Annotated in this window: 49 protein-coding genes, 1 tRNA gene and 3 pseudogenes; 8 read left to right on the top strand and 45 right to left on the bottom strand. The window is 54.7% G+C overall.

Features of this window, described 5'->3' with window-relative positions:
- The coding region (locus tag B3M32_RS08750; RefSeq protein WP_290745515.1) for an ACT domain-containing protein at positions 1-273 on the top strand (273 nt) is incomplete at its 5' end.
- Between the two features lie 78 nt (positions 274-351).
- Here the strand turns inward: B3M32_RS08750 and B3M32_RS08755 are convergent.
- From B3M32_RS08755 to B3M32_RS08770, 4 genes are all read right to left on the bottom strand, one after another.
- Entirely contained in the window at positions 352-1,218 is an 867-nt protein-coding gene (locus B3M32_RS08755; protein WP_290745518.1) for a hypothetical protein, read from the bottom strand.
- Between the two features lie 388 nt (positions 1,219-1,606).
- Positions 1,607-3,034, bottom strand: coding sequence for an AAA family ATPase (locus B3M32_RS08760; RefSeq protein ID WP_290745521.1), 1,428 nt, complete (start codon positions 3,032-3,034; stop codon positions 1,607-1,609).
- A gap of 139 nt (positions 3,035-3,173) precedes the next feature.
- On the bottom strand, positions 3,174-4,334 hold the full coding sequence (locus B3M32_RS08765) for a DUF4434 domain-containing protein (protein WP_290745524.1): 1,161 nt from the start codon (positions 4,332-4,334) through the stop codon (positions 3,174-3,176).
- A gap of 54 nt (positions 4,335-4,388) precedes the next feature.
- Positions 4,389-6,137, bottom strand: a complete 1,749-nt coding sequence (locus B3M32_RS08770; protein WP_290745527.1) for a 1-deoxy-D-xylulose-5-phosphate synthase — start codon at positions 6,135-6,137, stop codon at positions 4,389-4,391.
- A 96-nt stretch (positions 6,138-6,233) separates the two neighbouring features.
- Here B3M32_RS08770 and B3M32_RS08775 point away from each other — a divergent pair, with 96 nt between their 5' ends.
- From B3M32_RS08775 to B3M32_RS08805, 7 genes are all read left to right on the top strand, one after another.
- Positions 6,234-6,635 (top strand): glycogen-binding domain-containing protein, encoded by a 402-nt coding sequence (locus B3M32_RS08775; RefSeq protein WP_290745530.1) that lies wholly within the window; start codon positions 6,234-6,236, stop codon positions 6,633-6,635.
- 96 nt (positions 6,636-6,731) lie between these two features.
- On the top strand, positions 6,732-8,099 hold the full coding sequence (locus tag B3M32_RS08780) for a hypothetical protein (RefSeq protein WP_290745534.1): 1,368 nt from the start codon (positions 6,732-6,734) through the stop codon (positions 8,097-8,099).
- A 130-nt stretch (positions 8,100-8,229) separates the two neighbouring features.
- Positions 8,230-9,489: a diaminopimelate decarboxylase gene (lysA, locus tag B3M32_RS08785; protein WP_290745537.1), complete on the top strand. Its 1,260-nt coding sequence runs from the start codon at positions 8,230-8,232 to the stop codon at positions 9,487-9,489.
- Positions 9,490-9,614: 125 nt separating this feature from the next.
- Positions 9,615-11,222, top strand: a complete 1,608-nt coding sequence (locus tag B3M32_RS08790) for a hypothetical protein (RefSeq protein ID WP_290745540.1) — start codon at positions 9,615-9,617, stop codon at positions 11,220-11,222.
- An 18-nt stretch (positions 11,223-11,240) separates the two neighbouring features.
- Positions 11,241-12,020 (top strand): 16S rRNA (adenine(1518)-N(6)/adenine(1519)-N(6))-dimethyltransferase RsmA, encoded by a 780-nt coding sequence (gene rsmA, locus B3M32_RS08795; RefSeq protein ID WP_290745543.1) that lies wholly within the window; start codon positions 11,241-11,243, stop codon positions 12,018-12,020.
- Between the two features lie 27 nt (positions 12,021-12,047).
- Positions 12,048-12,608: a flavin reductase family protein gene (locus B3M32_RS08800; RefSeq protein ID WP_290745546.1), complete on the top strand. Its 561-nt coding sequence runs from the start codon at positions 12,048-12,050 to the stop codon at positions 12,606-12,608.
- On the top strand, positions 12,609-13,457 hold the full coding sequence (locus tag B3M32_RS08805) for an MBL fold metallo-hydrolase (protein WP_290745549.1): 849 nt from the start codon (positions 12,609-12,611) through the stop codon (positions 13,455-13,457). It abuts the gene before it with no gap.
- Here the strand turns inward: B3M32_RS08805 and B3M32_RS08810 are convergent, their stop codons facing one another.
- The 41 genes and pseudogenes from B3M32_RS08810 to tuf all read right to left on the bottom strand — a co-directional run.
- Positions 13,458-14,234, bottom strand: a complete 777-nt coding sequence (locus tag B3M32_RS08810) for a YggS family pyridoxal phosphate-dependent enzyme (protein ID WP_290745551.1) — start codon at positions 14,232-14,234, stop codon at positions 13,458-13,460.
- The gene (gene lon, locus B3M32_RS08815; protein ID WP_290745554.1) at positions 14,234-16,570 is read right to left on the bottom strand and encodes an endopeptidase La; all 2,337 of its coding nucleotides are present in this window, start codon (positions 16,568-16,570) and stop codon (positions 14,234-14,236) included. The genes B3M32_RS08810 and lon overlap by 1 nt, the downstream gene beginning before the upstream one ends.
- Positions 16,571-16,639: 69 nt before the next feature.
- Entirely contained in the window at positions 16,640-18,562 is a 1,923-nt protein-coding gene (locus B3M32_RS08820; protein WP_290745556.1) for a glycoside hydrolase family 44 protein, read from the bottom strand.
- A gap of 154 nt (positions 18,563-18,716) precedes the next feature.
- Complete coding sequence (gene clpX, locus B3M32_RS08825; protein WP_290745559.1) at positions 18,717-20,012, bottom strand: ATP-dependent Clp protease ATP-binding subunit ClpX; 1,296 nt, start codon at positions 20,010-20,012, stop codon at positions 18,717-18,719.
- Complete coding sequence (locus B3M32_RS08830; RefSeq protein ID WP_290745562.1) at positions 20,012-20,602, bottom strand: ATP-dependent Clp protease proteolytic subunit; 591 nt, start codon at positions 20,600-20,602, stop codon at positions 20,012-20,014. The genes clpX and B3M32_RS08830 overlap by 1 nt, the downstream gene beginning before the upstream one ends.
- Before the next feature lie 13 nt (positions 20,603-20,615).
- Positions 20,616-21,872 carry a trigger factor gene (gene tig, locus B3M32_RS08835; protein WP_290745565.1) on the bottom strand — a complete coding sequence of 419 codons (1,257 nt, stop codon included), beginning with the start codon at positions 21,870-21,872 and terminating at the stop codon, positions 20,616-20,618.
- Positions 21,873-21,910: 38 nt separating this feature from the next.
- Positions 21,911-21,990 (bottom strand) — tRNA-Leu (locus tag B3M32_RS08840).
- Positions 21,991-22,051: 61 nt separating this feature from the next.
- Complete coding sequence (locus B3M32_RS08845) at positions 22,052-23,446, bottom strand: lipopolysaccharide biosynthesis protein (RefSeq protein ID WP_290745568.1); 1,395 nt, start codon at positions 23,444-23,446, stop codon at positions 22,052-22,054.
- Positions 23,446-24,573 (bottom strand): glycosyltransferase family 4 protein, encoded by a 1,128-nt coding sequence (locus B3M32_RS08850; protein WP_290745572.1) that lies wholly within the window; start codon positions 24,571-24,573, stop codon positions 23,446-23,448. The genes B3M32_RS08845 and B3M32_RS08850 overlap by 1 nt, the downstream gene beginning before the upstream one ends.
- Positions 24,570-25,895, bottom strand: coding sequence for an O-antigen ligase family protein (locus B3M32_RS08855; RefSeq protein WP_290745575.1), 1,326 nt, complete (start codon positions 25,893-25,895; stop codon positions 24,570-24,572). Before B3M32_RS08855 ends, B3M32_RS08850 begins: the two co-directional genes overlap by 4 nt.
- A complete protein-coding gene (locus tag B3M32_RS08860) occupies positions 25,892-27,043 on the bottom strand; it encodes a hypothetical protein (RefSeq protein ID WP_290745577.1) in 1,152 nt (383 codons plus the stop codon). The genes B3M32_RS08855 and B3M32_RS08860 overlap by 4 nt, the downstream gene beginning before the upstream one ends.
- Positions 27,044-27,080: 37 nt before the next feature.
- Positions 27,081-28,241, bottom strand: a complete 1,161-nt coding sequence (locus tag B3M32_RS08865; protein ID WP_290745580.1) for a polysaccharide biosynthesis/export family protein — start codon at positions 28,239-28,241, stop codon at positions 27,081-27,083.
- A 163-nt stretch (positions 28,242-28,404) separates the two neighbouring features.
- A pseudogene (gene rplQ, locus B3M32_RS08870) lies at positions 28,405-28,779 on the bottom strand (50S ribosomal protein L17); the annotation flags it as partial.
- 2 nt (positions 28,780-28,781) lie between these two features.
- Positions 28,782-29,756, bottom strand: coding sequence for a DNA-directed RNA polymerase subunit alpha (locus B3M32_RS08875; protein ID WP_290745583.1), 975 nt, complete (start codon positions 29,754-29,756; stop codon positions 28,782-28,784).
- A gap of 18 nt (positions 29,757-29,774) precedes the next feature.
- Positions 29,775-30,215, bottom strand: coding sequence for a 30S ribosomal protein S11 (rpsK, locus tag B3M32_RS08880; RefSeq protein WP_349679865.1), 441 nt, complete (start codon positions 30,213-30,215; stop codon positions 29,775-29,777).
- Positions 30,216-30,226: 11 nt separating this feature from the next.
- A complete protein-coding gene (gene rpsM / locus B3M32_RS08885; protein ID WP_072807559.1) occupies positions 30,227-30,595 on the bottom strand; it encodes a 30S ribosomal protein S13 in 369 nt (122 codons plus the stop codon).
- A 9-nt stretch (positions 30,596-30,604) separates the two neighbouring features.
- A complete protein-coding gene (rpmJ, locus tag B3M32_RS08890; RefSeq protein WP_014546097.1) occupies positions 30,605-30,721 on the bottom strand; it encodes a 50S ribosomal protein L36 in 117 nt (38 codons plus the stop codon).
- Between the two features lie 27 nt (positions 30,722-30,748).
- Positions 30,749-30,967: a translation initiation factor IF-1 gene (infA, locus tag B3M32_RS08895; protein ID WP_290745598.1), complete on the bottom strand. Its 219-nt coding sequence runs from the start codon at positions 30,965-30,967 to the stop codon at positions 30,749-30,751.
- A complete protein-coding gene (gene secY, locus B3M32_RS08900) occupies positions 30,967-32,328 on the bottom strand; it encodes a preprotein translocase subunit SecY (protein ID WP_290745601.1) in 1,362 nt (453 codons plus the stop codon). The genes infA and secY overlap by 1 nt, the downstream gene beginning before the upstream one ends.
- Positions 32,328-32,768: a 50S ribosomal protein L15 gene (rplO, locus tag B3M32_RS08905; RefSeq protein WP_290745604.1), complete on the bottom strand. Its 441-nt coding sequence runs from the start codon at positions 32,766-32,768 to the stop codon at positions 32,328-32,330. Before rplO ends, secY begins: the two co-directional genes overlap by 1 nt.
- Position 32,769: 1 nt before the next feature.
- On the bottom strand, positions 32,770-32,949 hold the full coding sequence (gene rpmD / locus B3M32_RS08910) for a 50S ribosomal protein L30 (RefSeq protein WP_290745607.1): 180 nt from the start codon (positions 32,947-32,949) through the stop codon (positions 32,770-32,772).
- 13 nt (positions 32,950-32,962) lie between these two features.
- Positions 32,963-33,445: a 30S ribosomal protein S5 gene (gene rpsE, locus B3M32_RS08915; RefSeq protein WP_173555045.1), complete on the bottom strand. Its 483-nt coding sequence runs from the start codon at positions 33,443-33,445 to the stop codon at positions 32,963-32,965.
- Between the two features lie 11 nt (positions 33,446-33,456).
- Positions 33,457-33,828 carry a 50S ribosomal protein L18 gene (gene rplR / locus B3M32_RS08920; protein ID WP_290745610.1) on the bottom strand — a complete coding sequence of 124 codons (372 nt, stop codon included), beginning with the start codon at positions 33,826-33,828 and terminating at the stop codon, positions 33,457-33,459.
- Positions 33,829-33,837: 9 nt separating this feature from the next.
- Complete coding sequence (gene rplF / locus B3M32_RS08925) at positions 33,838-34,377, bottom strand: 50S ribosomal protein L6 (RefSeq protein WP_290745708.1); 540 nt, start codon at positions 34,375-34,377, stop codon at positions 33,838-33,840.
- Positions 34,378-34,379: 2 nt separating this feature from the next.
- Positions 34,380-34,775 (bottom strand): 30S ribosomal protein S8, encoded by a 396-nt coding sequence (gene rpsH, locus B3M32_RS08930; RefSeq protein WP_290745613.1) that lies wholly within the window; start codon positions 34,773-34,775, stop codon positions 34,380-34,382.
- A gap of 11 nt (positions 34,776-34,786) precedes the next feature.
- Positions 34,787-34,972 carry a type Z 30S ribosomal protein S14 gene (locus tag B3M32_RS08935; protein ID WP_173798268.1) on the bottom strand — a complete coding sequence of 62 codons (186 nt, stop codon included), beginning with the start codon at positions 34,970-34,972 and terminating at the stop codon, positions 34,787-34,789.
- Positions 34,973-34,981: 9 nt separating this feature from the next.
- Entirely contained in the window at positions 34,982-35,521 is a 540-nt protein-coding gene (gene rplE / locus B3M32_RS08940) for a 50S ribosomal protein L5 (protein ID WP_290745618.1), read from the bottom strand.
- A 2-nt stretch (positions 35,522-35,523) separates the two neighbouring features.
- Complete coding sequence (rplX, locus tag B3M32_RS08945) at positions 35,524-35,823, bottom strand: 50S ribosomal protein L24 (RefSeq protein ID WP_290745621.1); 300 nt, start codon at positions 35,821-35,823, stop codon at positions 35,524-35,526.
- Positions 35,823-36,179: pseudogene (gene rplN / locus B3M32_RS08950) on the bottom strand (50S ribosomal protein L14); the annotation flags it as partial. The pseudogene rplN and the gene rplX, both read right to left, overlap by 1 nt.
- Positions 36,180-36,212: 33 nt before the next feature.
- Positions 36,213-36,467 (bottom strand): 30S ribosomal protein S17, encoded by a 255-nt coding sequence (rpsQ, locus tag B3M32_RS08955; protein WP_290745624.1) that lies wholly within the window; start codon positions 36,465-36,467, stop codon positions 36,213-36,215.
- A 17-nt stretch (positions 36,468-36,484) separates the two neighbouring features.
- Positions 36,485-36,676 (bottom strand): 50S ribosomal protein L29, encoded by a 192-nt coding sequence (gene rpmC, locus B3M32_RS08960; protein ID WP_173341035.1) that lies wholly within the window; start codon positions 36,674-36,676, stop codon positions 36,485-36,487.
- Positions 36,676-37,089: a 50S ribosomal protein L16 gene (gene rplP, locus B3M32_RS08965; protein ID WP_290745629.1), complete on the bottom strand. Its 414-nt coding sequence runs from the start codon at positions 37,087-37,089 to the stop codon at positions 36,676-36,678. Before rplP ends, rpmC begins: the two co-directional genes overlap by 1 nt.
- Positions 37,090-37,091: 2 nt before the next feature.
- Entirely contained in the window at positions 37,092-37,751 is a 660-nt protein-coding gene (gene rpsC / locus B3M32_RS08970) for a 30S ribosomal protein S3 (RefSeq protein ID WP_173556295.1), read from the bottom strand.
- 2 nt (positions 37,752-37,753) lie between these two features.
- A complete protein-coding gene (gene rplV / locus B3M32_RS08975) occupies positions 37,754-38,104 on the bottom strand; it encodes a 50S ribosomal protein L22 (RefSeq protein WP_290745636.1) in 351 nt (116 codons plus the stop codon).
- Entirely contained in the window at positions 38,104-38,382 is a 279-nt protein-coding gene (rpsS, locus tag B3M32_RS08980) for a 30S ribosomal protein S19 (protein WP_290745639.1), read from the bottom strand. Before rpsS ends, rplV begins: the two co-directional genes overlap by 1 nt.
- Before the next feature lie 3 nt (positions 38,383-38,385).
- Positions 38,386-39,216: a 50S ribosomal protein L2 gene (gene rplB, locus B3M32_RS08985; RefSeq protein WP_290745642.1), complete on the bottom strand. Its 831-nt coding sequence runs from the start codon at positions 39,214-39,216 to the stop codon at positions 38,386-38,388.
- Between the two features lie 2 nt (positions 39,217-39,218).
- Complete coding sequence (gene rplW, locus B3M32_RS08990; protein WP_290745645.1) at positions 39,219-39,521, bottom strand: 50S ribosomal protein L23; 303 nt, start codon at positions 39,519-39,521, stop codon at positions 39,219-39,221.
- Complete coding sequence (gene rplD / locus B3M32_RS08995; RefSeq protein ID WP_290745648.1) at positions 39,521-40,141, bottom strand: 50S ribosomal protein L4; 621 nt, start codon at positions 40,139-40,141, stop codon at positions 39,521-39,523. Before rplD ends, rplW begins: the two co-directional genes overlap by 1 nt.
- Positions 40,141-40,758, bottom strand: a complete 618-nt coding sequence (gene rplC, locus B3M32_RS09000) for a 50S ribosomal protein L3 (RefSeq protein ID WP_290745651.1) — start codon at positions 40,756-40,758, stop codon at positions 40,141-40,143. Before rplC ends, rplD begins: the two co-directional genes overlap by 1 nt.
- A 5-nt stretch (positions 40,759-40,763) precedes the next feature.
- Positions 40,764-41,072 carry a 30S ribosomal protein S10 gene (rpsJ, locus tag B3M32_RS09005; RefSeq protein WP_173798279.1) on the bottom strand — a complete coding sequence of 103 codons (309 nt, stop codon included), beginning with the start codon at positions 41,070-41,072 and terminating at the stop codon, positions 40,764-40,766.
- A gap of 9 nt (positions 41,073-41,081) precedes the next feature.
- Positions 41,082-41,279 (bottom strand): annotated as a pseudogene (gene tuf / locus B3M32_RS09010) (elongation factor Tu); the annotation flags it as partial.

Genomic DNA, 41,279 nt, shown 5'->3' on the forward strand with positions numbered 1-41,279 from the left:
GCCGTGCAGGACGTGGTCCTCGAAGACATCACGCAGCAGATGCGCCCCGACCGTATCAAGGTATTCCCGGGTATCGCGCTTATCGCTACCGTGGGTCACGGCATGACGAACAAGATCGGTGTTGCCGCGAAGCTGTTCACCGCTCTCGCCGAGAACAAGGTGAACGTCCGCATCATCGACCAGGGTTCTTCGCAGATCAACATCATCACCGGTGTTGACGAAGCCGATACCGAGAAGGCCATCAAGGCCATCTACGGCGCATTCGTGAAGTAATCCGCAATTGTCATCCCCGCGCAGGCGGGGATCCCCTATTATAAAAGACGACCCGGAATAAAATCCGGGCCGTTTTTGTTACTCATCTCGATTGGTACCGATGGCTAGGAACTCAATGGCTTCATACCCGTCGAGTTCTGTGTTCGGCTGTTCCTGAAAGTGGAAAACGATTCTAACTACTTTTTTTGCCGCCTCTTCGCCCGAAATGGTTTCTGCATCTTCATTAAGATTGGTTTGTTTGAATTGATTCCACTCGAAACATTGAGGTTCCTCTTGTGAAGACATTTTCACGGACGGCAATGCATATCCAATCTTCTGGTTGATGGAATCACCTAGATCCAGTTGTATAGTTGGACTGATTGTTCCTTGATAAAGAACGCATATTCCATTCCAAGCGGAAATATCCGCAGATATCGCATGGCTGCTAGAATCAAAGCCAGCTATATTGAAACCGATATTACAAAAGGGATCATATGGAAGATTTCCTCTTACCAATTGGACCATGGCATAGAGAAGGCCCTTAAATTCAGACAAAACGTATTTCCCCTCACTCCAAATGATTTGTGATTCGCCACCTTCGGCGGAATCTGTTTCGAAAAAGAACTCACCCGCCCTTTCACCAAATGAGGTGGAGTCATCTATATATATACTCGCATTTACTTTGAGGTCGCCGTTAGACCATAAGTCACCATCGCCATGAGGCCATATTTCAGAACATCCTCCACGAGAACCCCAATTTCCGCTTGCTTTGCAGAGTGGATGAAAATTAGATGAAGACGATACCTCTTCAGATGAGGAACTTGAATGTTCTAAGCCCGAGGGGTTGGAGGAGGATTCGATTTTTGTAGTTGAGGTCTCAGAGCTGTCGGGTGTTCCTGAAACTCCATCATTTGAGCAGGCAAGCAATGTAATCGTAAGTGCTCCTGCTAATACATATGATTTCATTTCGAGCCTCCTTTTTTATTTTTGTAAAAATGAGCATATGCAACTTGCATTGCGTCGGTTGGGTTAAAGTCAACACGATATACCTTTGCATATTGGTGTACGACGACATCTCGTGCGAGAATACGGCCGTAGATTGTCTTGTTCACTTATAATATAATGAATATGAAAAGGGAAAGTTTTTTTGTAAAAACCTAAAATAAGATTGTATGCTATATTTCAGGAGAAATTAAGTGCTCAATAGTGGGTGCCGCCCCCGACCTAACGGCCGGGGGCTATTTTTTTGCTATAGTGCATTTTATGTGCTATAATTCTCTAAATGTGCTAAAAAATATAAGATTTAGAGCGTTATAAGCACTTTTTAGCTTTATAATTCTCTAAATGTACGTTTTTACAATTTGAATAGATCATCCAAGACGACTTCGTTTTGCACCAACTCGTTATAATATTTGTTGCGTAGCGAACCGTACGATGTTACGAGTACTGTCTGGACGGCCTTGCGTGTTTTTATACTATGTTCGAAAACATCTTTCTTGTTCTTGATATTGTCGTAATCTGTTTTGCTTATCGAAAATTTCCCCTTGGAATACTTCATTTCGCAGATGTCTATTACGCCGTCATCGCGGTCAATGATCAGGTCGATCTGTGCTCCCTTTTTGCTCTTTTGTGGTTTTGTGTTCCAGGAAGCTACATCCGTGAGAATTCCCGATATTCCGAGGGTGTTCTTGATTTGCTCGATGTGTTGCAGGCAAAGGCGTTCAAATGCTAGGCCATACCATGAGTTCAGAAGCGGCTTGTTGCTGGACTTGCTCCAGAAATTGGCATCTGTCTTTTTCTTGTTAGCAAGGAAGCTGAAATGAAAGAGAACGAAATTGTCTATAATCTGATATAGTGCATCTTTCTTTTCTTGTCCGATTTTATGGTATCTGCGGATAAAGCCGCATTCGTCGAGTTCGTCGAGAATCTTGGTCAAGGTTCCGTCATTTTCAAATTTCGGAGACTCTGCAAATTTTTCTCTGGTGAGCCCCGACTTTTTATCGCAGAGAATTGCCAGGACATCAAGATACGGGGCGGGGTTCTTGAACAGTGATGCGAACATTTCTCTGTATTCGTTCTTCAGCTTTGCGTCTTTCGCAAAAAAGAGCCTGTCAATATTCTGCGGTAAACTTTCGCCGCGTTTGAGCAGGCTCCAGTAGAAGGGAACTCCCCCAAAAATCATATAGGCGTTGGCAATGTCCGTGCGTGAAAAGCCTAGTCCTGCAGTTTTGGAGTAATTTTCGCATTCGGCAAGGGTAAAAGGCTGCAGATGAATGGAACTGGTCAGGCGGTTATGTAGGCCACCCCGGTTATAGATAATCTTGGTCGTAATCCACGAGGTGGAACTCCCGCAAACAATCAGTACGATGTCGTGTTCCCTGCGTGCCGTAGCCCAAGCATTCCAGAAATGTTCGAGTGCGCTCACGAAGCCTGATTTTGGGGTGTCCATCCACGAAAGCTCATCGATGAAAACGACCTTTTTGGAGTCTTTTGACTGTTGCAAAAAATTTTGCAATGCGGTAAACGCCTCGCTCCAATTTTTTGGCACGGCCTGCTTGGGGGCACCCGCTGCAATGAGGGAATCGCGAAAGGCCGCTAACTGCTTTTTGAGAGGTTGGTCGGAAAGGCCTGTATGTTGAAAGGTGAAGTGGTAGTTGAACGTCTCTCGAATGAGATAGGTCTTTCCAACGCGTCGCCTTCCATAAACGGCGCAGAATTGGGATTCCTTGCGGTTGAGCAAGGATTGGAGTTCTTTTTGCTGTTCTGTGCGGCCTATTAGCATAAAATACCTCTTTTTATGCTAATATAATAAAAAATGCGCTATAATTCTCTAAATGTGCTAAAAAATACAAGATTTAGAGCGTTATAAGCACTTTTTAACGTTATAATTCTCTAAATATGTATTTTCTGAATTCTAAACTTTACCGCTTCTTCACGGTCCTGACGGCGGGACTGATCTTCTTTTCGCCGGTGCCGAGGTAGCGGCCTTGCGTATCGAACACGCGGGCGTTGGCTGCGCGTCGGGTTTCGTAATATTCGCGTGGTATCGCAATGCCGGTTGTGGAATCGGGTGACGCAGGCTCCGCGCTGGATTCGAGTTTCCACTTCTCGAGGGAATCGAGTCCCGCGTTCCCGAGCACGGCCAAGTCATAGCCGATGACTTTCACGGCGCCTGCGGCGTATGCAGAATCGAGCTGTGCCGAAATCCTTGCGCTGTCGGCAAGCGCGTGCGAATCGTCGGTGCGGAACAGTTCCAGGTCTACCCAGAAATCGATGCCGTATTTTTTGCAGGCTGCCGCAACGGCGCGTTCGTAGTTGCCCACGGTCGCGGTTTCGGCATGAACTTTGCCCGCATCGCTTGCGCCTACGCCGTCCTGTACGGCGATAATGTCGGGCTTGAATCCTGCGGCAAAGAGTTTTTCGAAAAACGATTGCAATTTCTCGGGCATTTCCAGATTCTGGTTGTAGAAGGGAGCGGCCATCACCTTCCAGCCCTTAGCCTGTGCGGCCTCGGTAACGGGTTTCAAGAAATGCTTCGTAAGCATTTCCGGCGTCGCGTCGCTGCGCAGGCCGTCCCAGTAGTAGCGCGCAATCTCTTGCGGAATGTACACGCCCGCGACTACGGTCTCGTTGCCATAAAGCGCGTAGATTTCTTCAAGCACTTTCAGGTTGCGTGCAGACAAAGTATCAAGCTGCTCGGCGGTCGGTGGCGTGTACCAGTTGTCGCCATTGTAGTAAAGCCCGAGCCAGATTTTTGTGCCGACGGCTTTTGCCGCCTCGATGCTCTTGGGGAAAAGTTCGTTGTTCTTGTATTGCGTGTTCTGCAGAAAGTCCAGTTGCGAGGGGTAGTACAAGTGCGTCGCCTCGACCGCGGCGTACTGCAATACGACTTCGTCCATCCCGAGCGCGTGCAGCCTCTGGTGCATGTGCGTGATGGAATCCTGCGGGTAGTAGGCTGTGGACCAGCCCGCGTCGAAAACACCCGCGAACCCCGCCGCATGAACTGCGCCGGCAAACGGCCCGACAGCTCCGCACAAGAGCGCGGGAAGCATGAGTCGGAATATGTGCTGCGAGATGGACATACCCGAAATATATACTTATTTCGGGCGAAAGGCACGATTCTCGTATCGGTGACGTTATTTGAGTGTTGCCATCACGTCTTCCACAATCTGCTTGGGCGTGAGACGGTTACGTTCCATGAGTTCACCGTAGGGGACCTTGTCGTAGAATTCCTTCTTGAGGCCCTTTACGAGCACGTGCATATCGGTGTTGCCGTAGAAGCGGGCGATCTTTTCGCCGAAGCCTCCGTCGATCACGCCGTTTTCGAGGGTTACGACAACCTGGTGGTCGGCGCACAATCCCGTGAGCGTAGCCTCGTCAACGCCTGTCGCAAATCGCGGGTTGATGATGGTCGCGTCGATTCCCTGCTTGGCAAGTTCTGCCGCGGCTTCTTCGGCGAGCGCGTAGTAGCTGCCGAGACCGATGAGGGCGACTTTACTGCCACGCTTATCCACTTTATACGTATTCAGCTTGGAATAATCCTTGTCGAATGCCACATTCCTGTGCGAGACCCCGTTCGGGATGCGGATGGCCATGGGGTGTTCTGTCTGGTCAATGGCGTAATCCATCATGGCGATGGCTTCTTCTACGCAAGTCGGGCAGAGGTACACCAGGTTCGGGATATTGCTCATCATTGGGATGTCGAAAATGCACAGGTGCGTGGTGTCGTTCATGCCGTCGGCGCCCGACATAGTCACAAGAATCGTTGCCGGGTTGTTGTTCGCGCACAGGTCCTGCGAGAGCTGGTCGTAGGTGCGCTGGATGAATGTACCGTGCGTGCTGTAGATGGGCTTGGCGCCACCTTTGGCAAGGCCCGAGGCGAGTGCGACGGCGTGCTCTTCGGCGATGCCCACGTCAATGAACTGCTTGCCCGCTTCTTTACGGCGGTCGGCAAAGAAGCCGATGCCTGCAGGAACCGCGGAATGAATCACGACGACTTTCGGGTCCGCCTTGATTTTTTTCATCAGGTAGTCGCCGAGGATTGCGCCGTACGATTCGTCGTTACCCCAGTTGACGACGCCGGTCGGGATGTCGAAGGGTGCGGCCCAGTGGAAACCTTCCTTGGAATTTTCGGCGAAGCTGTAGCCCTTGCCCTTGAGCGTATGGATGTGCACGACCACGGGCTTCGTGGAATCCTTCACCTGCTTGAACGCGGCGATGAGCGATTCGATGTCGTTGCCCTGCTCCACATACAGGTAGTCAAATCCGAGGCTTTTGAAATAGTTGTTCTCGCTCTTGCCCTGCGTAGCGCGGAGTTCCGCGAGGCTCCCGTAAAGACCGCCATGGTTTTCGGCGATGGACATTTCGTTGTCGTTCACCACCACGATAAAGTTCGTCGCGTATTCGCCGGCGTTGTCGAGGCCTTCGAATGCTTCGCCACCGCTCAAGGAACCGTCACCGATGACGGCGATGACGTTGCCCTTTTCGCCCTTGATATCGCGGGCGGTTGCAAGCCCGAGCGCAAGGCTCACGGAAGTCGAAGTGTGGCCAATCATGAACTGGTCGTGTTCACTTTCGCAGGGTTCGGTGTAGCCGGTAACGCTCCAGTACTTTTCCGGATTCAGGAACGCTTCGGCGCGGCCTGTCAAAATCTTGTGGGTGTAGCTCTGGTGGCTTACATCGTAGACAATCTTGTCCTTGGGCGATTCAAAAACATAATGCAATGCGATGGTCGCATCTACGAATCCGAGGTTCGGCGCCAAATGACCACCGCATTTTGAAATCTTGTTGATAAGCGCCGTGCGGATTTCTGCCGCGAGCACCTTGAGGCTTTCCGCGTCCATCTTCTTCACATCTGCAGGGGACGCAACCTTTTCTATAAGCATAAATACCGCCTTTTTAGACAAATATACAACCTTAAGCTAGCCACGCCCACCTTTTTTTACTAACTTTAGCCCGTCATACAAGTAGGAGATAAAAAAATGGCTAAAACAACTGCAAATAAGGCTACAAAGGCCCCCGCCAAGAAGGCCGCCGCCAAGCCGGCTGCCGAAAAGAAGGGTTGCGCCAAGGCTTGTGCAAAGCCCGCCGCTAAGCCCGCTGCCGCCAAGGCTGAAAAGCCCGCTGCCAAGAAGGCTGCCCCGAAGGCCGCCGCCGCGAAGAAGGTCGCCGTCGAATTCGTCGCCGACTGCCCGCTCGCCACGACCGTCTCTGTTGCCGGTACGTTCAACAACTGGGCTGTCGACAAGGACATGCTCAAGAAGGACAAGAAGACTGGCCTCTGGACCGCGAAGATTTCCCTCGCCGCTGGCGACTACGAATACAAGTTCGTGTGCGACGGCAAGAACTGGGACGCAGGCGACAACAAGATCAAGCACGTCTAATCGCGCTTTTTTGTTCGTTTATCGGAAGGCTCCGGGTTACCGGGGCCTTTTTTTGCTAGATAGCGAAAGCTATATTTGGAGAAAGGAGTGTCTTGCATGAAGAGATTGTTGTCGTTTTTGGTTCTATTTTGCATTTATGCATGTACGTCGGATAGTTCATCGTCAGCAAAACCGACTCCCGAGGGCTTTGCAGGACATTCAACGTTGTATGCGTATTTGGAACAGACTCCCGTGACCGAGACGCAAGATGGATATGAATGTCCCGATTGGCACACCGAAATTGATACTACGGTAGAAGTGCGTCTGCCCAGCCTGCAGTATAACCTTAAAATATATTTCTGGTGCCATACGGAACAATTTTATCCCGACTGCGGTTACGAGGACGTGCGCATCAAGGTCGATGGCAAGCCTGTCGAGAATGAATTCGCGTTCTTTTACGACAGGGATACGTCCTTGAAGGTCATGGTGCCCGATATCGAAAACGAGCATGTGATAGAATGGAGCCTTGACTCGGCACAGTGCGGGAATTTCCATGCGAAGTACCGTTTGACTCCGTCGAAGGAACCGGGTGACTACGTGATTCTTGGAGAGTACCGGCAGGAAGAATCGAATAGGGTCAAGGGTCCGACCATATTCAAGAAGGGCAAGCTGTTCTTTGATATAGAGAGCCATTACAGGCATGCGACTTTTGACTGGGACTATGAATACGCCTATGTGGATTCCGCACAGTCGGATTGCATCATTGCGAAAGACGGCGATACTTTGCACTTACCGCTTAAGGTTTTGGAGCGCGAAAGCGAACGCCTTCGTCCGGATATCCGTGTTGAAGCCGATAGCGCAAAACTGGTTGATTTTCTAGGAGCGGACACCGCAGCGGAAGTATCGTGTGCCATAGTGTACCAGTCGTGGATTGTACCCAAGAAGGTGGATTCCCTCCAATATGATTTTAAAATAAACTTTATCTCTTTTGTTCCGGAGTATACGGACCGCTTGGAAGAAATTGATTGCGCTGCTGACGCACCTTGTTTTGAGGGGGAGTTTGCCCGCTGGATTTACACTGAACGGGTGTGGCGTTATAACACGAATACGCATGTACTTGCGAAAACGACAAAGGGTGACCTTATTTACAAGCGGAAAGGGCTGAGTTGGTGTTCCCCAGATAATCTTTGTCGTTATATTTTCGCGAGGAATGATTTGCCGGTTGATGCTAATGGGGACACGCTGGAATTGGAATACTTGCAGTTGATTGCTTTTCCGGGAGGTTTGGCGAGTAATTGGGATACTTGGCGGATAAAAAATGCTCTTGACAGTATTTATGGTTCGAATGTCGCCGACGATTGGTATGCCGATGAAGAGAGTGCCGTAAAAGTGGATTCCATGATGAATGTACTTGTCGACAAAGACGGCAACCCGAAAGATGGCCTGTGGATAATGGCCAAGCGGCTGACATTTGAGCAAGAATAAAATCTTGGCATATTGCGCTGGGCCAATTACCCGGCGCTTTTCATTTTGTGTAAAACATTGTGTGGGCTCAAGCCGGAGGATTGTTGTTGAGAGCATTCACCACTAACCACTATTTTCTATCTTTCCCCCCATGAACTATTCCATTCCTCAAGAAGTTTTCGTGAAGGCTGCCGAACAGTACGGCACCCCCCTCTGGATTTATGACCGCGCCACTATCGAGAAGCGCGTGAAGGAAGTCCAGGTTTTCGACACCGTGCGTTTTGCCCAGAAGGCATGTCCGAACCTCTCCATCGTAGCGCTCGTACGCAAGCTCGGTGGCGTGGTGGATGCCGTTTCTGCAGGCGAAATCGTCCGCGCGTTGAAGGCGGGTTTTAAGGGTGGCCAGCAGAAGGGCAAGGCTCCCGAAATTGTCTACACCGCAGATATCTTCGACCGCGACGCGCTTGAACTCGTGAAGAAGTACGACATCGCGGTGAACGTGGGTTCGCCCGACATGATCCAGCAGCTTGCCGATTTCGGCGTGAAGTCGGAACTTACGCTCCGCGTGAACCCGGGCTTTGGCCACGGGCATTCGAGCAAGGTGAATACCGGCGGTCCGCTCAGCAAGCATGGCGTGTGGCACGAACAGATTAAGGACTGCGTCAAGCTCGCGCAGGCAAACGGGATGTGGATTACCGGGCTGCACATGCACATCGGTTCCGGCTCCGACTTCGAACACCTCTCGCAGGTTTGCGACGCGATGGTGGACGCTAGCCGCCGCCTGGGCTCTCACCTCCGCACCATCAGTGCAGGGGGCGGCCTCCCGATTCCGTATCACGAAGAAGACAAGGGCAACCGCATTGACATGCAGGCCTACTACGATCTGTGGGACAAGGCCCGCAAGAACATCCAGCAGAGCATCGGCCACGAGGTTCACCTGGAAGTCGAACCCGGCCGCTACCTGGTGGCCGAAAGCGGTTACCTGATGGCCGAAATCCGCGCCGTCAAAAAACAGGGCGACAACCTGTTCTACCTGCTCGACGCGGGCTTTACCGATCTCGTCCGCCCGAGCTTCTACGGCAGTTATCACGGCATTTCCATCATCGCCCGCGACGGCCGCGAGATGAACGAGATGGTCGACGCAGTGGTGGCAGGCCCGCTCTGCGAATCCGGTGACGTGTTCACGCAGGAAGAAGGCGGCTTCGTGGTGACCCGCAAGCTCCCGATGGCAAAAGTCGGCGACTTGCTGATTCTCCATGACGCGGGCGCCTACGGTGCCGCCATGAGCAGCAACTACAACAGCCGCCGCTACGCCGCCGAGACCATGTACACCAATGGCGAACTCAAGGTCATCCGCGAAAGGCAGACTTTCGAGCAGCTCTTGCAGAACGACCGCGTTATCGACCTGTAAACTTCGCATGGCGACGTTTTGCTCGCTGAAAAATTATTAAACCGGCAATTCAATTTGCCGGTTTTTTATGATACCAGTGCAAAAAAAATATCCCCTTTTCGTTTTATTTATGTATTTTATTTTACATGAATATACAGAAGAGCATTCCCCTGTTTTTGCTGTCCGCCGCTATCCTGACATACGCCCAGACAGCCGCCCCTACCCAGGCTCCTGCGACCACTGCAGCTCCTGCACCCGCGGAAACCGCCGCTGCGGCTCCCGCTCCCGTGGCCACCGCAACTCCTGCTCCCGCGGAAACCGCCGCTGCGGCTCCTGCCGCCCCGGCTGAACCTGCCGCCGCACCCGCAACGGCTCCTGCAACAGACCCGGCCGCCACTCCCGCCGCCGAAGCCCCGGCCGCCCAGGACCCGGCCACAGCCTTCGTACAAGAAGATCCCGCAGCAACACAGGCCCCTGCCAAGGATTCTACGGCAGCTACCGAATTCCAGCAGGAACTCATTCCTGAATTCACGGCCGAACCCGTTCCGGCAAAACAGGACTCCGTAACGGCCCCGGTCGCAGCCGCAGCCGACACAACCGCCAAGGTTGCCGCCGCAGCCGACACCGCGAAGAAGGCTCCCGCCGCCAAGCCGCAACCGCCTGAACCGCCGCACATGCTCGACGTGCTGCACGGCAATGCCTACAACCTGGCGCAGAACGAAGCCGCCGCACCGACCGTGAACGGAAACATCGCATTCCCGCATAAAATGCGCGGCCTTAGGCTCGGCTATATCGAACCTGTCGACGACATGGGTGCAGTCTCGTTCGGCGAAAGGGCCACCTACTTCTTTGTATTCGACAACTCCCAGGATCTCGGCATGCTCACCGCAGGCCTTGCCCTCAACAGGTTCGGCTTTACCGTCGGCGCCGCCGTCGACAAGAACTGGACCTACGCCACCTACCCCAAGCACGAAGAAACCTATAGGACCACTTCCGGAGGCACGCTCGCCGCGGCGACATTCTCCATGAAGGCCGGTTCGGTGGATATCGCCCTCCGCGGAAAGTACGTGAACCCGAAGAACATCAAGTACGTCAACATCCCCGGCTCCGAAACGGACCTCAAGATCTGGGATGCCATGGGAACGCTCGCCGTCTCCAAGTCCAACAACAATAAGTTCGCCTGGACCGCACAGGTTTCCCTGTTGCGCCACAACTCGGAAAAATTCAGCCAGAGCCTCGTCGAAGAAATCATCGACGGAAAGAGCAAAGTCGTCATCCACACCGTCACGGCAACCGACACGACCGCACGCGTAGAAGTCACTCCCGAATTCAATTTCGGTTCGAGAATCCTGCAGTCCGAAAAGGCCCGCATCTTTATCGGCCTGAACACCGCGCTCCCGATTGTCGTATTCGACCAGCTTGACAACTACCGCGAAACGGAAACCACGTACGCCTTGACGACCGCTCCCAACGTCCTCGGCGAAATCGCCCTGAACAGCCACTTCATGGTGTTCGGAAGCGTAAGCCACCGCTGGGAAATCTTCCAATACGGCATCTACGAGCAGGACCTCACCAGCATCAAGACGCTCGATGTCCAATCGGGCAAGACAGAAGCCAACCTGGGCGCAAGATTCCAGTACGAACAGGCCGCCCTCGAACTGGCGTTCACCAAGACGTTCCTGCAGAATCCGTTCGGAAGTTTCTCCGATCATGATAATATCGCCATGTCCATTGGCGCGTTCATCATGTTCTAAAAAACTATCTTTGCGTGCATGGATAGAGCACGTCGACGCAGATTCGGCCAGAATTTTCTGGATGTCCCTACCGCAAAGCTGATTGCGGGCGACTTGCCCGCAGACGCCGGAGAGGCGGTGCTCGAGATCGGGCCCGGCCACGGCGCCCTCACAGAACACCTTCTCGACCGCGCCGTGGAACTCACTGCCATCGAAATCGATGAGCAGTGCGTTGAATTTTTGCAAGAAAAATTCCGGGCCCGCGAGAATTTCCACATCGTCAATATCGACTTCCTGAAATTCGACCTGCAGGCTTTCTTGGACGCCCATGAAAAGCCGTGGATTACGGGGAACCTCCCCTACAACGTCTCGACCGCCATCATCGCAAGCCTCATGCCGCGCCTGCACCTCACGAAGGGATTCATGGGGATGGTTCAGCTCGAAGTCGCCGAACGCATTTGCGCCTCGCCGTGCAGCAGCAATTACGGCAGCCTTTCCGTACTCGTCTCCGCCTTCGCCGACACGCAGATTCTCCGCAAGATCGGTCCGGAACATTTTACACCGCGCCCGAATGTCGACAGCGCCACCATGCTGCTCACGCCCAAAGCCTGCCCACTGGAAGCTCCCGAAGGCTATTTCGACTTCGTGCGCGCCGCATTCACGCAAAAGCGCAAGACACTCGCCAACTCTTTCGGCAAGGCATACGACAAGAAGAAAATCCAGGAAGCCATCGAGCTACTGGACTACCCCACGACCGTCCGTGCCGAAGAACTTTCCCCGGCACAGTTCCTGGAATTTTATAAAGTCATCGTAGGCTAACCACAACCGCAAACTGGAGGTTTATCCATGCGCAAGAATCTCGGTGTCAAGACCTATCTCTACCCGCAACCCACACTGGTCATCGCGACCTACAACGAAGACGGCTCCGCGAACGCCATGGTGGCAGCCTGGGGTTCCATCAGCGATTCTAACCAAATCGCCATCTACGTGGCCGCCTCGCACAAGACCATGCCGAACATCAAGGCGCGCGGCGCGTTCACCGTGAGCATGGCAACCGCTGCACATATCAAGGCAATCGACTACCTGGGCATCACCAGCGGCAACAAGGTTCCAGACAAGTTTGCAAAATCGGGATTCACCGCCGTCAAGAGCGAAAACGTGGACGCCCCGCTGATTGCGGAACTCCCGCTCACGCTCGAATGCAAGATGGTAAGCTACGACGACGATTCCGAACTCCTGCTGGGCGAAATCGTGAACGTGACTGCCGATGATTCCGTGCTGGACGCAAACGGCAAGCTCGATGTAGAAAAACTCGCCCCCGTCTGCTACGATTCCGCCGGTCACGGCTATTACGTGATGGAACACCGCATAGGCAACGCCTTCAGCGACGGCAAAGAAATCAAGTAAATGAAAATCAGGATCCTCATCGACAATATCGAAGGCTTCTCCGCCGACGAACGTCCACGCAAGCTCTTTGGCGAATGGGGACTTTCTGTCTACGCCGAATACAAGGACCACAAGGTCCTTCTGGATACGGGCGCCTCGCACCTTTTCGCAAAGAACGCCGCCGTGATGGGAATCGACCTGTCGCAAGTGGATATCGGCGTCTTGAGCCACGCGCACTACGATCACGCGAACGGGCTCGCCAAATTCTTCAAGGCGAACGAAAAGGCTCCTTTCTACCTGCGCAAGGGCGCCGCCGAAAACTGCTACCATACGCACAAGCTGCTCGGCCCGCTCGCCTTCCACGTATACATCGGCATTCACAGGGGATGGCTCAAGCGGTTCGCCGACCGCATCCGCTTCGTAGAAGGCGATGCCGAAATCGTTCCCGGAATAACGCTCGTGCCGCACAAGACCGCAGGCCTCGAAAGCATCGGCGAACGTGCCCACCTGAGCGTAAAGGAAAACGGGAGATTTCGCTACGACAGCTTTGAGCACGAGCAGAGCCTGGTATTCGATACGCCCCGCGGCCTGTTCGTCATGAACAGCTGCAGCCACGGCGGCGCAGACAATATCGTCAAGGAAATCGCCGCCACGTTCCCCGACAAGAAGCTTTTCGCGATTCTCGGCGGTTTCCATCTTTTCCGCTACAAGGACAGCGACATCCGCGCCTTTGCCGAACGCCTGCGCGAACTGAACGTCCAAAAAATCTACACCGGTCACTGCACCGGCGACCGCGCCTTCAAAATCCTGCACGAAATCCTTGGCGACCGTGCCGAACAGATGTTTACGGGAATGTCTATCGAGGTGTAGTTACACCGGGTCATTTACCGGTTTACTGTAGTCGCGCTCACCGAAGAGAGCCGTACCCACGCGGATCATCGTGGAGCCTTCTTCGATAGCGACTTCCAAATCGCCCGTCATGCCCATCGAAAGCTGGTCGAAGTGGGCGAACACGCCGCCCTTTGCGAGGAACTTCTGCTGCAGTCCGCGCAGGAACGCAAAGCATTCGCGGGAATCTTCGGCGACACCGGTATTCTTGCCGATGGTCATGAGCCCGCGGAAACGCAGATGCGGGAAGTTCGTTTCTGCAAGCCCGTTCAAGAAAGCTTCCGCTTCGTGCACGTCGAGCCCGCTCTTGGTCTCTTCTTCGCCAGCGTTCACCTGGAAGAGTATATCAAGGATTTTGCCCTGAGATGCGCCGGCGCCGTTGCCGGGGAGTGCCGCGCAGACGCGCTCCAATTTCTCGACCGCCTCGATGCTCGCGATGGAATGGATGCAGTCGGCCACAATCGCCGCCTTCTTGAGCTTGTTGCTCTGCACGGGGCCAATCACGTGGCAACGCACGCGTTCGCCATTGAGTGCCTTGCGCGGCTCGCTGAACTTGAGTTCCGCCTCTTGCACGCGGTTCTCGCCGAAGTCGGTCGCGCCCAGGCTAATCGCATTTTCCACGGCTTCTGCCGGGTGGAACTTGCTCACCCAGACGAGCTTAACCGAGTCGCGGCTACGGCCCGCAATCTTGCAGGCTTCCGCAATTCTTGCTTCGAGAGCGGCAAGATGCCCGCGCATTTCTTCGAGAGTGAATTCCATTACTTCTTCGCCTTCTTCTGCACGAACAGAATCTTCACGATTTCGTCGATGTGCTTGTGCGTGTAGATCTTGAGGCCCTTCTTCGCGGGTGCCGGAAGTTCGTCCACGTCCTTCTTGTTCTGCGCAGGCAGACGGAGCGTCTTCACGCCGGCCTGGAGTGCCGCAAGCGCCTTCTCGTTGAGCCCGCCAATCGCGAGGCAGGCTCCCGTGAGGCTCACCTCGCCGGTAAACGCGATATCCGGCGCCACGGGAATTCTCGTGAACGCAGAGAGCAGGCAGAGCGTGAGGGCGATGCCCGCAGAGGGACCGTCCTTCGGCACGGCGCCTTCGGGTACGTGGATATGGATGTCCGTCTTTTTCACGATCGCGGGGTCGATGCCAAAACGGTGCAGGCGTTCACGCACCAAGCTCACCGCAATCTGGGCGGATTCCTTCATCACGTCGCCGAGCTTGCCCGTCATGATAATCTGGCCCTTGCCGCTCAGGAGCATACATTCGATGGGGAGGATTTCGCCGCCGACGCTTGTCCAGGCAAGGCCTGTCACGACACCCGGCTTGCCCGGTGCCGGAAGCTGGCTATCGAGGAAACGCGGCGCTCCCAGATATTCCTGCAACTGTTTTTCCGTGATTTCGGGCTTGAATTTCTTGCCCATCACGATTTCCTTGGCACGGTGACGCACCACGTTCTCCAAGGTACGTTCCAGTTCGCGTACGCCCGCTTCGCGGGTCCAACCACGCATCACTTCGGTCACGATCTTCTCGCCGAACGAGACCTGTTCATCGAGTTTTACGCCGGTGCGCTCACAGATGCGCGGCAACAGGTACTTGCTTGCAATCTGCAACTTTTCGTGCGGGTAGTAACCGGGCAGGCGCACGATTTCGAGCCTGTCGCGCAACGCTTCGGGGATTTCGCTTTCACTGTTCGCCGTCGCGATAAACAGCACGCGGCTAAGGTCGAGCCCCACTTCCATGAAGTGGTCGGTAAAGTCGTGGTTCTGTTCCGGGTCAAGCACCTCGAGCATCGCGCTCGCGGGGTCGCCACGGAAATCGCTCGCCATCTTGTCGATTTCGTCGAGCAATATAATCGGATTCATGCACTTGGCACGGCGCAGCGCATGGATAAAACGGCCCGGCATCGCACCGATATAGGTACGGCGGTGTCCACGGATTTCGGCTTCGTCACGTACGCCGCCGAGCGTAATGCGCACAAAGTTACGCTGCATGGCGTTCGCGATGGATTCCACAAGCGTCGTCTTGCCGACACCCGGAGGGCCCACGAGACATAGAATCGGCGAACGGCGTTCCGTGCCGGTAAGCTTGAGCACCGCGACGTATTCCATGATACGTTCCTTCACCTTGTCGAGTCCGAAATGCTTGGAATCGAGTTCGCTCTTCACCTTTTTCATGTTGAGCACGGTTTCGGTATACACGCCGTAAGGCAGGTTCAGGAACCAGTCGACATAGTTGCGGCTTACCGCATATTCCGGCGACGTCGGCTGCATCATGCGCATGCGGCTGATTTCGTCTTCGAGCTTCTCGACAATCACCGGGGTAAAATTCTTCGCCTTGATCTTTTTCAGCAGCTGGTCGGGTTCCGATGCGCCCGCATTGTCGCCGTCCAGTTCGTCTTGCAGCTGGCGGATCTGTTCGGAAATAAACCATTCCTTCTGCTGCTGCGCCATCTTCTGGCGCACATTCTGCTGGATGCGCACGAGCACGTTCTCGTTGTCTTCGGTCACGTCCATCAGCGCGAGAAGCTTTTCCGACATCATGTCGAGCGAAGCCATCTCGAGAAAACTTTGCTTTTCGGCAAGCGACACCTGCAAGAAGGGGACCATCCCGTAATAGGCGTTCAGCTGGTTTTCCATGCCGAAGAAGGCGTCGACCATGCCTTCGGCAATATTGCGCTTGGCCGCATATTCGCGGAACCTCGAAAGCACCTCGTCAAAACGGGGCGTCTTGGAATCCAGTTTGATGGCGTTCTTGCGCGGCGAAACGGTCACGTGCAGGAATCCGTCCTGCATCAGAATGGAACGCAGGTCCACGACCTGCACGCCTTCGAGCACCACCTTCACGCAGCCGTTCGGGAACGGCGTCACGTTGCTTACACGGGCGGCCACGCCGACCGAGAACAAATCCAGCATCGGGTTCTGGAGTTCTTCGACAGTGACGTCACGTTGAGCCACCAGGATGATTTCGTTGTCGTGGTTCTCGGCATATTCCAGAGCGCGAAGCGACATATCGCGGCCCACCAGAATACGGCGGGTCGTCATCGGGAACACAACGGCATCCCTCAAGGGGAGCATGGGAAATGTTTTCGAAAAATCAAAACTCATACACGCTAAAGATAGAATCTTCGCTACGTCGCCATTTTCCCGCTAGGCAAAAAATCGCCCGAGACCCATTCAACGGGAGATTCCCGGCCGGACCTGCAACATGTACTTTCCCGGACCGGGAACGGCTATGGCAAGCGACGTTCCGGGACCGTTCCATACTCCGCGAGCAACGACTTGCCCTATCGCGTTCATCAGCACATAACGCGATCCCGGTGCAATCCCGTTCACGGCAACCTGCTTCCCGCTGGCGACAAGGGCGTATCTCAGGCCGGCATGCGGCATGGCAACATGTCCGAGCGCCTCTGTCGTATCGACAGCCTTCGGATTTTCGGAAAAGAGCAACAAGGCGGTAATGGACTTGGCCGGGAGAGTCATCTTGATCATGTCCGCAAACGCCGCGGTCGCAGTCGTTTTTTCACCCGCGACGGAAGCATTCACGGCGTTTTCTTTCAGGGCGTTATTCGTGTGCGAAACAAACGTTTCGCCCTTGAGGTTCTGCAGCGTGAGCGTCTTGAATTTCAGGCCGGCATCGAAATTGGCCAATTTCAGTTGAACCTCTTGCGCATCCTTTTCAGCGCGGTTCACGAAGATGACCGTGAGCGAGTCGCCCTTGTTCGTTACGGAACTGTAGGCCGATACGAGCGAGTCCTTGCTGGATATGGACTGCACGCGGTTCGCGTGGCCGTAACGGCTAAAGAGGTGCACCGTTTCGTACATGCCGTCGCCCCAGGTCCACGGGGTGAAAATCTCGACGCCGTTATCTTGCATGACTCCAAGGAAAGACGCGTAAGTGAGTGCCGTTACCATGGGGTCGGAATCGTTCAGGTCGGTTTCGGTAATGCCGAGCGTAATGCCGTGATCCTTGCCGAAATATTTTTCGAGCCAGTCGTTGATACGCTTGAAGATGTATTCCTTTTGGTTGTCGTTGTCCCAGCCTCCGTTCACCATCTTGATCCCGTTTGCTCCGGGATAGTTATAGGTGGTGTCGAATAGAACTCGATGCCAGTTCACGCGCGATTCGTAATCTTTTTCACTCGGATACCAGTGAATGTCGAAAACATCGAGAAGACGTGTGCCAGAGGACTTTTGCGCCTCGGCAACTTTCATGATGAAGTATTCTAGCCAGCAGTAATCGCGATCGGGTCCTTTGGGTCTATCCTGTTTGTTGTACGAGGACACGGAGCACCAGAACCATTCGTTTGCGACCACCGGGCCGGTGAGCTTGATGTCGCCCCAGGCGGCGCGGGCCTTCTTGGCGACATCGATGTAGCGTTCAACGAGAAAGTCTCCCGTGACAGGCAAATCCAGGTCGGAATGCGTGCCGCGCCAGATTTCCATTTCGTTGTCCATGCTCCAGTACTTGAAACGGCTCATGTCGAACTTAAGTTCGTCTTTCCAGTGTGGGATAATCGCGACGGTCGAGTCGGCTGGCCATTCCATGTTGTAGAGCGAGGCGTCGCCCGCCTTGACGAGCGTCTGGCCGTCTTCCGATACTTCGCCTCCGCCCGCGAGGTCGAATGTCTGCGACGGATACGAGCCGTGTTCCTGTTTCCAGTTCCAGTCCGGGAAGTTGTATGCGGTGGAACTTGCCGCGTAACCCGTGAGCTGGAAAGCGTACATCGCGTCGACACCCGGCATCTTGTCGAGCACTTTTTTCGCAGTGATGTCCCAGTCGTGCTCGTAAACGTTGTTGAACCAGTCCGGGTGGACCGTCATTTTGTGGCGCCAATTGTAGCGCGTGGCGTTGTTGCCGTTGTTCGCGCGTAAAAAGTGGATGCCCGCCTCGAGCATCTGCGCGATAAACGCCTCTTCGGTGGAGTCGCTTTCGGCCTTAGTGTCGCTCACCTTGTCGATGTTGCGGCCATACAGGTAAGGGGAAATCTTCTTCACGCCCTTCTGGGTATCGACGGTAATGTCGATAGCGGCAAGGGCCGGGGAAAACGCCAGCACGGAACCGAAAGCCCCGCCGGCGAGAATCTTCGCAAAAACCATAAGCACCACCTTTGGCCGCTTCTAGGGAAGCAGCTTCCAAATAAAAATATATCCGAAAAACGAAATAGTGCAAAAAAAATCCGTCTACGTGGACATACTTGTCAACAATCACAAAAAAACCGGGATTTGCTCCCGGTTCTTTAAAAAAGCGTTCTTATGCGACGTTTTTCCCGACTTTTTTCCGGGATTTCTTTTCGGACGAAATGGTCACGGGACCCAGCCCGTTCTTCACCATCTCGGCCGTAACCAGGAGTTTCTTTGCGCCGGAACCGGGCATTTCGAACATCGCCTTCTGCAAGGCCTTTTCCACAACGGAACGGAGCCCGCGGGCGCCAGTCTTTCGGCTCATGGTCTCACGCACGATTTCCTTGAGGGCCTCTTCCTCGAATTCGAGCTCGATGCCATCCATCGCGAAGAGGCTCTTGAACTGTTTCACGAGGGCGTTCTTCGGCTGCGTCAAGATATTGAGCATCGCGTCTTCGTCCAGTTCCTCGAGCGCCACGGCGATCGGCAAGCGTCCGACAATTTCGGGAATGAGTCCAAACTTGATAAGGTCATCGGGTTCGAGTTGCCTGAACAGTTCGCTCAGCGTATTGTCCTTTTCGCTGCGGATGTCGGCACCGAAGCCCATTCCGCCCTTGTTCACGCGCTGGGCGATTATCTTGTCGAGCGTCTCGAACGCACCCCCGCAAATGAACAGGATGTTCTTCGTATTCACCTGAACCAGCGGCTGTTCCGGATGCTTGCGCCCGCCCTTCGGCGGAACGGCGGCGACAGTGCCTTCCAAAAGTTTCAACAGGCCCTGCTGTACGCCTTCGCCACTCACGTCGCGCGTGATGGAAGGGTTCGCCGTCTTCCTTGCAATCTTGTCGATTTCATCGACAAAGATGATACCGCGTTCCGCCTTGGCCACGTCGTAATCGGCAGCCTGCAACAGGCGCACGATAATGCTGTCCACGTCTTCGCCCACATAGCCCGCCTCGGTAAGCACCGTCGCGTCGGCAATGGTAAACGGGACATCCAGGAATCGTGCCATCGTCTGCGCCAGGAGCGTCTTTCCGGAACCGGTCGGGCCGACCAGCAGCAGGTTCGACTTCTCGACATCCACGTCGTCTTTCGAGTTGTGGGTCTGCCTGTAGCGCAGGCGCTTGTAATGGTTGTACACGGCCACCGAGAGGGCCGTCTTGGCCTGGTCCTGGCCAATCACGAATTCGTCCAGATGGGCCTTGATTTCGGACGGCAGCGGGAGCGGCTTCTGCGAGGCGAGCTCGGCTGCGGCCTTTTCCTTCATCGCGCGGGACTTGTCCTCTTCGATGATACGGTAGCACATGGAGACGCAATCACTGCAGATGTGGACTCCCGCACCCGTAATCATCTTTTCGACCTGTTCCGCCGGCTTGCCGCAAAAACTGCAAGTCACGACAGGATGATTTTTCCCGCTACGATACATTAAACGCCCTCTTTACGCGGAACGAAAACCTCGTCGATAACACCGAAGGCCTTGGCTTCTTCAGGACCCATGTAAAAATCGCGGTCCGTCTTTTCGCGGACTTCGTCGATAGACTTGCCCGTATGCTTCGCGACAATCTCGGTCAGGGTATCCTTGGTACGCACGATTTCCTTCGCCGTAATCTGGATATCGGTAGACTGGCCGGTGGCCGCGCCAGACGGCTGGTGCAGCATAATGCGGGAATGCGGGAGCGCATAGCGCTTGCCCTTGGTGCCGGCGGCCAGGAGGACCGCGGCCATCGAGGCGCAACTGCCAATGCAGATGGTCGCGATGTTCGGGCGCACGTGCTGCATGGTATCGTAAATGGCAAGCCCTGCCGACACGTAACCACCGGGGCTGTTGATGTAGAGCGTGATATCCTTTTCCGGATTCTCGTATTCCAGGAATATCAACTGCGCCATGACGTTGTTCGCCACTTCGTCGTTGATGGGCGTACCCAAGAAGATAATGCGTTCCTTGAGGAGACGGGAATAGATATCGTAAGCGCGCTCACCGCGACCGGTATTCTCTATGACGGTAGGGATGATCATTTACAAGACCTCTTTACTTGGATTCGGTAGCCGGACGGATGCCGACGATGAAGTCAGCAGCCAACTGAATGCGCAGTTCTTCGCGCAGGCCGTTGATACGGCCGGACTGGCGGAAATGACCCTTGAGGGTTTCGAAATCCACCTGGTAGGCCTGGGCCATGAGCTTGAGGCGTTCGTCCACGGATTCCTGCGTAGCCTTGAGCTTTTCCTTGGTGGCGACGAAGTCCAAAATGCGGTGCTTCTTGATTTCGCGGATTGCTTCGGCGGAGAGGCTGTTGATCTGTTCTTCCGTCGGTTCCACGGCATCCTTGGGATCCTGCACGTTGCGGTTGATGGACCACTTGATGAGATCCACCACGCGGGCATGCGGCACGTCGAACGGGTTGCTTTCGATGAGCTTGTCGATAGCTTCGTCGACAGCCTTCGTCTTGGCGGCGTCGCGCTTGCGGTTGGCAAGGCTTTCGGCAATGTTGTTCTTCAGGTCGGCTTCGTCCTTGACGCCGATCTGCTTGCAGAATTCTTCGTCGAAGGTCGGCGGAACGATTTCACGCACGTCGGTGATTTCCACGTTGAACTGGGCGGTCTTGCCACGGTAGCGTTCGTCCTTGTGGTCATCCGGGTACTGGAAGTTGATTTCCTTCTTGTCACCGGCCTTGACGCCCATGAGGCCCTGGTCAAATCCCGGGCTGGCGGATTCGCCGAGCAGGCTGCGGAATTCCTTGTTTTCGGGGAGCGTCTGCTTTTCGCCGTCGATAACGACTTCGATGTAGTTGCCGACCACCACGTCGCCCTTGCCGGCAGCGCGGTCCACGTGTTCGTCGCGGCTCCACATCTGGATCATGCGGTTCAGTTCGTCCTGGATTTCTTCTTCGTGCACTGCGGTATCCGGAACGGTCACGCCCGTGTCGGCATAGCCCTTGATATCGATTTCGGGGTCAATTTCGACTTCGACGGTCAGCTTGACGCTGGTTTCCTTGTCATCCTTGAAATCGGTCACCTTGAGGGGGCCAACCGGAAGAATGCCCGCCTTCTTCAGTTCTTCGTTGATGACCTTGTCGACCGTCTCGTTCACGACTTCGTGGCGGATGGTGTCACCGAACTGCTTCAGGATCATGGCCTTCGGAACCATGCCCTGGCGGAAGCCCTTCAGGGCAACCTGCTTCTTATACTGGGCAAGCTTCTTTTCAAAAGGAGCCTTAAGGTCCTCCTGGGGGATTGTGACGTCGAGGGTGCGCAGCGTGGCGCTGGTCTCTTTGATTTCAACGGACATACAAAAACTCCGATATGCTTTTTTGGTTAAAAAATTTCTGCGAGGGGTGGGAGTCGAACCCACACACCGAAGTACCAGATCCTAAGTCTGGCGCGTCTGCCAATTCCGCCACTCTCGCGTTTCCGCACCCAAATTTAGAAAAATTCGGTCGGCGACAGTAGTGTCCCAAAACGAAAAAGTCAATTCCGGGCCAATATGCCCAAATCTTTTTTCGACACGTACTTGAATACACCAATTATCAACAGTAGCGCCACAAACGTCGCCACCAGGCCCCACCAGGGGACAGCGCCCGTATACCAGAAACACACGACGCAAGGGAGCATCAGCAAGTGTATCGCCGTCACCTTGACGAACTGTCTGCGCATGGCGGGAGTCACACGGGTAAGCAAGAACAGGAATATGCCGGACTCCGAACAAATTTTTGCCAGGGCCGCACCGAGAACGCCCAGCTCCGGAACCAGGGACACGTTGGAAACCACGTTCACCACGCCCGCGACAACGGCGAGCTTCAGGTAGTCCTTACGCGACTGCGAGATGAGCCATTCGCTCCACGGCACCGAATAGAACGAAACTACGAGCCAGCAGGCGAAAAGGATCATCACCTTCGCAGCGGGCAAGTCCACGTCGACAGGAATCACCTTCGTGAAGAACTTTTCCGAAAAGGCGATAGTCCCCAAGAGGAACATCGCGCTCATGACGCCCAGAATCTTGTGCGAAGACTGCACCAGCGAAGCGCTGTCCTCGTGCCGCCCGAATTCCAGCAGGCGGGCCAGCTGCCGCCGTAGCGGGACGCTGAGCGCGCCGCCCAGCACGAACACGAACATCGCATAGCGGAAACAGTAATCGTAAATGCCCACCGCGCTGTTGCCGCAGAAATACTTCAAGAAGAAGATATCCACGTTCTGGTGCAGCAGCAGTAGCGAAGACGAGAAAAACAGGATGAACGAACTGCGGTAGCAGCTCCAGGCGTCCTTCCATTCCGCACGCGACGGAGGCGCCACCGAAAACTTGCGCTTGGGCCCCAGCACCCACAGGGCGGCCGTCGCGAGCACTTCCGAACCGATATCGATGGCCGCGAACATTTCGATAGAAGAGATACCCGCGAACCAAAGCATGCCGAGGACCAGGCACTGCCTAAAGAACTGCACTACGGGATTGATACCCGCATAGCCCTTACGCGAAAGCCACCAGTCGAGATTCGCAGGCCGCAAGAATACCTGCAGCAGGTACACCTTCAACACGAACCCGCCGGCAAGGTCCATCGAGAAAAACGCCACCGCCCCGACTGCCGCCATGGCGAGCAGCACGGCACCGCGCATGTAGCCCATGGCCACGAACAGCTTGCGGTCCATCTTCACGTCGTCGGGGTGTTCGATCAAGGCAAGCGAAGACAGTCCGAAATCCAGGACAAAGTTCAGGTACGTGACGAGCGTGAGCGCAAATACGACCTCGCCCCACGATGCCGAACCGAACCGCAGCAACGCGATACTCGTCACCACGAAACGCACAAGCTTGCCTAGGCCCTGGGCGGCACCGTTCATGCCGACATTCACGAGCAACGAATCCGCACGCATCAGCGCCTCCGCAGTTTCCGGTAAATACGGTTACGGACAAAGTCTCGCAAGTCCCAGAATGCGTGATACAGTCCCAAGACGCAACCGGCGCGCTTGCCGGCAGGATTCGGGCAGAGTTCCCGCAAAAGCGCGGCAAAGCCCTTGCCGTTTTCTTCGGAGCGGAACCGCTTTTCCACAAACTGGAACATCTTCTCGCCATCGGCGTCGAGAGTCTCGCGCGTCGCGTTCTTCAGGTAATCGCGAATGCCTTCGTACGATTCGAAAACGAACGGCGTCACTTCCGGATGCGCGCAGACAGCCAGCGCAAGCGCCGGCCTGTGCGCAAAGCCCGCCTCCACAAGGGGCAGGTTGAAGTTCTCGCACTTGGAAAAGCTCACGAGCACATCGCAGTCGGCATACAGCTCCGCCATCTTCCTGGAATCGCTGATGGCGGCACGGGCGGCGACGCCTGCCGCCGTAAGTTTCGCGCATGTCACAGCATCACCGCCGCCCACGACCGTGACTTCGTAGCTATCGCCCAAGTCCTTCTTGAGCCGGCACAAATCGTCAAGACCCTTGTAGAGCCATTCCGTAGTGCGGTAACGCGTCACCATCAGCACGCGCACAGGACCCTCGTGGGCCACCAGGCTTCCTGCCGGCAAAAGCTTCGCGAAATGGTCGCCGCCGTTATAAAGTACCCTGGCGGCAGGCCAGCCGATATATTCCGCCGCATAGCGGCTTATCGTCACCACAGCCGTAAACGCAGGGTAGATTTCGCCTATACGGGCCTCCACCATCTTGCGGTGCTGTTCCCGTTCTTCGGGAATCGTGAGCTCCGCGGGAATATAGCCGTGCTCGTAGGCGACCGTCACGGCGTCCAGTTTCAGGTCGGCGACAATCTTGTAGAACGGGTCCGTACAGGCGACAACCACGTCGTAGTTCCCCGCCTTCAGCGCAAGCGCCACGCCCCTAAAATGCGTCGGCACGCGCACGGCGCGCACGCCGGCCGGCACCAGGCTGCGGTCCAGATCGCAGGCGTACAAGTCCACCTGGTGGCCATCTGCCAGCAAGTACGGCAACTGGTTCTCGAGAATGCGGGTCACGCCGTATTCGCCGATAAAAACCGTCGAAAGCAGCGCGATTCTCATACGCGGCTCTCCTTGCCCAACGAGAACAGCACGCCCATGTACCAGGCGCCCCATCCGAGCGACGAGGGGAACAGCGGGAACACGTCAAAGACACCGAGGAACAGCATCACGATGCCGCCGCCCAGCAGGGCGAGGCCAAAGCCGTCCCACGTGTAACGGATATAGCGCAGCAGTTTCGCGGCGCAGGTCACGCAGACCATCGAGAGGAACGTGAAACCGATAAAGCCGTGTTCCGAAAGAACCATCAGGGCGAGGTTATGGGCGTGGCCCAGACGGGGCAGCGTCTGCACGATAGGCAACATGTTGTAGCGAGCCAGGAATTCCACGTTATAGGCAAGGAAGTTTCCGGGGCCCACGCCCCACAGCGTGTGCGACTTTATGATAGTCCCCGCCGTATACCAGGCGGCAATGCGTCCCATGGAACTCGCGTCCAGCCTGCCGCTCACAAAAGTGTTCATTCCCTGTTTCAGGAACATGTCGTCGGGCAGAATACTCCACAGCCCTATCGCCAAGATGGCCAGGATTCCCGAAAGGATCGCGAACTTGAACAACATGCTCAGAACGCGTTCACGCTGGTTCATCATCAGCTTGGCAAGCACCGTAAGCATGGAGCCGAGACCCATGCCGATAATGCCCATGCGGGTTCCGCTGAGCACGATAGAAATAAACACCAGGACAGAAATCACGCCGAGCCATACCGGGTTCGTCTTCTTGCTTATCCAGCCGTTCATGAACCAGATGGTCCAAGAGACCGCGAGGAGCACGGCAAAGTTCGTCGAGCTGAGGGAAGGGCCTTCTACGCGCAACTGGAACGACACCGCCCTCTCGATAAACGCCCAGATGCACATGAACACGAGATGCGCCGTGATGACTTTCTGCACCATCGAAGACGTCCACCGGATAAGTCCGCAGCCCAGGAAAAACACCAGCCCGGTCGCCATCACGAAAAAGAAAATCATCATCATCGTGTAGGGGCGGGCCAAGAAAACCAGCGCCATATAGCCGAACTGGCTTGCCGCCAGCAGCAGCCACAGACGGTCCACCTTCTGGTCGCCCATGCGCGTCATGTACAGCGCGTAGCACGTCACCGCGACAAACATCAGGTATATGGAATGAGAAATTCCCTCCAGCTGGAACCAGTGGAGGGCGACAATCAGGAACAGCGCCCCAAAAACATGGGACTTCACGACAATCGTGCAGAAAAAGCTCACCATCATGAGCGCAAGCGCGATTAATCCCACAATATTCTCATCGGCAGAGCCCAGGTAGACTACCGTCAGCAATATCGGCAACAGGATGAGAATGACGAATTTGGGAATCATTTACGCATTGACGCCTTGATCTGCTCCAATTTCTGGCGTGCTTCGCCGCAGTTGGCAATCGCTCCCGTGCTTATGCCATGGTAGACCACGAAGAAGAGCGTCAGCACGAAAGAACCAATGAAACCGGCAATGGCCCAGACGGCCCTCTTCGGGCGGGTCTTCCAGTCCGGCAAATACGCATCCTGCACAATCTGGATGACAGGCTGGTTCTTGAGGCTCTGCGACTCCGTGTTCATCTTCTCGGTGGACACGAATTCCAGGAGCGTGGTGAAGCGCTTGAGGTCGGCGGCACGCTGCTCCTGGTACAAGGTCTTTTCCGAAGCCCAGTCCGAATTCAGGTACAGGGACTTCTCGGTCGGGACATAGTTCGAATCGTACTTGCCGCGGAGTTCCCTGAACTTGCGTTCGAGCAGCAGGCGCTTCTTGCGCATTTCGTTCGCGTCGGCGTTGTTCTTGCCCTGCACCTGTTCCGAAAGCTTGTAGTTGTTTATCTGGGCCTCGTAACCGGCAAGCGCCTTCACGGTCAGTTCCGTTTGGGCTTCCAGGTTCACCAGGTTGTTGTCCCTGTAGAAGCGGACCAGTTCGTCACTGATGGACCTCACGCTGTCCATGAGTTCGCGTTCCTGCGACTTGAGGTACTGAATGGAATACTGCAGGCGTTCTTTTTGCAGCTTCAGGTAGCGCTCGTTAGAGATGTCCACCATGTAGCGCACGATATCGCGCGCCATCACCTTGTTCTTGGCCTCGAATGCACAGCTGATGATGCCGCTCGCATCTTCACCGATCATCACGTCCTTGTTGAAGCGCTTCAGGGAAAGCTCGTCGGCCTTTTTCTTGTAGAGCGTATCGAGGCGGAACTTGTGGATGGTGCTGAGGGCCACTTCGCGGCCCGAAAGGATTTCGAGGTACAGGTCCGAAGGCTTGATGGTATTCTGCGAACCGAGCAACGACGCGATACTTCCGTTCGAAAGGCCACCGGCAGAAGACTTGAGCATGGACGACACGGCGCCAAAGCTACCCGTCTCGCTCGAAGAAGCATCGATCTGGAGCCTGATCTCCGTCGTATAGATAGGCGGCATCACCCAGGCGAGCACGAAGCACAGCAGGGCCACCACGACCGGAATAAGAAAGACTTTCTTCTTCTTCAAGCAATAACAGAATATATCGAAGTATGCCATCGGAAACCTAGTAAGTAGATATAATGATTGCCGTCGCGACAACACTCAGCAGTGAAGCCAGGAACAAGGTCACATCCTTCACGGATTCGTAGATGCTGCGCGGAATCTCGATATAGTCGCCCGGCTGGATTTCTCCCTTGTACGGGTCAATCGATTCACGCTTGCCATCGCGGATACGCGTAACACGCCTAAACGAGCCGGTAATGATAGTCACGCCCGAAGACGCGATATAGTCGATAGCATGCAGGCCGGGAGTATAGAGGGCCTTGCCCACTGCGGCAACGGCACCGCCCACGTAAACGAAGGGATCCTTGTTCCACAGCTCGACATGGGTCTCCGGAGCCAGGCGCAGGTCGCGGGCCTTCTCTATCTCGTAAGTTTCGGTAGAGCCGTCCGGTTTCTTGATCTTCACCCACTTGGACTTTATCTCGGCGACGCCGGGAGTCTTGTCGAGATATTCACCGAGCGTACGGCCTTCCACGTACGGGACACTCATGTTCGTCACCGGGGTTTCCACGGAAATCGTCGATTCCGACTTGATATAGGGAACATAGATGACATCCCCTGCACGCAGCTCGATGTTCGCTTCGCCCTTGCCTTCCGTCTCGTAGTCGATATAGTTTACGGTAATCGTGTCCTTGTCACGGACGACCTTGATGTTCTTCCTGTCGGCCATAGGCATGAACCCGCCACCCAGGACAATCACTCCGTTCAGGTGGGTCTGCTGTTCCACCGTAGCACGTCCGGGAGACTGCACCGCCCCGAGAACGGAAACCGACATCTTCCTGGTGCGCACCAGCTGAATCTGCACGTAGCGCTCGTCATACTTCGACACGAGCAGCTTCTTGAGGGAATCCTTGGCTTCGTTCAGGTGGAGCTTATCGACATTGACCATGCCGCAGCTCGGGACAGACACGTTGCCTTCCGGGGAAACCTGCACGACGTCGAAGCCCTTCGGCGAAAGAATTTCGAAATAGTCACCGGGACCGACAATATACGTAGAATCGATAGCTGTTTCCAGACGGATGGGTTCAGTAACAATATTCGTCCTCTGGAATCTTCCTTCCTGGCCCTGGAATGTAGGCAGGGTCGTCGGCGATGAAAAATCATCGTCAAGGGGTGCGGAAAAACATACCGACGCCAAAATCAATATTAAAACAGCATACATGGGAGATAATATACAAAAAAGTCCGGCCAGAGAACTAGCCGGACTTTCTACAAAGCGTTTAGCCTTAGTTAGCGGACTTGCTTTCACCCTCGACCATGTCCACGGCTGCGTCAGCCTTGGCAGGTTCGGAGGCCTTCTTGGTCTTCACGACGATCTCGTCTTCGACGAGACCGATGAGGGCCATTTCGGCAGCGTCACCAGCGCGGTTCGGGCCGAGCTTGATGATGCGGGTGTAGCCACCGTTACGGGATGCGTAACGCGGGCCGATCGTGTTGAACAAATCCTGGAGGACCTTCGGGTCCATCACGAAGCGGGCAGCTTCACGACGGGCAGAGAGGTCACCCTTCTTTGCATAGGTAATCATGCGTTCGACGCTGCTACGGACCAACTTGGCCTTGTGAAGCGTAGTACGCACGTAGCGGGCACTCTGTTCCGCTTCCATACCCTTGCCGATGATGGAGGTCGTAAGGGCGCGGAGGATGGCACGCTTGTGTTCGGAATTAACACCGAGTTTCTTGTTTTTTACACCGTGTCTCATTTTTAATCCTTCAAGTAGTCATCGACGTCCATGCCAAAGGAAAGGCCCATGGAGGTCAATACCTCGTTAAGTTCGACCAAGGACTTCCTGCCGAAGTTCTTGTATTTGAGCATATCGTTTTCCTTGTTGCGTACAAGTTCGCCAACGGTATGGATGTTGGCCATACGGAGGCAGTTGCTGGAACGAACAGAGAGTTCGAGTTCGTCCACGCGGGTACGCAGGAGCGTCGCGATACGTTGACGTTCTTCATCCATTTCGAGTTCTTCGGGGCTTTCGAGATCGCCTTCGAAGTTGATGAAGATTTCCAGGTGATCGACGAGGAGCTTCGCAGCGTAGGCGAGAGCGTCTTCGGGATCGATGGAGCCGTCAGTCGTAATTTCGAGTTCCAGGCGGTTGAAATCGGTACGCTGTCCAACGCGGGTATCGCTGATGTGCATAGCGACCTTCTGCACCGGGTTGAAGTTGGCGTCCATGGCGATAACGCCAATCGGAGCGTCCTTGTCCTTCAATTCGTCGGCGGTGACATAGCCACGACCGCAAGAGATCTTCACGTCCATCGACAAGGAAGCGTTGCCGTTCAATGTCGCGATATGGACATCCGGAGTCAGAATGGCGACGTTCGGATTGTCCATGAAGTCCTTCGCCGTGACTTCGCCGTCACCGGACATGTCCAGGTGAAGGGTTTCGTCGTGGTCGGAAAGGAGCTTCACGCGGAGGCTCTTCAAGTTCAGGATAATGTCGGTGACATCTTCCTTGACTCCCGGAATTGTAGAAAATTCCTTTTCCACGCCTTCGATTTTCACGGAGACAATAGCCGCACCCTGCAGAGAGGAGAGAAGCGTACGGCGGAGGGCGTTACCGAGGGTGATACCCCAGCCACGTTCCAAGGCTTCTACGACAAACTTGGCGTAGCGGCCGTCTTCGCCGGTCTCAACTTTCTGGAAGCTGCGCGGCATCTGAAGTGATTTCCACATCATTGGCGATACCTCTTTGGATTAAATTCTTCTCTTCTTTTTAGGACGGCAACCATTGTGCGGAATGCCCGTCACGTCTCGAATAGAGAGAACTTCGAGGCCCGCATTCTTGAGTGCGCGAACAGCGGATTCACGACCGCCACCAGCGCCCTTCACGCGGACGTCCACCTTGCGCATGCCGAGGTCGAACGCCTTGTGAGCGGCAGTTTCGGCAGCGAGCTGGGCGGCAAACGGAGTGCTCTTGCGAGAGCCCTTGAAACCGGAGTTACCCGGAGAGCCCCAAGCCACGACGTTACCGCGAGCATCGGTGATAGAAACGATTGTATTGTTGAAGGAAGCGAACACGCAAGCGATGCCCTGGATGTCGACACGCTTCTTGCCCTTCTTGACCTTTTCTTCAGTAGCGGCTGCGGCCGGAGCTTCAGCAGCGGCAGCAGTTTCCTTGATTTCTTCTTCAGCCACGACGAATCTCCTTACTTTTTCTTGTTAGCCACAGTCTTCTTGGGACCCTTACGAGTGCGGGCATTGGTGCGGGAACGCTGACCACGAACGGGCAGGCCCTTGCGGTGGCGGATGCCACGGTAGCAACCAATATCGAGCAGACGCTTGATATTCAGGGTAACTTCTGCGCGAAGCTGACCTTCCACAGAGTATTCGTCTTCCAAGAGATGGCGAATCTTACCTTGTTCTTCTTCGGTGAGGTCATCGCACTTCTTGTTCTTGTCGATGCCCAGCTGAGCACAGACCTTGTTTGCGGTGAACAGACCGACACCATAGATTGCCGTCAGACCGTACTCGACAGTCTTGTTTTTCGGCAAATCGACACCAGCTATACGTGCCATACGATCTCCTTATCCCTGCTTCTGCTTGTGACGGGGGTTCTTCGAACAGATGATACGCAATACACCCTTGCGACGGATGATCTTGCAGTTTTCACATCTGGGTTTAATGGAGGCTTTGATTTTCATAGGTTTGACCTTCTTTGAAAATACCTATTACTTGTAACGGTATGTGATTCTCCCTCGATTGAGGTCGTAGGGAGAAATTTCTACCAACACTTTATCGTCCGGCAAAATTCGGATGAAATGCCGACGCATCTTTCCTGAAACGTGCGCGAGAATCTCGTGACCATTTCCAAGTCCTACACGAAAGAAAGCGTTAGGAAGTGCTTCGAGCACCACGCCTTCAACTTGTATGCCTTCTTCTTTAGCCACTAGGAAGCCATCCTGCCGCGAATGCGGCCACTCTTCAGGAAACCATCATAATTCTTGGTATGTAACTGGGCTTCGAGTTGACGAAGCGTATCCAGGGCCACACCGACCACGATCAACACCGAGGTGCCCCCAATATAGAAACTCATATTGAGAGCGTCTTTCAGATACCAGGGTCCGACGCTAATAAAAGCGAGGTAAAGCGACCCGGGCAGAGAAATTCGGGTTAAAACATGGTCAATATATTCTGCCGTCTGCTTACCCGGACGAATTCCCGGAATAAACCCACCACTTCTCTTGAGGTTTTCGGCAATGTCGTTCGGGTTGTACTGGATTGCCGTGTAGAAGAAGGTGAAGAATATAATCAGGAGTGCGTCAGCCACGCTGTAGGCCAGGTGACCAGGGATGAACGCAGTAGCAAAAGCCTGCATAACGGACACATTCGGGAACCAAGATGCAATCATAGCTGGAATGAACATGATGCAGCTTGCGAAAATCACGGGAATCACGTTAGCGGTATTCACCTTGAAGGGCAAATAGCTGGACTGACCACCCATGACCTTGTTTCCGACGGTCCTGCGAGGACTTTGGAGTGGAATGCGACGGGTCGCCTGCTCGACGAACACGATGAAGCCGACAATCAGCACCACGACAGCGAGAATGAAGATCTCGATAGCGAGGGGCTGGATGCCTTCCTTCAGCATTTCCGTTTCTGCCAAGACGGCCCGCGGAAGGCCGCCGACGATACCGGCGAAAATTATAAGAGAAATACCATTACCCACACCGTGCGAAGTAATCTGTTCGCCGAGGTACATCACAAACACCGTACCGGCGGTGAAGGTCAGGGTTGCAAGTAAGCGGAAACCGATGTTGCCGGCGCCCGTAGCGAAATCGTCCGCGAGGGCAGATACGCCGGCACCGGTAGCTGTCGTCACCTTGAGCGAGGAAAGCCATACGGAAATACCCCATCCCTGCAAGGCGGAAAGAACCACCGTGAAGTATCGAGTATACTGGTTCAGCTTCGCACGACCTTCCTGACCTTCCTTCTGAAGCATCTGGATGGCGGGAATCACCGAGCCCATCAACTGGATGATGATGGACGCGCTGATGTACGGCATGATACCCAGGGCGAAAATCGTCGCTTTCGCGAACGCACCGCCCGTGAAGGAGTCATACAGGCCGAACAAGTTGTTCGAGTTCTTGAAGTATTCCGCCAGCACGGCGGCGTTTACTCCGGGGATGGTGATGTGAGCGCCAAGGCGGTAGATGATCAAGACGGCGAGCGTAAAGAGCAACTTCTTACGCAGGTCCTCGATCTTGAACGCATTGACGAACGCATCGATAGCTTTCTTGAGAGCTTCCATTAGATGATCTCGACTTTGCCGCCAGCAGCTTCAATGGCAGCCTTTGCCTTTTCGCTGATGGCGTTAACCTTTACATTGATAGCCTTGTCGATAGAGCCGAATGCGAGAATCTTGACCGGGAGGTCAACCTTCTTGATAAAGCCCTGATCAAACAGAACCTTAGCATCGAATTCCGTGACGCTGCAGGCAGCGAGGCGCTTGAGATTCACAATCTGGAATTCAATGCCGGCATGCTTGAAGCCGCGCTTCGGGATACGACGGTGAATAGGCATCTGGCCGCCTTCGAAGGCGACACGACCGGCCTGGGCGCTCTTACGTGCGCCGGCACCCTTCTGGCCACGACCAGCAGTAGTGCCCCAGCTAGAACCCGGACCGCGACCGATGCGCTTGCGGCTCTTGCCCTTGGCAGCCTTGCCAGGATTGAGAGAATTCAGTTCCATCTTAGATCTCCTCGACCTTCACCATGTCAGCCACGGCGTTGATCATGCCCTGGATGGAGGGGGTCAAATTGTGTTCGACAGTCTGTCCAATCTTGCGAAGACCGAGAGCAGCCACGTTAGCGCGGTGCACCGGAAGGCGACGGACAGTACCCTTGATCAAAGTAATACGGACTTTTTTCATGGTGTATTACTCCTTAGGCTTCGAAACCGCGCAACTTGGCGCAGTCCTGTTTGTTCTTCTGAGACAGCAGGCCTTCCAGGCAAGCGCGGACGACCGTGCTCGGGTTGGAAGAACCGTGAATCTTTGTGAGGATGTTGCGCACACCGGCGAGTTCGAGAACGGCACGGGCAGCGGCACCGGCGATAACGCCAGTACCCGGAGCAGCCGGCATCAGAAGGATGCGGGTAGAACCGGCCTTCACTTCGATGTCGTGCGGGATGGTGCCGTCCAGGAGCTGGACTTCGGCAATGTTGCGCTGGGCAGCTTCGGTACCCTTACGGATGGCTTCGGAAACTTCCTTGGCCTTACCGAGACCGACACCGACCTTGCCGTTCTTGTTGCCAACGACAACGAGAGCGGAGAAGGACATGCGGCGACCGCCCTTGACAGTCTTCGCGCAACGGTTGATGTGTACAACCTTGTCTTCAAATTCAGAAACTTGAGCTTCGCGTTCCAAAGTGTACCTCACTAGAATTTGAGTCCGCCTTCACGAGCTCCCTCAGCGAGAGCCTGAACGCGACCGTGATAGATGTAACCGCCGCGGTCGAAGACCACGGATTCAATGCCCTTGGACTTGGCGACTTCGGCAACCTGGAGGCCAAGCTGCTTGGCCTGTTCCGACTTCGTCATTTCGCCGAACTTGCTCTGGAATTCCTTAGCAGTCGTAGCGACCTGAGCGATGGACTTGTTGCTTTCGTCATCGATAATCTGGGCGACCATGTGAGACAAGGAACGGCGAACGGCCAAACGAGGGCACTCTGCAGTTCCGACAACAGACTTACGTACGCGTTCGTGGCGTGCGATTCTGGACTGGATTCTTTTTTTAGCAATTGCAGTCATAGTTTACCCTTATTTACCTGTCTTCTTACCTTGCTTGCGACGGACAATTTCGCCACTGTACTTGATGCCCTTGCCCTTATACGGTTCAGGACGACGGTACTTGCGGATTTCCGCGGCAGCCTGGCCGACCTTCTGCTTGTCGATTCCGGAAACGGAAATCTTCAGCGGGTCAACAGCCTTGAGTTCAACACCTTCCGGAGCCTTGAAGATCACCGGGTGAGAGAAGCCGAGCACGAGGTTCAGGTCCTTGCCCTTCTGTTCTACACGGTAGCCCACACCGACGATCTCGAGAGTCTTCTCGAAACCCTTGGTGACGCCTTCGACCATGTTGGCGACGAGGGCACGGGTGGTGCCGTGCATGGCACGGGTGAACTTTTCGTCGTTCGGACGGGAGAAGGAAAGCTGATCGCCTTCGAGCTTAATCTGGATCAGTTCGTGAACCGTCGTTTCAAGCTTGCCCTTCGGGCCTTCGACTTTGATGTTCTGACCGTTGACGTTAACCTTAACGCCAGCCGGGATAGTGATAATAGCTTTACCGATACGGGACATCTTTACCATACCTTTGCGATGACTTCGCCACCCACCTTCTGTTCGCGGGCTTCGTGGTCAGTCATGACACCTTTAGATGTGGAGATGATTGCATAGCCGAGGCCATTGCGGACACGCGGGAGCTTTGCAACGTCAACGTAGTGACGAAGACCCGGCGTAGACACGCGCTGGATGCCTTGGATAGCGGAAACGCCCTTCGTGTAACGGAGCAAAATCTTGAGAAGACCCTGCTTGCCGTCATCAACGACGACGAACTTCTTGATGAAACCTTTTTCCTGCAGAACGCGGGCGATTTCACGCTTCAGGTTGCTGGCAGGAATGTCCACCACGGGCAGCTGCGCCTTAGAGGCGTTGCGGATGCGGGTGAGCATATCGGCGATTGTATCTGTCATTGCCATTTGTACTCTCCTTACCAGGACGACTTTGTGATACCGGGGATTTCGCCGGCGAGTGCCATTTCGCGGAAGCAAATACGGCAAAGGCCAAAGCGGCGCATAAAGGCGTGCGGCCTACCGCAACGCTTGCAACGATTGTACCCACGAACGGTAAACTTCGGAGTACGCTTGCATTTTTCAATCATTCTTCTGCTTGCCATGGTATTACCTTACTTACGGAAGGGGAGTCCAAGTTCTTCGAGCAGTGCACGACCTTCTTCGTCAGTCTTTGCAGAGGTGACAAAGGAGATGTCCATGCCGAAAGTGCGAGAAACCTTGTCGATATCGATTTCGACAAAGATGGTCTGTTCCTTGATGCCGAGGGTGAAGTTACCCATGCCATCAAAGCCGCGACGTGCGAGACCACGGAAGTCACGGACACGCGGGAGGTTGATGTTGATGAAACGGAACAGGAAATCCCACATGTTGTCACCGTGGAGGGTGACCTTGGCACCGATGCCGATGCCTTCACGGAGGTGGAAGTTAGCGATAGCCTTCTTAGCGTTAGTGACTATGGCCTTCTGTCCGGTAATGGCGGTGAGAGTATCGACAGCTTCGTCGAGAATCTTGCGGTTCTGGGAAGCAGCGCCCACGCCCATGTTCACCACGATCTTTTCGAGACGCGGAATTTCCATTACGTTCTTGTAGGCAAACTTTGCTTGCAAGGCCGGAACGACTTTTTCGAGATAAAATTGCTTCATCTGGTTCATTGTTACACAGCCTTTCCAGTCTTCACACTGGTGCGAACGCCCTTCTTACCCTTTTCGCGGACGATGCGGGTACGGACAGGGGTATTGCCTTCGAGAAGCATCACGTTGGAAATGTCGATCGGCAGTTCCTTTTCGATGATGCCTCCAGTTTGGTTGGTCTGGCTCGGCTTTTCGTGACGCTTGCGAACATTCACGCCGCTCACAATCACCTTGCCGGCCTTGACACTGATCACGGTGCCGGTCTTGCCCTTGTTGGCACCGGAAATCACCTTGACGTTATCATTCTTCTTGATGTTAGCCATTAGAGAACCTCAGGTGCGAGGGAGATGATCTTCATGTAATTTTTTTCGCGGAGCTCACGAGCCACCGGTCCAAAAATACGGGTTCCACGCGGTTCACCATCCTTGGTGATGAGAACAACTGCGTTGTCCGAGAAACGAATGAACGTTCCGTCCGGACGGGAGATTTCTTTGCGTGTGCGCACGACGACGGCGTCGGCCACGGAACCCTTCTTCACCTTGCTCTGGGGGATAGCGTCCTTAACGGCTACCTTGATGACATCACCGATGCTAGCATAGCGACGGTTGGTGCCACCCAAAACACGGATGCAGGCGACTTCCTTGGCTCCACTGTTGTCAGCCACGACGAGTCTGGTTTCTTCCTTGAATCATATTCGCCTTACTCCAGGAGTTTACTTCTTCTTTTCCACAATGCGGACGAGGCGCCAGCGCTTCGTCGCAGAAAGCGGACGAGTTTCCATGATTTCCACCAGGTCGCCTTCGCCGGCTTCGTTCTTTTCGTCGTGAGCCTTGAGCTTCTTGGTGGTGGTCATGATCTTGTTGTACATCGGGTGACGCTTACGGTTTTCAACCATAACCGTGATAGTCTTGTCCATTTTGTCGGACGTAACAACACCCTGCTTGACTTTACGAAGGTTTCTATCCATTTCCTGCTCCTGCCGGCTTATGCCTTGGCCTTTTCGCTGAGGATGGTCTTGATCCTGGCGATGTCCTTGCGGGTCGTCTGGATCACAGAGGGTTTTTCCAAATTACCGAGCTTCGCAGTCATGCGGTAATTGAACAAATCGAGATTCAACTGAGCCAGTTTTTCCTTGAGCTGGTCAACGCCCAGTTCCTTCAATTCACGTGCTTTCATTAGATCTCCGATTCTTCGATGATTTTAACTTTGAGCGGGAGCTTCTGTGCGGCGACATGGAGAGCTTCCATGGCGAGGTCACGTTCGACACCACCCATTTCAAAAAGGATACGGCCCGGGAGAATCACGGCTGCCCAGAATTCCACAGCGCCCTTACCCTTACCCATACGGGCTTCGGCGGGGTGACGTGTTACCGGCTTGTCGGGGAACACACGGATCCATACGCGGCCACCACGCTTGATCTTACGAGTCATAGCGATACGGGCTGCTTCCAATTGGCGAGCTGTCAGCCAGCACTTTTCAAGAGCCTGAATGCCGAATTCGCCGAAGGCCATGTAGTTGCCGCGAGAAGCGACACCCTTCATACGGCCCTTCATCTGCTTACGATGTAATGTTCTTTTAGGACTCAGCATAATTACTTCTCTCTCTTGTTGTCGGACATGACGTCCTTACCAATCTTTTCACCGTGCATGACCCACACCTTGATACCGATGGCGCCATAAACGGTCTTAGCAATGGAGGTTGCATAATCGATGTCAGCACGAAGAGTGTGCAGAGGCACGCGGCCTTCGGCATACTTTTCAACGCGGGCGATTTCGGCACCGCCGAGGCGGCCACCGCACTGCACCTTGATTCCTTCCACACCCATGCGCATGGCGCTCTGGATGGCGCGCTTCATGGCACGACGGAAAGAAATACGCTTTTCGAGCTGGCGAGCGATGTTTTCAGCGACCAACTTGGCATCCGTTTCCGGGCGCTTGATTTCGTGGACGCTAATATAGATTTCTTTACCGGTGAGGAACTGGAGTTCGCTCTTGACGCGTTCCAATTCTTCGCCCTTCTTGCCGATGATGATACCCGGACGGGCGGTAAAGAGGTTGACGTTCACCTTCTTGACGGTGCGTTCGATGCCGACCTTGGAAAGGGAGGCATGTTCGAAACGCTTCATCAAGTAGCGACGGAGCACGATGTCTTCATAAAGAAGGTCGGCAAAATTGTCTTCGGCATACCACTTGGATTCCCAACCGCGGATGACGCCGAGACGAAGACCATTAGGATGAGTTTTGTGACCCATTGTTATTTCTCCTTGTCTGCGACGATGACGGTGATGTGGGTGAGCGGCTTTTCGATACGGAAAGCGCGACCCTGGGAACGCGGGTGAATACGCTTCATGATCGTACCACCATCAGCGGTGATGGCCTTGATCACGAGCTCTTCAGCAGTTACCGGAGCGGCAGACTTCTGCTTGAAGTTTGCGACAGCGGACTTGAGGGCGTTCTCGATGAGCGGAGCACCCTTGGTCTGCGTGTGAAGGATGGAAAGCATAGCGAAGGCTTCATCAACACGCTTGCCACGGACCAGGTCCACAACGCGGCGGAGCTTGCGCACGCCGTAACGGACGTTTTTCACTTTAGCAACAGCTTGCATTATTTGCCTCCAGCAGTTTCAGTCTTGCGATGGCCACGGAAAGTACGGGTCATGGCAAATTCGCCGAGCTTATGGCCGACCATGTTTTCAGAAACATAGACCGGGAGGAACTGCTTTCCGTTGTACACGGAGAAAGTGAGTCCGACCATATCCGGGACGATGGTGGAACGACGGGACCAGGTCTTGATCGGCTGCTTCTTGTCGGAGCTAGCCATAGCCTGGGCTTTGCTGAGAACGTGGGAATCCACGAACGCACCTTTCTTAAGGGATCTCGACATGAATTAGGCCCTCTTCTGACGACGGCGCACGATGTACTTATCGGTACGCTTATTGTTACGAGTTTTAGCACCCTTGGAGTTCTTGCCCCAGGGAGAGCACGGATGACGACCACCAGAGGTACGTCCTTCACCACCACCGAGCGGGTGGTCGACCGGGTTCATCACGACACCGCGGACAGCGGGACGTTTGCCGAGCCAGCGAGAACGGCCGGCAGAGCCCGAGGATTCATTCATGTGATCGATATTGGAAACCTGACCGACAACAGCGAGGCAGTCTTCGGAGATGTAGCGAACTTCGCCACTCGGGAGACGGACCTGGCAGAGCTTGCCGTCCTTGGCAACGAGTTCAGCAGCGGCACCGGCGGAGCGGACCAGCTGGGCACCCTTGCCCGGCTTCATTTCGATGTTGTGAATCAAAGTGTTCAGCGGGATATCGCGGATCGGGAGAGCGTTACCTACGCGGAATTCTGCACCTTCACCAGCGTTCAGGACGTCGCCGACCTTGACGCTTGCCGGGGCAATGATGTAGGCGCGCTTGCCGTTCTGGTACTTGACCAGGGCGATACGTGCTGTACGGTTCGGATCGTATTCGATCGTTTCGACAGTGCAGGGAATGCCTGCGAACTGGCGCTTGAAATCGATAAGACGATACAGTTTCTTGTGACCACCACCGCGACGGCGGGAGGTGATTTCACCAGCGTTGTTACGGCCGGAGCTACGCTTGATACCTTCGGTAAGCGGCTTGTACGGCTTCTCGGCAGTGATTTCCTTGCGGTCACCAATCTGCTTGTAGCGCAGCGTCGGGGTAAGAGGGCGATAAGATTTCAGACCCATGATTATACTCCTTCGAACTCGGCAATCTTTTGCCCGGCCTTGAGTGTGATGTAGGCCTTCTTCCAGTTGGGTTTCTTGCCGGCGGCCATGCGGACGCGCTTGATCTTGCCACGGTTAATCAGAGTATTGACCGAGGCGACCTTGACGTCAAAGCGCTTTTCGATAGCGGCCTTGACTTCGTCCTTGCTGGCGTTCAGGGCAACCTTGAACACGTACTTACGAGCACCGGACTTCGGATTCACCATGTTCTTGGTGGTTTCTTCGGTCACGTGCGGTGCAACGAGAATTTCGTGAAGTTCTTTCATTAGCGGCCTCCTTCAAGTTCTGCGAGAGCAGCCTGAGAGATGACAACGTTGTTCGCACGAACGATGTCGTAGGTATTGACATCTTCGACGCGGGCGCAACGGCACCAAGGAATGTTGTTGGAGGACAAGTAGAGGTTTTCGTCCTTCGCGCTAACAACAAAGAGCACGTTACGTTGTTCGATACCGGACTTGGTGAGAACGGCGAGGAGATCCTTGGTCTTCGGGGCGGAGAAGCTGAGAGCTTCGAACACGAAGAACTTGCCTTCCTGGGCCTTTGCAGCGAGTGCAGAGTGGAACGCGATCTTCTTGACCTTCTTGTTCACCTTTTCGAAGTAGTCGTGGGACTTCGGACCGTGAGCCTTGGCACCGCGAACCCACACAGCGGAGGTGTTCTGACCGGAGCGGGCGCGACCCGTGCCCTTCTGCTTCCAGGGCTTCTGGCCACCGCCGCTGACTTCGGACTTGGTCTTCGTCTTGGCAGTACCCTGACGGTTGTTGTTCAGGATGGCCTTGATATGCAAGTACATGCAAACCTTGTTGACTTCTTCGTCAAAAAGGGCCGGGAGCTGAATATCATTCTTGAAATCGCCGGTAGCGGCGAAAAGCTTTGCACTAGCCATTAGTCTTTCCTCACCACGATAATGCTGTTCTTCGGGCCCGGGACAGCGCCACGGACGAAGATCAGGTTGCGGTCGCCGTCGACTTTGACGACCTGGAGGTGCTTCACGGTCACTTTCTTGTTGCCGTACTGACCAGCCATACGCTTACCCGGGAAAACACGGCCCGGATAGGAGTGAGCAGACGTACCGCCCGGTTCACGCATGTTGTGCGTACCGTGAGAGCGAGGACCGCTGTGGAAGCCGTGGCGCTTGATGGTACCAGAGAATCCGTGACCCTTGGAGATACCGGAAACGTTCACCATCTTCGCATCGGCGAAGTCGGCTGCGCCGAATTCCTTGCCAACCGGCCAGGATTCGAGATCAGCCACGTCAAATTCGGCGAGGTGTTCGCGGACAGCGATTTCAGCCTTCTTGAAATGGCCGATTTCTGCCTTGTTGGCGCGCTGTTCCTTCTTAAGACCAAAGCCGATCTGGACGGCAGTGTAACCATCCTTTTCTTCTGTCTTGTGGGAAACGACCACGCACGGACCGGCTTCGAGAACCGTTACAGGAACGCATTCGCCCTGTTCCGTGAACACTTGGGTCATTCCCAATTTCTTTGCGAGAATACCGTTCATTGTTATTAGACCTTAATTTCGACTTCGACACCAGCCGGCAAGTCAAGTTTCATGAGGGAATCGACAGTTTGCGGCGTAGCATCGAGGATGTCGATAAGACGCTTGTGCGTACGGGATTCAAACTGTTCACGAGAAGTCTTGTCGATATGCGGAGAGCGGAGCACCGTATACTTCTGGACCTTCGTCGGGAGGGGGATGGGCCCCGCGATGCGGGCACCCGTTTGCTTAGCTGTATTCACGATGTCTTGAGCAGAGCGGTCGATCATACGATGATCGAAGCTCTTCAAGCGAATACGAATGCGTTCACCAGCCATGATTTTTCCTTACTTGATGATTTCGGTTACAGAGCCAGCACCAACAGTACGGCCACCTTCGCGGATAGCGAAGCGGAGCTGCTTTTCCATGGCGATCGGGGCGATGAGGTTCACGTGGATCGTGACGGTGTCACCCGGGGTCACCATTTCGACGCCTTCGGGCAGCTGGATCGTGCCGGTCACGTCGGTGGTGCGGAAGTAGAACTG

This window comes from Fibrobacter sp. UBA4309, from assembly GCF_002395745.1.
Classification (GTDB): Bacteria; Fibrobacterota; Fibrobacteria; order Fibrobacterales; family Fibrobacteraceae; genus Fibrobacter.

Coding starts and splice junctions, on each gene's coding strand:
- B3M32_RS08935 (WP_173798268.1), bottom strand. CDS start 34,972: ATGGCAAGCAGAAGAATGATTGAAAAATGCAAGCGTACTCCGAAGTTT.
- rplR (WP_290745610.1), bottom strand. CDS start 33,828: ATGACTGCAATTGCTAAAAAAAGAATCCAGTCCAGAATCGCACGCCAC.
- B3M32_RS08775 (WP_290745530.1), top strand. CDS start 6,234: ATGGCTAAAACAACTGCAAATAAGGCTACAAAGGCCCCCGCCAAGAAG.
- rplX (WP_290745621.1), bottom strand. CDS start 35,823: ATGGCTAACATCAAGAAGAATGATAACGTCAAGGTGATTTCCGGTGCC.
- rplB (WP_290745642.1), bottom strand. CDS start 39,216: ATGGGTCTGAAATCTTATCGCCCTCTTACCCCGACGCTGCGCTACAAG.
- B3M32_RS08755 (WP_290745518.1), bottom strand. CDS start 1,218: ATGAAATCATATGTATTAGCAGGAGCACTTACGATTACATTGCTTGCC.
- B3M32_RS08790 (WP_290745540.1), top strand. CDS start 9,615: ATGAATATACAGAAGAGCATTCCCCTGTTTTTGCTGTCCGCCGCTATC.
- secY (WP_290745601.1), bottom strand. CDS start 32,328: ATGGAAGCTCTCAAGAAAGCTATCGATGCGTTCGTCAATGCGTTCAAG.
- B3M32_RS08850 (WP_290745572.1), bottom strand. CDS start 24,573: ATGAGAATCGCGCTGCTTTCGACGGTTTTTATCGGCGAATACGGCGTG.
- rpsJ (WP_173798279.1), bottom strand. CDS start 41,072: ATGGCTGGTGAACGCATTCGTATTCGCTTGAAGAGCTTCGATCATCGT.
- B3M32_RS08845 (WP_290745568.1), bottom strand. CDS start 23,446: ATGCGTGCGGATTCGTTGCTCGTGAATGTCGGCATGAACGGTGCCGCC.
- B3M32_RS08805 (WP_290745549.1), top strand. CDS start 12,609: ATGAAAATCAGGATCCTCATCGACAATATCGAAGGCTTCTCCGCCGAC.
- rpsM (WP_072807559.1), bottom strand. CDS start 30,595: ATGGCACGTATAGCTGGTGTCGATTTGCCGAAAAACAAGACTGTCGAG.
- rpsS (WP_290745639.1), bottom strand. CDS start 38,382: ATGTCGAGATCCCTTAAGAAAGGTGCGTTCGTGGATTCCCACGTTCTC.
- B3M32_RS08855 (WP_290745575.1), bottom strand. CDS start 25,895: ATGATTCCCAAATTCGTCATTCTCATCCTGTTGCCGATATTGCTGACG.
- B3M32_RS08780 (WP_290745534.1), top strand. CDS start 6,732: ATGAAGAGATTGTTGTCGTTTTTGGTTCTATTTTGCATTTATGCATGT.
- rplC (WP_290745651.1), bottom strand. CDS start 40,758: ATGAACGGTATTCTCGCAAAGAAATTGGGAATGACCCAAGTGTTCACG.
- B3M32_RS08820 (WP_290745556.1), bottom strand. CDS start 18,562: ATGGTTTTTGCGAAGATTCTCGCCGGCGGGGCTTTCGGTTCCGTGCTG.
- rplV (WP_290745636.1), bottom strand. CDS start 38,104: ATGCAAGCTGTTGCTAAAGTGAAAAACGTCCGTTACGGCGTGCGCAAG.
- rplF (WP_290745708.1), bottom strand. CDS start 34,377: ATGTCCCGTATCGGTAAAGCTATTATCACTATCCCGGCTGGCGTTAAG.
- rpsQ (WP_290745624.1), bottom strand. CDS start 36,467: ATGGATAGAAACCTTCGTAAAGTCAAGCAGGGTGTTGTTACGTCCGAC.
- tig (WP_290745565.1), bottom strand. CDS start 21,872: ATGTCCGTTGAAATCAAAGAGACCAGCGCCACGCTGCGCACCCTCGAC.
- B3M32_RS08765 (WP_290745524.1), bottom strand. CDS start 4,334: ATGTCCATCTCGCAGCACATATTCCGACTCATGCTTCCCGCGCTCTTG.
- B3M32_RS08760 (WP_290745521.1), bottom strand. CDS start 3,034: ATGCTAATAGGCCGCACAGAACAGCAAAAAGAACTCCAATCCTTGCTC.
- rplO (WP_290745604.1), bottom strand. CDS start 32,768: ATGGAACTGAATTCTCTCAATCCTGGCAAGGCTGCCAAGGGCAAGAGC.
- B3M32_RS08875 (WP_290745583.1), bottom strand. CDS start 29,756: ATGATGTGGAAATCACTTCAGATGCCGCGCAGCTTCCAGAAAGTTGAG.
- rpsC (WP_173556295.1), bottom strand. CDS start 37,751: ATGGGTCACAAAACTCATCCTAATGGTCTTCGTCTCGGCGTCATCCGC.
- rsmA (WP_290745543.1), top strand. CDS start 11,241: ATGGATAGAGCACGTCGACGCAGATTCGGCCAGAATTTTCTGGATGTC.
- B3M32_RS08865 (WP_290745580.1), bottom strand. CDS start 28,241: ATGTATGCTGTTTTAATATTGATTTTGGCGTCGGTATGTTTTTCCGCA.
- rplD (WP_290745648.1), bottom strand. CDS start 40,141: ATGGCTAGTGCAAAGCTTTTCGCCGCTACCGGCGATTTCAAGAATGAT.
- B3M32_RS08770 (WP_290745527.1), bottom strand. CDS start 6,137: ATGCTTATAGAAAAGGTTGCGTCCCCTGCAGATGTGAAGAAGATGGAC.
- rpmC (WP_173341035.1), bottom strand. CDS start 36,676: ATGAAAGCACGTGAATTGAAGGAACTGGGCGTTGACCAGCTCAAGGAA.
- rpsH (WP_290745613.1), bottom strand. CDS start 34,775: ATGGCAATGACAGATACAATCGCCGATATGCTCACCCGCATCCGCAAC.
- lysA (WP_290745537.1), top strand. CDS start 8,230: ATGAACTATTCCATTCCTCAAGAAGTTTTCGTGAAGGCTGCCGAACAG.
- rpmJ (WP_014546097.1), bottom strand. CDS start 30,721: ATGAAAATCAAAGCCTCCATTAAACCCAGATGTGAAAACTGCAAGATC.
- B3M32_RS08830 (WP_290745562.1), bottom strand. CDS start 20,602: ATGATCATCCCTACCGTCATAGAGAATACCGGTCGCGGTGAGCGCGCT.
- B3M32_RS08800 (WP_290745546.1), top strand. CDS start 12,048: ATGCGCAAGAATCTCGGTGTCAAGACCTATCTCTACCCGCAACCCACA.
- rplW (WP_290745645.1), bottom strand. CDS start 39,521: ATGAAAGAACTTCACGAAATTCTCGTTGCACCGCACGTGACCGAAGAA.
- B3M32_RS08810 (WP_290745551.1), bottom strand. CDS start 14,234: ATGGAATTCACTCTCGAAGAAATGCGCGGGCATCTTGCCGCTCTCGAA.
- clpX (WP_290745559.1), bottom strand. CDS start 20,012: ATGTATCGTAGCGGGAAAAATCATCCTGTCGTGACTTGCAGTTTTTGC.
- rplP (WP_290745629.1), bottom strand. CDS start 37,089: ATGCTGAGTCCTAAAAGAACATTACATCGTAAGCAGATGAAGGGCCGT.
- rpmD (WP_290745607.1), bottom strand. CDS start 32,949: ATGAAAAAAGTCCGTATTACTTTGATCAAGGGTACTGTCCGTCGCCTT.
- rplE (WP_290745618.1), bottom strand. CDS start 35,521: ATGAACCAGATGAAGCAATTTTATCTCGAAAAAGTCGTTCCGGCCTTG.
- lon (WP_290745554.1), bottom strand. CDS start 16,570: ATGAGTTTTGATTTTTCGAAAACATTTCCCATGCTCCCCTTGAGGGAT.